This window comes from Plantactinospora sp. BB1, assembly GCF_003030385.1.
In the GTDB taxonomy this organism is placed as follows: domain Bacteria; phylum Actinomycetota; class Actinomycetes; order Mycobacteriales; family Micromonosporaceae; genus Plantactinospora.
The window spans coordinates 5,108,542-5,163,733 of the sequence record NZ_CP028159.1 but is presented as its reverse complement, the minus strand read 5'-3'; the positions used below and the strand labels follow the sequence as shown (position 1 = coordinate 5,163,733).

Below are 55,192 nucleotides of genomic sequence, written 5' to 3'. Positions count from 1 at the left end.
CCCGGCACCTCGTTGCAGTGGTGGTCGTGGTTGCCGAGCACCGCGACCACCGGTACGCCGAGGTTGCCGAACTCGGTCGCCACGCAGCGGGCCTCGGACTCGGTGCCGTGCCGGGTCAGGTCCCCGGCCAGCAGCAGGACGTCGGCGCTCTCCGGCAACCGTTCCAGGGCGGGCCGGAACCGTCCGACCACGTCCTGGTCCATGTGCACGTCGCCGACGGCCGCGATCCGGATCACCATGTCGTCGCCTCCCTCACCGCAGCTCCTCCACCTCGGTCGGTGCCTGGGTGCGGATCAGTCCTATGTCAACGGTCACCGGCACCTCGGGAAAGTGCTCCAGCACGATGCGGAGGATCTCCTCGCGGCGCTGCGCGCTCTCCACCTCGCCGCAGAGCACCACCGAGTGGTCCCGGCGGCTCACCGTGATGCCCTGCTCGGCGATCTCGGTGCGTTCGGTGAGCAGGCGCTGGATCGCCGCCTCCAGATAGTCGTCCGGCGGCTCGGTACCCGCCGTGCCGCGCTGGTTCATGTCGCCACCTCGCTCCGCTCGTCCATGCCGGTCATCCCCTTCTCCGCGCCGGCCCGGGAAAAACGCTTCTCCTCGCCGCCCGACGAGTAGGGCACGACGTCCAGCCGGTCCAGCAGCACCAGGAACGCCTCGGCGTACGGCGAGTGCGCCGTCTCCTTGCGGACCCGGTCCCAGTCGATCTGCTCCCGCAGCGAACGGGCGAGCGGCAGGCCACGGGCGAAGTCGCAGTAGTGCTGGGAGAAGCTGAGCAGCTTGTGCACCATCAGGTGGGTGGCCGACAGCACCGGCATGTGGATGGCGTCGACCGGGCGCACCACGGTGTCCCGGAAGGTCTCGTCGGTGACCGGGGTCTCGATCGGGCGGTGGATCAGGTCCACCATCCGGTCGTTGTCCCAGACCTTCACCAGCCAGTCCTCCGGGGGGCGTTCGGCGGTGAAGCCAACCTCGACGAGCGCCTCCAGGGCGCGCTCGACGTCCTGCTCCCGGATGAGGAAGTCGACGTCGTGGTCGCTGGAGTGGCCGCCGTGCGCGTACACCGCGAAGCTGCCGCCCAGCGCGAAGGGGATCTCGGACTGCTTCAGGACGGCGGCGACCCGCTTGAGGGTGGCAAGGAGGGTCTCGTCGCCGTTGTGATCCATCGGGTCTCCCGGGTCAATGGCCATTGGGCATCTGGTCAATGGGGTGGAGATTTACCGGTACCCGGCACTTCGTTCCTTCACACCTGGGCCGGGACACACCTGGGTGGGGATCCGGCGGCGCCGCCCCGATCCGGAACCGGACGCGGCGGCACGGACCGGCGGGTCGGTGCCGGCGGGACGGTCCGGCCGGTACGGCTCATCCGGCGGCGGGCGGGACCCCGGCGGCGTTGCCGGGCCGGGGGGCTGCGGGCGCCGGGTACCGTTGCTGAGCGTGGCCCGAACTCTGCTCCAGCGGCGGCACGGGGGACGGCTGCGGTCCGTGGCCCTGGTCGGAATCGACGGCTCGGGCAAGACCACCCAGGCACACCGGCTCGCGGACGCGCTGACCGCGAGCGGCGTTCCGGCGACGTACTGGCAGAACGCGGGCGGTCGGCGCTGGTTCAGCCGGCTGGCCCGCAAACTGGGCCGTCGGGACGCCCAGCGCCTGTTGGGCCGCAACGGGATGCTGCTGGCCGAGTCGGTGCTGCGCTGGCTGGCCATCGGGCGGGCACTGCTCCGGTCCCGACTCCGCTCCCGGGTCGCCGTGATGGACCGCTACTCGGTCTGCCAGTACGCCAGCATCCGGGCGCACGGCGGCGGACGCCGCTGGGAGAGCCTCGCCCGGTTGCTGTACCGGATCTTCCCGCCGCCCGACCTCACCTTCCTGCTGGCGGTGGACCCGGGTGAGGCGTACCGGCGGATCGAGGCCCGGGGCACCGACCACGAGGACATCAGCTACCTGGCCGCCGGGGCGGCGGCGTACCGGTCGCTGCCGGAGGCCGCCACGTTCGTGGTGGTGGACGCCAACCGTTCGCCGGACGAGGTGACCCGGGCGATCCAGGCCGGTGTGCGGGCGTGGCTGCCGGGCGACCACCCGCTGCCCGGGTTCGGCACCGCCGCGCCGGTTCCGTCCGACGGATCCGGCGCCGCGCCGGCCGTCCCCGCCCCCGCGCCGGCAGACCCGGACCCGGACCCGCCGGCTCCGACCGTCGGCGTTCCGGAGTCCGCCGCCCCGACCGGTCCGCCCGACCCGGCAGGCTCGCGCGGTGCGGCGGATCCGCCGGGTACGCCGGATCCGGCCACCCCGTCGTCCGAGCCGGACGAGGCGGACGAGGCGGAGCCGGCCACCGCCGGATCGGTCAGGCCCGGCCGTACACCGGTATCGTCGCGCCGCTCGTCGGCGCCGACTCGTCACTGGCCAGGAAGCGGATCACCCCGGCGATCTCCGCCGGGGCCACCCAGCGGGAGTGGTCCGCGCTGGGCTGCGCCGCCCGGTTGGCCGGCGTGTCGATGACGCTCGGCAGCACCGTGTTGCAGCGCACGCCCGCCTGCCGGTACTCGACGGCGACCGCCGAGGCGAAGGCGAGGACCGCCGCCTTCCCGGTGACGTAGCCGGCGGCACCGGGGAACGGGGAGAGGGCGGCCCGGGAGGAGACGCAGACCACCGACCCGCCGCCGGCCTCCAGCAGGTACGGCAGCGCGCTCCGGGTGACCAGGTAGGTCGGGCGCAGGTTGCGGGCGATCATCTGCTCGAAGTCGGCGACCGGGGTCTCGTGCACCAGGCCGCCGGCCGCGTACCCGCCGGCCAGGTTCACCACCGCCCGCAACGGTGCCCCGGCGTCGCCGCCGGCCACCTCGACCGCCCGGGCGACCTGTTCCGGGTCGGTGAGGTCGGCCGCCACCCGGAGCACCCCGCCGCCCGGCTCGCCGGGTACGCCCACCGGCGCCGCCCCGCCGACCGGCCGTACGGGTACCACCACCCGCCAGCCGGACGCGACGAAGGCGGCGGTGACCGCCCCGCCGAGCCCACCCGCTCCGCCGCTGACCAGTACAGTGCGATCCGCCATGCCTGCCACGCTATCGGCAGCGGCGGGCGCGCCGCCGGCACACCGCCCCGGCCGTGCCCGGCAGCACCCGGCGGCCGGCCCGGTCCGATCTGGACGGTCGGGGACGCCCGTTTCCGGCCCGCCGGCGGAGCCGTTCCGGTAGCCTATCGATCGATGACTATTCACCCGGACGCCGTCCGGCGTTGCGGGCTCGGTCACCCCGCTGAGCCGAAGGTGTGGTGGGAATGGCACGCTCGGCTGGGCTGACCGGCCGCAATTTCCCACCGGTTGGGCGTACTTTCGCAGGTGTAGCGCGTCATGGTTGACGCTCCCGCCTCCGTGAAAGTAAGTTTCATCCGTGGTGAAGACTGCGAAGGTTTCTGCGAGTCACGAGACAGGTGGGCTGATCGTCCATATCAGCGGCCTGCTCCCGTCGCTGTCGCCCGCCGAACAACGGGTCGCCAGACTCGTCGTGGCGGATCCCGCGGACGCCGCTCGCCGGACCATCACAGACCTCGCGACCGCCGCCGAGACCTCCGAGGCCACCGTCATCCGGTTCTGCCGGTCGGTCGGCATGGACGGCTACCCGCAACTCCGGATCCGGCTGGCGGCCGAGGCGGCCCGCCGGGTGGAGCCACCGGACGCCCGGGTGGTCGGCGGCGACATCCCGCCCGGCGCCGACCTGGCACAGATCATCGCGACCATCGCCTTCAGCGACGCCCGGGCGGTCGAGGAGACCGCGGAGCAGCTCGACGCGGCGGTCTGCGAGCAGGTGGTCGAGGCGATCAGCGGCGCCGGCCGGATCGACATCTACGGTGCCGGGGCGAGCGGCTTCGTCGCCTCCGACTTCCAGCAGAAACTGCACCGGATCGGCCGGACCGCCTTCTACTTCCCGGACGTGCACACCGCGCTCACCTCGGCGGCCCTGCTCGGCAAGGGCGACGTGGCGATGGGCATCTCGCACACCGGCACCACCCTGGACGCGGTCGAGGTGCTGGAGCAGGCGCGGGCCCGGGGGGCGACCACGGTCGCGCTGACCAACTTCCCCCGGTCACCGATCACCGACGTCGCGGACCACGTGCTCACCACGGCGGCGCGGGAGACGACGTACCGGTCGGGCGCGATGGCCAGCCGGCTCGCCCAGTTGACGGTGGTCGACTGCCTCTTCGTCGGAGTGGCCGCGCGCAACCGGGCCAGAGCGAAGAAGGCCCTGGAGGTCACCGCCGAAGCGGTGCAGCCGCACCGGGTCAAGGGGAGGCGGTCATGAGCGGCGGACGGACCGGCCGGGCCGGCGCGACGGTGCCGCGAGGCGTCGTCGCGTACGGCGAGGCGGCCGGGAGATGAGCGACGGGCTCGGCGGTGGCCGAGCTGCTGGGGGGCGGACATGACGGCCGGACGGGTCGAACCCGGTGCACCACCCGCCGCCACCCCGCGTCCGGATTCCGACGCGGGGTCCTCTTACCCGCCGGTCGAGCCGGGTTACCCGGCCGACGGTACGGGCGGGCGGGACGGCGGCGCGGGTGCGGTCGACGGGCGAGGGCCGGAACCGCGCGCGGTGGTCCGGGTCAGTTCCCCGACCGAGCTGCGCAACCCGCGCAGTCTCGACCTCGACCTGATGTCCGTCCGGGACGTCCTCAAGGTGATCAACGAGGACGACCGGCGGGTGCCGGCCGCGGTGACGAAGGTGCTGGACGAGATCGCGGTGGCGGTCGAGCTGGCCGTGACGGCGCTGCGGGCCGGCCGCCGGGTGCACTACTTCGGCGCGGGCACCTCGGGCCGGCTCGGTGTGCTCGACGCCGCCGAACTGGCGCCCACCTTCAACACCCCGGACCGCTGGTTCTGCGCACACCTCGCGGGCGGGCCGGACGCGATGTGGCGGGCCGTGGAGGACGCCGAGGACGACGAGACCGGCGGTGCCGAGGAGGCGCGCGACTGCGTGTCCCCCGGGGACCTCGTGGTCGGCCTGGCCGCCAGCGGCCGTACCCCGTACGTGCTCGGGGCGCTCGGCGCGGCGACCGGGCTGGGCGCGGACACCGTGCTGATCTGTGCCGACCCGGGTGCCGTGGCGGCCCGCTCGGTGACGGTCTTCATCGGGGTGGAGACCGGCCCCGAGGTGGTTACCGGTTCGACCCGGATGAAGGCCGCGACCGCCCAGAAACTCGTGCTGAACGGCTTTTCCACCGCCGTGATGGTGCGGCTCGGGCGGGTCTACTCAAACCTGATGATCGACATGGTGGCCACCAACGCGAAACTGCGGGGACGAATGATCTCGATCCTCGTGGAGGCGACGGACTGCACCGAGGAGGTCGCGCAGCACGCGCTGACCGAGGCCGACGGTGACCTGAAGGCCGCCCTGGTGTCGCTGCTGTCCGGCGCGGCCGTCGCCGACGCCCGGGCCGCGCTGGACCGCTCGGCGAACCAGGTACGCGGCGCGATCGCCCTGCTCGCCGGCTGACCTCCGGGCGCTCCTCGGCCGGGTCCCGAAACGGCGGCAGGACGTCCGGGGGGCCCGGCGCACGGGCCCCGGGACTATCCCCGGGTCCCGGATTGTTGCCCAGGCGGAGGGGTAACCCTGGGGCGGCGGATGAACCGACCGGCCGCGCCGCGCGTGTATCGAAGCGTGACGAGCATCGCAGCAATCGGGTGACGTGGATCGCTGTGTGTCGTTGCGTGGCGATGATCCGATATCGGGTGCAGAGCCGTCGCAAGGCCCCGTAGCTGCGCCATCGCCGGCTCCGACATGCCCCGATCGGGACGACTGACAGCAAACGTCGATCGTGCTTTCAGCAACTACTCAGGCATTCGTGACACTTTCGACTCACCAGATGGAATCCCCAACGCGTCTCAACTGTTGTGTAGGTGTCAGCACCGCGGGGCACAGCGGAAGTTACGGGGAGGGCTGATGAACGTGGGGATGGCAGGAGCAGGAACCCGGGCCACCGGGAGGAACGACGAGGGGACCGTGGGGAACGTGGAGAAGAAGATCGTGATGCGGACCGACGAGGTCGCCGAGGAGCGCGACCTGGTCGGCGTGTACCTGCACGAGATCTCCCGCACACCGCTGCTCGACGCCGCCGCCGAGGTCGACCTCTCCAAGGCCATCGAGGCTGGCCTCTACGCTGAGCACCTGATCGACGAGGAGAAGCTTCCGGAGGGCGTCAGCCGCGCGGAGCTGGAGCGGCTGGTGGTCGAGGGGGAGCGGGCGAAGGACCTCTTCATCCGGGCCAACCTCCGGCTGGTCGTCTCCATCGCCCGCCGGTACGTCCGCTCCGGGATGCCGATGCTGGACCTGATCCAGGAGGGCAACACCGGTCTGGTCCGGGCGGTCGAGAAGTTCGACTACGAGCGGGGATACAAGTTCTCGACGTACGCGACGTGGTGGATCCGGCAGGCGATCAGCCGGGCGATCGCCCAGCAGGAGCGCACCGTACGGCTGCCCGTGCACCTGGTCGAGGACGTCAACCGGATGCGCAACGTGGCTCGCCAGCTCACCCGTGAGCTGGGCACCGACCCGGAGCCGGAGCAGATCGCGGCGGCCCTGGGCGTACCGGTGGAGCGGGTGCACGAGCTGGTCCGCTGGTCGCAGGACACCGTCTCGCTGGACACCCCGGTCGGCGACGACGGCGACACCAACCTCGGTGACCTGGTCGCGGACAGCGACGCCCCGTCGCCGGAGGAGATCGTGCTCACCGGCCTGGAGCGGCAGCGCATCGAGGGTCTGTTGAACCACCTCGACGACCGGTCGGCCGGGATCATGCGGGCCCGGTACGGCCTGGAGGACGGTCGCGAGCACTCGCTGACCGAGGTCGCGTCCCGGTTCTCGCTCTCCCGGGAGCGGATCCGGCAGCTGGAGATCCAGGCGCTGGGCCGGCTGCGCGAGCTGGCCCGGGCCGAGGGGCTACAGGCGGCCTGAGCCAGCGCCACTTCGACACACCGGCGAGCGGCCGGCGTCCCACGGGACGCCGGCCGCTCGTCGTATCCCAGGGCCGGACGTCGCCGGGTGCCTGCGGAGCGCGGTACCAACATCAACCATTAGGGTGACCGGCATCACGACAGTGAGTTCCGCTCGCGTCGGCAGGCGCGCCGTCCCCGACGGCCGGCACGCCCACCGCCGACGGAGGAATCGGGGAGGACTCCGTGCCGATCAGTCCGACCGCCCGGCGTCGCCGGCTCGGCATCGAGCTGCGCCGCCTGCGGGAACGGGAGCAGCTCACCCTTCTCCAGGTGGCACAGCGGATGAAGTGCTCCGATGCCAAGATCTCCCGGATCGAGGCGGGCAAGCACTCCACCCGGACCCGGGACGTCCTCGCGCTGCTCGACATCTACCGGGTGGCCGACGAACGGACCCGCGAGGTGCTGGCGACCCTGGCCAAGCAGTCGACCCAGCGCGGCTGGTGGGTCACCTACGGCGGGGCGATCCCGGACTGGTTCGAGGTGTACGTCGGACTGGAGTCCGAGGCGACCGAGATCCGTACCGTGGAGACCCATCTGGTGCCCGGCCTGTTGCAGACCGAGGCGTATGCCACCGCGCTGATCCGGTCCACCCAGCCGCTCGCGCCGGCCGAGGAACTGACCCGTCAGGTCGAACTCCGACTCGCCCGGCAGCGGCGGCTGCACGAGCACGACCCGATGCGGTTGCGGGTGGTGCTCGGCGAGGCGGTGCTGCGGTGCCGGGTCGGCGACGATGCGGTGATGCGGGACCAGCTCGGTCACCTGGCGGTGCTCGCCGAGCGGTCCCACGTCGAGTTGCGGGTGGTCCGGTTCAACAGTCCGGCGTACACCGCCTTCGGCCGGCCGTTCGCGATTCTCGGCTTTCCCGAGCCCACCGATCCGGGCCTCGTCTACACCGAACACCGGACCGGCGCGCTCTATATCGACGAGCCGGCCCAGATCGCCTCCTTCGCGCTTGCCTTCGACCACCTGGTTGCGGCAGCGTTGTCGCGGAAAGAATCGGCTCGGCTGCTCAGGGAGACGGCGGCCTTCTGGACGTGAGGGAGGGCCGGACGGGATGCGGCCGGAGGAAACTACGCTGAGCTGGCAAAAGAGCAGCCGATCTGGTGGCGAGGGCGGCAACTGCGTCGAGGTGGCCCGGCTCGCCAGCGGCGTCGCCGTACGTGACTCGAAGGACACGGAGGGCCCCGTGCTCCGGTTCGTGCCGACGGCCTGGGTGGCCTTCGTCACGGCCCTCGGCCCGGACGGCGGGGTCCCGGGCTGACCCGCTGGCCGCTCCCCGAACGGGCCGATCCCCGGGCGGTCCGCCGCGCCGGGTCAGACCAGCGCGGGCACCAGGACGCCGGCCAGCAGTGCCGCCAGGACGGCGGTCAGCAGCAGCAGGCTCCGGGGGTTGCCGAAGTTGAAGGTCCAGCCGATGCCGATCCGCTTCTGCACCAGGATCGCCGGGTCGTCGCGATTGACGTAGCAGAGGCCGGCGAGCCGCCAGTACCGGTCGTCGTCGGCGTGTGCGGTGTCGGGGCGTTCGGCCGCCGGGGCGGCGACGGTGCGGATCCGGCTGCCGCCCTGGCCGGCGCGTAGCGCCACGACCACCAGGTAGACCGTGCCGAGCAGCGTGCAGAGCACCATCGCGGCGGTGGCCAGCGGGCCGGGTGCCCGCCCCTGCCACATCGGCAGGAAGGCGAAGAGCACGGTGAGGTTCCCACAGGCGGCGAGCACCAGCAGGGCCCGGGAGATGCGCCGGAGGAAGAGCCGGTGCTGGGTGGCCGAGCGCTTCGGCGCGGAGGGATCCAGATCGGCCCGGCTCCGGTAGGACCAGGCGAGCAGGCCGACCAGCAGGACCGTGGTGGCCAGTTCGAGTACCACCGGTACTGCGACCACCCAGGGCGACTTCGTCTGCCAGGCGACCACTGTGGAGCCGTTGGTGCGCATCGGCACCCGATCCGGCATCTCGGGATAGCTGGCGATTCCGACGGCGAGCGTGATCAGCGGGACGAGCAGCGCGGGGAGTACCCACGGCCAGGGCAGCCGTTCCGGCCCGGTCCGCAGCGAGGTGTCCACCGCCACCCGCTGGCTGACGCCGCTGTACCAGCCGTCCTCGGCCTTCACCCGCTGGATCGCCTGGCGGGCCCGCAGGTAGCAGAGCCCGACCAGCAGCATCAGTGCCACCATCGGCACCAGGCCGACCAGCGCCACGGTCTCCTCGTCGCCGTCCACGGTCAGCATCAGCGGGATTCCGGCGAGCAGCCCGAGAAGTCCACCGACGGCGACCCTGCTCCGGAAGGTGCGGATCTGACCGGCGATGGCGGCGTCACCGGCCCGCTGGGCGGGCACCCGTACGCCGAACGGCAGCGTCGGTTGCTGGACCGCGGGCATGATCCAGGCGGAACCGGCGATCGTGAACAGCGCCACGCTGATCCAGGCGACCGTCATCGCGACTCCTCCTGTCCCTCGTCGAACGTGGTCAGCACCGTGCGGCAGATCTCCAGCACCTCTTCCCGGGTCAGGCCGTGCGCGGTCGCCTCGGCCAGCAGCGTGGTGGCCCGGCCGGTCCAGTCGGCGACGAACTCCGGTGCCGGTGGACCGGAGTGGGCGTCCCGGAGCACCACCGCGCCCGACTTCCGGTTGATCCGCAGCAGGCGCTGCTGGCGCAGCAGGTCGTAGCCCTTGTTGACGGTGTGGAAGTTGATGCCGAAGTCGGTGGCCAGGGCACGGGTGGAGGGGAGCGGGCTGCCCTCTCGGAGGGCACCGCTGGCGATCGCCTCGACCACCCGGTCGCGGAGCTGCTGGTAGATCGGGACCTCGCTGTTCGGGTCCACCTCGATTATCACGCCGGCCACCCTCTCTGTTCCACAAGTTATAGAACAGCTCGGGTACTCGTGACAAGCCCGCCGCCCCCCGATCGTGGTGAGCCTGCGCACCCTGCGACGCCCGACTGCCGCTCGCCTTCCGCTTTGACATCTGCTATACAACTAATAGAACAGGTGCCGCTCAGGTTCAGAGGCGGTCGACGAGGAACGCGGGGTGGAAACCGATGGCGACGATGAGGATCTCCGGCGACGCACTGGCCTTCGAGTTCGAGGGACTGGAACGACTCTGGCTCGGTCGACGGGCCCTGACCGTGCCACTGCGCTCCGTACGGCAGGTGGCGTACGTCGAGCGGCCGCTGCGGCTCGCCTCCGGTGCCCGCCGGGGGCTGGTGGTCACCGGCATCGCCAAGATGGGGGTGTGGGGGATCTTCGGCGGCCCGCGTCAGCTGGTCTACGCCCGCCACGGCATGCCGGGCCTGCACCTGCGACTCGACCGCAGCATGGTGCCGGGGGCCTTCGACGAGGTGGTCTTCGCCACCCCGGACGCGGCCCGACTCGTCGCCGCCGTCCAGCGACGCGTCGCCGGCACCGGGGACCGGGCATGAGCCGGCCGGGCGTCCCGGTCGAGGTCTCCGGGCTCAGCAAGCGGTTCGGCACCGTCACCGCCGTACGGGACCTCAGTTTCACCGTCCGGCCCGGGGCGGTCACCGGCTTCCTCGGCCCCAACGGCGCCGGCAAGACCACGACGTTGCGGATGATCCTCGGCCTGGTGAGGCCGAGTTCGGGTACCGCGACGATCGGCGGCCGGCACTACCGGGACCTGGACCGGCCCTCCGGCACGGTCGGCGCGGTCTTCGACGCCTCGGCCTTCCATCCCGGGCACACGGCCCGGGACCACCTCCGGACCTACGCCGCGATGGGCGGCTACCCGGACAGCCGGGTCGAGGAGCTGCTCCGGCTGCTCGGGCTGGCCGACGCGGCCCACCGCCGGACGAGGACCTTCTCCACCGGCATGCGGCAACGGCTGAACCTCGCCACCGCACTGCTCGGCGACCCGCCGGTGCTGCTGCTGGACGAGCCCGGCAACGGACTCGACCCGGAGGGCATCGCCTGGCTGCGGGACTTCCTGCGCGGGCTGGCCCGGCAGGGCCGGACCGTACTGATCTCCAGTCACGTACTCAGCGAGGTGCAGCAGATGGTCGACGACGTCGTGGTGATCCGGGCCGGACGGCAGGTGGTGGCCGGCCGGCTCGTCGACCTGGTCGGCGCGTCGGGAAGCCTCGAACAACTCTTCCTCCGGCTCACCGCCGCCGCACCGGACGGCGACGGCGGAGGTACCGGTGACCGGGCCGCGCAGATCGGAGGGGTCCGATGAACCGCCTGATCCGGGCCGAGTTCCGGCGGCTGCTGGCCAGCCGGCTCTGGCTGGTGGCGCTCGCGATCGCCGTACTCTGCGGCGCCGGGCTGATCGGTCTGCTGACCCTGCTCGGGCCGGAGAACTTCGACCCGCCGATGCCGGGACTCGACACCGAGACGGGGGTACGGGCCGTCCTCGGCATGGTCGGCTACACCATGTTCATCCCGGCGGTGCTGGGCACGCTCGCGGTCAGCGCGGAGTACCGGCACCGGACCGTCGACTTCACCTTCCTCTTCGCGCCCCGGCGCTGGCAGGTGCTGGTGTCGAAGCTGGTCGCGTACGGCGTCGCCGGGCTGGCGTACGGGCTGGTGCTCACCGGCTCCGGCGCGGCGGTCCTCTTCGCCGGGGCGGCGGCCCGGGACGTCACCCCGGGACTGGGCACCGGGTCGATCCTGGAGCTGTTCGCCCGGCTGGCCGTCTCGATGGCCGTGTACACGCTGCTGGGCGTCGGGATCGGGGCGCTGGTCGGCAACCAGGTGGCGGCCCTCGGCGTGGTGGTCGGCTACTTCTACCTGCTCGAACCCCTGCTCGCGATCGTCCCCGGCGTGAGCCAGCTCTATCCGTACCTGCCGGCCGGGGCGACCGCCTCGCTCACCGGGTTCAGCTACGTCGTCGACGCGGCCGCCGAGGAGCTCGGCACCACACCGGTCCAGCTCGTGTCACCGCTCGGCGGCGGGCTGCTGCTGCTGGGCTACGCGGCGGTGGCGGCGGTGCTCGCGGTCGCCGTACCCATGCGGCGGGACGTCACCTGAGCGGTGCCGGACGCCGGCACGCGGACTCGGCGACCGGCGCGGCTCGGCGGGGCTCAGCCGTCGAAGCGGGCGATCAGGTCGCCGATCCGTGCCGTCGGCTGGGCGTCGCAGAGCTGGTCGACGGCGGTCATCACCAGCGGACTGTCCACCCCGGAGATGCCCTTGGCCAGCCCGATCTGCCGGATCGCCGCGACCCGCTCCTCCGGCGGGGCCTGCTGGTATTCCTCGCAGCTGGAGTCGGCGGTCAGCCCGCCGGCCTCGCTGAGCCCGCCGAGCACCGCGCGGACCACCAGGCCGCCCACCGCCAGCAGCAGCACGACCGCGCCGAGGGCGACCCAGGGACCGTAGCGGCGGGGCCGTCGACCGCCGCCCGACCCGGGTACGGCCCCGACCGGCTCCCGGGGCTCCGCCGGGGTGGCCGGCCGGTCCGCCACGACCGGTGCAGCGGCCGCCGCCGGCAGGGCTCCGACGGCGGCGGCCAGCTCGGCCGCGTACCCGGGATCCTCGGTCGCCGCGGTGCGCAGCAGGCGCTTGACCAGCGAGTTGTTCCGGGGCTCCCGGACCAGGTCGGCCAGCGCCTCGGCCTCGCCGAGGGCGCGCAGGCGCGCCGCCACCAGCTCGTAGAGTGGCCCGGCCGGCCCCGGCCCACCGGCCGAGGCGGCCTCCGGCAGGTGCGGGGCGAGGCGGTCGAGCACCACAGCGGCGAGCTTGCCGGCCTCCGACGGAGTCATCCCGGCAGGTTAGCGCCCGGCCGTGCCCGGCGCCGGCTCGGGCACCGCGTCGAGCCGGCCCGGTCGGGGCAGCCCGGTCGGCACGTGGTCGAACGGTTCTCGCACCTCGCCTTCACGAAAACCGCACAGACGCCTCCTAGTCTCACGCAACGTGATCAAACTCGGCGGAGCAGGTGGCCTGACACCACTCGCGGAGGCGGTGGTCGACCTCGACGCGATCGCGCACAACACCCGTACCCTGGCCGGCCGGACCGGCGCGGAGCTGCTCGCCGTGGTCAAGGCGGACGGGTTCGGACACGGTGCCCTGCCGGTGGCCCGGACCGTGCTGGCGGCCGGCGCGCGATGGCTGGGCGTGACCTCCCGGGCCGAGGCGCTCACCCTGCGAGCCGGCCGCGTCGACGCGCCGGTGCTCTGCTGGCTGCACGCCGAGGACGAGGACTTCGCCCCGGTCGTCGCGGCCCGGATCGACCTGTCGGTGGCCTCCGTGCCGCACCTGCGGGGGATCGCCGCCGGTGCGGCCCGGACCGGCGTACGGGCCGAGGTGCACCTCAAGGTCGACACCGGACTCTCCCGCAACGGCGCCACCGAGGGCGAGTGGCCCGAGCTGGTACGCCTGGCGCGCGGCTTCGAGGCCGTCGGGCGGATCCGGGTACGCGGGGTCTGGTCCCATCTGGCCGGCGGGGAGGTGCCGGCCGAGGCGCGGGACAGGACGCAGCTCCGGCGGTTCGGCCGGGCACTGGCGCTGGCCCGGTCAGCCGGGCTCGCGCCCGACCTGGTGCACCTGGCCAACTCGGCCGCCCTGGTCGGTCGCCCGGAGACGCACTTCGACCTGGTCCGGGCCGGCATCGCCGTCTACGGCGTGGAGCCGCTGCCGGGACTGCCCGCCGGACTGCGCCCGGCGCTGACCCTGCGCTCCCGGGTCATCCTCACCAAGCGGGTCGCGGCGGGCACCGGCATCTCCTACGGGCACGACCACGTCACCGCCGTGCCGACCACCCTGGCGCTGGTGCCGGTCGGCTACGCGGACGGGATCCCCCGGGCCGCCGCCGGGGCGGCCGAGGTCTGGATCCAGGGCCGCCGGTGCCGGGTCGCCGGCCGGGTGACCATGGACCAGATCGTCGTCGACGTCGGTGACCTGCCCGTGCGTACCGGCGACGAGGTGCTGCTCCTCGGTCCCGGTGACCGGGGCGAGCCGACGGTCGTCGACTGGGCCGGTTGGGCCGGTACCAACCCGCACGAGATCTTCACCGGCATCGGATCCCGGGTCGGCCGGCGCTACCTGCCGGTGCGGGCCGGGCTGGGCAGCGGACGGGAGCGGGTCAGTGTCTGAGTCACCCCTCAGTGTCGCGGTGTCACCCCTCGGGGTTGCGGTGTCACCGATCAGGGTGGCGGTGCTCTCCGGCGGGCGCAGCGGCGAGCACCGGGTCTCCCGGCGGTCGGCGGCGAGCGTGCTGGCGAACCTGGACCCGGCCCGCTACCGGCCGGAACCGGTGTTGATCACCCGTACCGGGCAGTGGGTCTTCGGCACCGGGACCCCGGTCACCGTCTTCGAGGCGATCGAGCGGCTGCGTACGACCGACGTGATCTTTCCGACCCTGCACGGCCCGTACGGCGAGGACGGCACCCTCCAGGCGGTGCTGGAACTGACCGGCGTGCCGTACGTCGGCAACGGCGTGCTGGCCAGCGCCGCCGGGATGGACAAGGAGTTCACCAAGAAGCTGCTCGCCGCCGAGGGGATCCCGGTCGCCGACGCGGTGGTGTCCAAGCCCACCGATCCGGAGGGTGTGCCGCCGCAGGCGGAGCTGCGCCGGCTCGGCCTGCCGGTCTTCGTCAAGCCCGCCCGGGCCGGCTCCAGCCTCGGGGTGACCCGGGTGACCGACTGGACCGAACTGCCGGCCGCGCTGGAGTGGGCCCGGTCGAGCGACCCGAAGGTGCTCGTCGAGGCGGCGGTCCCCGGCCGCGAGATCGACCTGGCGGTGCTCGAACGTCCGGACGGCCGGCTGGAGGTCGGTCCGCCGCTGGAGATCCGGGTCACTGGGGAGCGGCCCTTCTTCGACTACGACGCCAAGTACGACGACCCGGAGACGGTCTTCGAGGTCCCGGCCCGGCTGGACGACGCGGTGACGGCCGAACTCTCCGACCTCGCGGTGCGGGCGTTCCGGGCGCTCGGCTGCGCCGGCCTGGCCCGGATCGACTTCTTCCTCCGCGACGGCGTGCACCCGGTGCTGAACGAGGTCAACACCTTCCCCGGCTTCACCCCGGTGTCGCAGTACCCCCGGATCTGGCAGGTCGCCGGGATGGACTATCCGGAGCTGCTGGACGTACTGGTCGACAACGCGCTCGCGCGCCGGAGGTGACCCCTCCGGCGCGCGAGCAACACCGAGCTGAACCGAGCTGAGCTGAACTGAGCTGAGCTGAGCTGCGGCTGAGCTAGCGGACGCGTCCGTAGCCGTACGGGTTCATCATGTCCACGTCGGCCAGCTTGACGCTCTCGCCGGCCCGGGGCGCGTGGATCACCTTGCCGCTGCCCACGAAGAGCGCCACGTGGCCGAGTCCACTGTAGAAGACGAGGTCGCCGGGTTTCAGCTCGCCACGGCCGATGTGTGCCACCCTGTCCCACTGCATCGCGGCGTTGTGCGGCAGGGACTTGCCGGCGGCCCGCCAGGCGGCCAGGGTCAGCCCGGAGCAGTCGTAGCCGTTCGGCCCCTCGGCCGCCCAGACGTACGGCTTGCCGATCGCGCCGTAGGCGTACCGGACGGCGACGCCGGCCTTGCCGGAGACGGCCGGGACGCTGCCGGTGTACCTGCTGCCGGAGGAGGTCGCCGACCCGTACGCCTCGCGGCGCATCTCGTAGAGCTTGGCCAGCTCGCCCTCGATCCGCTTCTTGCCGGCGGCCAACTGCTTCGCCTGGGCGGTCTGCCGGGCCAACGTGGCGTCGAGCCGGGCCTTCTCCTCGGTGTACTGCCGCTGCGTCGCCTCGAACCCGGCGATCTGCCGGTCCCGGTCCCGGGCCAACTGCTCCAGCGCACCGAGCCGGTTCACCAGGGTGTTGGCGTCGCCCCGGTTCAGCAACGCGCTCGCCGTGCTCAAGCCACCGAGCTTGTACGCCCGGCTGGCGAGCTCGGCCACCTCGGCCCGGCTCTGGTCCGCCTGCTGTTGCAGCGGTCCGATCCGGGCGCTGAGTGTCGCCGCGGCGGCCTTGCTCTCCTTGATTTCCTCGTTGAGCTTGTTGTAGGACTCGACGACCTGCTCCAGTTCGGCTGAGGCCTTGTTGATCCGCTGCGTGAGTTCGCCGGCCGAGGGTTCGGCCCGGGCCGCCGACATCGGGGCGAGAAGTGCCGCCGAGAGGCCGGCCGCGACGAGGGTACGCAGCAGGATCCGCACCGAAGACAACGTGTGCAGAACCCTTCTTCCTTGCGCCACCGCAATCCAGCCGGTGGCGGCCTTGCGCCACCGCGACTGCTGCCTGCGGCGACACCGGGCCGGCGCCACCCGGGGGGATGACTGACGACCGGGCCGGCCGGTTCAACGTAGCCCGGGGTCGGCATTACCGACAGTGGCGGGCGGGTGAGATGCGGCAGTGGCGAGCGATAACCCGAATGTCGTGATCACTGAACGTGCCGCACTCCGTCCGAGCCGTGATGTCGGGCGGCGGCGGGCGGCTTCTCCGGCCGCTCTCCGGCTCTTCGCCCGATAGGTCGGTGTTGGCGGATGGCGGCCCGGGCTGAGTATGGGCAAACCACCACGGAACCGGGCACAGGGCGACGGGAAGCCCGGCTGCCGCCTGGAAATCTGCCAGGTGGCTGTCTGCGTCCCTTCCACTTGCTGGTGTGCCCTTCGCACAATGAATGCGGGAGTCGACAAGGCTTTCCGGGGGTCCGGCGTAGCAGTACACGGCGTAGTCGCCAGCAGGGGGGCGAGGTCGCGTGCAATGAATCAGCCGTAGTCCCGGGCGGCCAGCCTGCGCCCCGCACGCCCGCAAGACGATCGGCATCCGGCTGCCACCAGATGCCGATCTCTACGAACCATCCACACAGCCGCCTCAGGAGCCGTTGGAGGCAAGAATGGAGCCTACTCGCCCCCAGGTCCACCTGCCAGACGCGTCATTCGAGGTATCTGGACTGGCCCGTCCCCGCCCCGTCGACATCTACCGGGAACCCGGCGTACGGATCACCAACGAGGCCTTCATTGTCGCCGGCCGCAGGTTCACGATCTCCGAACTCACCCACCTACAGACCGCCCGCGGGCCGCACGACCGGCTGACGCTGCGCGCGGTGCTGGTCACCGCCGCGGTACTGGTCGGCATCGGGGTCGCGCTGGGCTACACCGGTGACCTCTACCGGCTCCCCGCCACCACGTACGCCGGGCTCGGGCTCGCCGCCTTCGTACCGGTCGGCCTCGCCCTGGTGGGCCACCGGTGGCGGCCGCCGGCCTACGAGCTGTGGGGAAAGTACCGGGGCGAGACGGTGCTGCTGTTCAGCTCCGACCACGAGCGGCAGTTCGGTCAGGTGACCCGGGCACTGATCCGCGCCCGGGAAGCCGCCCGGCTGGGCGGGTTGGCGTACCCGCCGGCCTCGGACACCCCCTACGAGCCGATGTCCTAGCCGGGACCTGGCCAGGCGCGGTCCGCCGGACCCTCGACGGGGTCCGGCGGCGGCGCCCGCCGGACCGGCCGGTGGTTGACGCTGGTCAGCCGGCGAAGTCGGCGGCGATCTCGGAGATCCGGCGCAGTGACTCGGCCGGGCTCAGTGCCGCCTCGCGGAGCCCGGTGAAGGTCCGCAGGTGCGCGGTCACCGCGTCGGGGTCGTCGAGTACGTCCTCCAGGCCGGTGCTCTCCAGATAGACCACGTCCGCGTCCTCCCCACCGGCGAAGCGCACGATCACGAACTGGCCGAGCGGGGTGTAGACGGTGGAGGTGAACGGCAGCACCTGGACGGTGATCCGGCCGGATTCGGCGAGGCCGACCAGATGCAGGAGCTGTTCCCGGATGACCGCCGGCCCGCCGGTCTGCCGGTGCAGTGCCGCCTCGTCGAAGACCACGACGATGTTCGGCGGATCGGGGCGACCGAGCATTTCCTGCTGGCGGCGCAGCCGCAATGCGACGGAGGTCTGTGCCTCGTCGGGATCGTCGAGTTTGGGAATTGCCGTCTTGAGGACCGCCTGCGCGTACGCCTGGGTCTGAAGCAGTCCCGGCATGCCGACGGACTGGTAGAAATAGAGTTCGGAGGACTCCGCCTCCAGACCGATGTACGAATAATAGGCGGGTGGCAGTGCGTCACGATATTGCGACCACCAGGTGCGTTGTCGGGAGACCCGGGCCAGTTGCACCAGTTCGGCGACCTGTGCGGGATCGCGCACCTGATAGTAATTGAGCAACGCCTTGACGTCGTTGGTGGATATCGAGACGTATCCCGCCTCTATCCGGATCAGCTTGGACAGCGACCAGTCCATGGCGAGCGCCGCCTGCTCCTGGGTGAACCCGGCGGCTTCCCTGGCCCGCCGGATCGCCGAACGGAGCTTGCGGCGACCCACGGTCGGGCCGTACGCCGTAGTCATCGGGAACGCTCCCTTCAAACGGCGCCCCGGCGGCCGAGCGAGGGTGGACCCGGCTCATTCTGATCCCGGCAACCTGCCACCTGGCTACCGGCTACCTGCCAGATTGCCAGACTTTTGTGCAGGTTACACGGGCCCGCCCCGTTCCACCAGCGTCCCTGCTTGCCGCGACCACGCCATCACCGTTTGTGTCCATTATCGACACGCACATCATAATCGCGATATTCCGGGCTGTGCGGAATGGGGGCCGACGGGTAGCCTCTGTCCGTTGTCGCGGCATCTGCCGCAACAGTATTAGTTGCCGGGAGGGCGCATGTCACAGACTGGTTCCGCCGAGCTCGTCTGGCGGAAGAGCACTCGATGCGAATCGCAGCATTGTGTCGAGGTCGCTCAGGTCGCCGGCGGTGCCGCCGTCCGCGACTCGGTCGATCCGGAGTCGTCGCTGCTGTTCGGCACGACGGCCTGGCAGGCATTCGTCGACGGGCTCCGCAACACGTGAAAAGCGACCCGGCGGCGTGATTCATTCACGTTCCGGTCCAACCGGTGTCGCCGAGCACGCGGTTTGACCTCGCCTATCGCGAGACATTCGAATGAATAAACGGCCCGATGGACGAACGGGGCGGCCCGCGATCGGCGGCCGCCCCGGACCGGGGTTCAGCCGGCCACCGGCTCCGGCTCGCGTACCTGCCGGGTGACCGCCCGCTCGGCGAAGAACGAGACGAACGGGATCGTCCCGGCGAGCATGACCAGCACCATCCGGCCCAGCGGCCAGCGCGCCCGGCGACCCAGGTCGAAGGTGGCGACCAGGTACACCATGTAGAGGAAGCCGTGTGCCGGGCCGATCGTCTCGACGACGATCGGATCGTCCCAGAGGTACTTGAGCGGCATGCCCACCACGACGAGCGCGATCAACACGACGCCGACGACGTAAGCGACCACACGGTAGCGGGTCAGGGCTGCGCCCACGGTTCATCCTTCCTGCTGCCGGCCCAGGCCGGGATAGTCGGCGGGCCGGGCGCCGGGATTGGCGTTCAGCCACGCGAGGTAGTGGTTGTATTCGGTCAGCGCCGGATCCTCCGGGCCCTCGGCGGCCAGCCGGGGCCGGGCCGTCCGCACCGGTCGGCGTACCCCCGGGGTGCCCGGCCGGGCCGGCGGAGCTGCCGGCTCGGCGGCCGGCGGCCGGCCACCGCGCAGCGTGTAGCGGACCTCCCGCACCCAGAGGAAGACGACGAACCCGGCGAAGATCGGCCACTCGAAGGCGTACGCCCAGCTCAGGGTGTTGCCCGCCAGCGCCCGGCTGATCTGCCACCAACCGAGGGCCAGGAAGCCGACGACCACCGCGACGGTGAACACGTGACGCAGGATCCACGCCGGTGTGCACAGCCGTTTCATGCCCCCGAGCGTACCGGGCGGGTCGGTGTCGTCTCCGACGCGGCGTCGTAGTGTCGCCGCGCCGGGGCGGGGTTTGGCGGTACCCGGTTTGGGCAACCGTCTAGTCGTCCACCCAAACGAGTTATCGGGGGCGACGATGTCCGAATCAGTACGCCACGACGAGTTCTCCCCGGCCGACGTCGGGGCGCCGATCGACGCCAGCCCGGAACAGCGGGTCGGCCAGTGGGACGGCGACCCGGTCCGGCGCGGCGGCACCGCCAGCGACTTCGTGAGCGCCGAGGAGGAGACCCTCGGTGTCGACCCGGCCGAGCTGAGCGACGAGGACCTGTTCCGGGAGATGCACAGCCTGCACCGGACCAGACTCGACACCCTCCGGCACGCCGCCGACACCGCGCTCGGCAACCACCTGCGGCGGACCGCCGAACTGGAGACCGAGTACCTGACCCGGCACCCGGGCCGGGAGGTCGACCCGAGCCGCCTGCGGGACGGCGGATGGTGACGGGCCGCGCCGAGCGGGGCATGTCCGCCCCGCCGGAGGTGGTGTTCAGTACCGCCACCGACCCGGACCGGGTCTCGGCCTGGCTGCCCGCGCCGCTGCGCGAGGACGGCGGGCCGCGGCCGGAACTCTCCACCGCCGACCTGCGGGCCCGGTGGCGCAGCGCCGGCTCCCCGGACTGGTCGGCCCGGTTGCAGGTCTCACCGGTCGACGCCGGGGGAGCGACGGTACGACTCGAACTGGAGGGCGAGCCCTCCGAGCAGCGGTTGCACGAGATCGCCGACGAGTCGCTGGCCGGCCTCGCCCGGGAGGTCGACGACAACCTCACCCCCGGGTGAGCGCACCCACGCGGGGGAAGCGGGGATGGCCGTGCCCCGGAGCGGACGGCGGGCGGCAGCATCGGACGGCACGCGGAACGCGGAACGAGGCGGGATGAACGTACGGGACAGGGTGGCGCGACTTCGGCAGGCGTACGCGCCCGACGAGCACCGGCCGCTCGGCGGCTACCTGGCGACGATGGGCACCTACGCCGGGGTGGCGCTGGCGCTGGGCATCGCGGCGAAGACGACCGGGCGGCGGGTACCCGAGCGGCCGAGCGTCTCCGACGTCGTACTGCTCTCGGTGGCCACCCACAAGCTCAGCCGGCTGCTCTCCAAGGACGCCGTGACCAGCCCGCTGCGGGCGCCGTTCACCCGCTACGACCGGCCGATCGGCAGCGGCGAGGTGATGGAGCAGGTACGCGACGAGGGGAGTTCGACCAGGCACGCCGTCGGCGAACTGCTGAGCTGCCCGTTCTGCCTGGCCGTCTGGGTCTCCACCGGGCTGACCGGTGGCCTGGTGCTGGCCCCCCGGCTGACCCGGCTCGTGGCCACCGCCTTCACCGCCGTGGCCGCCTCCGACTTCCTCCAGATGGGCTACGCCGTCGCACAGCGGGCCGCCTCCCGCTAGGAAGCGCAGCGGGCCGCGCCTCCCAACAGACAGGACGCGCAGCGGCCGCGCCTCCCGACAGGAAGATCAGCGGGCCGCCTCCCGGTAGCGGAGGCGGCCCGGTGGGTCGGGGCGGATCGGCCGTGGTGCGGAGAAGTCAGCGCTGCATGCCGGACCAGCCCCGGGGCGACTCCGGCTCACGTTCCGTGTCGCTGTCCGTGATGATCTCCTCGTCCACCGCCGTCTTGTCGTGCTCGGCGGTGAAGTCCGGATCGTCCTGCGGATCCGTCTCTCCGGGCGGCTGGCCGAGCGGAGCCAGGCGAGCCTGCTCTGGCCGGTCGTCTTCGGTCATCGGTTCTCTCCTCGCCCTCCGGGGTCAGCCGGCCGTACCGCCGAGCAGGTCGGCTACCTCGTCGACCGCGTACTCGCCCTCGGGAAGCGCGGTGATCCTGGTCAGCAGCTCGGCGGAGACGTCCGCGGCGACCGCCCGTCGCTGGATCTCCGCCTGGGTGAGCCGCTCCTGACCGGAGTAGAGGTCGTCGAGCAGGGCGTCGAGTTCCGGACTGGTCGACTCGTCCGGGGCCGGTTGGTCGGTCACGGAGATCAGCTACCCGGTGTCGGATCGGCCAAACCCGTACCGATGCGCACCTGCCGTCCGGTTTCCGCAGCTGGTGACATGCGTCACGGCCAAGGTCGGAACACCGGGCCCGGATCCGAGGTTGACTAGGACTGTCGGTGTGTCCAGTGTCCCCGGGCCTCACCCTATTGCCTTCGCGGAATACCGTCCGGCTGGAGCCGCGTCGTGCCACTCGCCGAGAGGCGACCTGCACACCGACACCGCGCCGCCCATGGCTCTCGCCATGGGCGGCGTACCCATCTCCGGGGCCGGTCAGCCCCGGAGTCGGCGTCAGCCGCGTCGTCCGGGCCGGTCGCTGACCGTACCCCCGGTGGTGCCGCCCTCGGTCGAGGGCCGGCCGCCGCCGGGACCGTTGGTCGAAGGCTGGCCGTTGCTGACCCGCAGCATCACCACGCCGCCGGAGACGGTCCGGCCGTCCGGGTCGGTGCCGGCGACCGCACCGGCCGGGCAGTTCGAGGCCACCCGGTTCGGGTCGACCTCGACCTTGAACCCGGCGTTGCGCAGCGCCGAGGTGGCGTCGTCGACCGAGCGGCAGGTGACCGAGGGCACCGACCGCTGGTCCCCGTAGACCAGCTTCTCGCCGGGCCGGGGGAAGTCCTTCTTCGGCTTCCCCTTCATCGCGTCGGCCAGCGTCTCGTAGACGGCCGGGTTGACGATGTCGTGGTCCATGTCGGTGGTGGTCTCCGGCCAGTCCGGGTTGGCCATGATGCCGGCGACCGAGAGCGTCGTGGTCATGGTCACCAGCGACGCGGTCCGCTCGCTGTCCGTGGTACCGGTCTTACCGGCGATCGGGTGCCCCACCACCCGGTGCGCGTCCGCCTCCGTCGCGCCGCGGCACCTGCCGTAGGCGGACTGGTCGCCGACCGGGCAGCGGGCAGCGTCGATCGCCGCCCGGGCCACCTCGGGCTCCACCGCCTTCTCGCAGTGCGGCTTGGCGATGTCGAGCACCTTGCCGGTGTGGTCCTTGACCTCCTGCACCGGGATCGGCGTGCAGTGCTTCCCGTCGGCGGCCAGCGTGGCGTACGAGTTGGCCAGGTCCAGCGGGGTGGTCGCCGAGACACCGAGGGTGAACGAACCCCAGCCGTCGGCCTGGACCGGGTCCTTGGCGATCGCCGCCTCGCCCGGCTGCCGGAACCTGATGCCGAGCCGCTGCGCCGCGTCGACGACCTTCGCCGCCCCGACCCGCTCCTCCAGGGGTACGAAGTAGGTGTTGACGGAGCGGCCGAACGCGCTCCACATGTCGTGCACGCCGGCCATGCTCGCGTTGTCGTTACCCGGGCACCACCGCTCGGTGCCGGTGCAGGCCGAGTCGGTGCCGCGCTCCGCCGAGTACTTCGACGGGTAGCGCTGCGGGGCGTTGTAGGTGTGGCTCAGCGGGTAGCCCTGCTCCAGCGCGGCCACCATGGTGAACATCTTGAACGTCGACCCGGCCTGATATCCGGCGACGTCGCCGCCACCGGTCAGCAGCGGGTTGGTGGTACGCGGATAGGTCGCCCGCATCCCCGCGTCCGCCTGCTTCGGGTTGCTGGAGATCGGGTTCTTCGGCTTCACCGGGTTGTCCAGCCCGAACGTCCGGTTGGTGGCCAGCGCGCGTACCCGGCCGGTGCCCGGCTCGACGGCCGCCACCATCAGGGCGTCCTTCCGGCCGGTGGGGAGGTACTGCTGCACGTTCTTGTACGCCGCCTTCTGCACCGCCGGGTCCAGGGTGGTGACGATCCGGTACCCGCCGCCCTTGAGTCGCCGCTCCCGGTCGTAGGTGCTGCTGCCGAACGCCTCCTGATCCATCCACCAGCGGTAGAAGAAGTCGCAGAAGAAGCCCCAGTCGTTGTGCACCGAGCTGGTGCAGCCGTTGGCCGGCCGCTGCCCCTTCACCGTCAGCGGGGTGGCGAGCGCCGCCGCCTTCTCCTGCTCGGTGATCGCGCCGGTCTCCCGCATCTGCCCGATCACCCAGTTGCGGCGGTCCACCGTGCGGCCGTAGCCCGGCCCCTTGCTGTCCAGCGCGTCGTAGTAGCTCGGCGACTTGACCAGACCGGCGATCATCGCCGCCTCCGGCACGGTCAGGTTCTTCGGCTCCTTGCCGAAGTAGAACCGGCTCGCCGCGGCCACCCCGTACGTCCCGTGGCCGAACGGCGCCATGTTGAGGTAGCGCTCCAGGATCTGGTCCTTGGTCAGCTTGTTCTCCAGCGCCACCGCCAGGCGCATCTCGCGCAGCTTCCGGGCGTTGGTGTCCTCGCTGGCCGCGACCACGTCGTTCGGGTCGGTCGCACCGTAGGTGATCGACATCCGAACGAGCTGCATGGTCAGGGTCGAGGCGCCCTGCCGGGAGTTGCCGGTGAAGTTCGAGACCAGGGCCCGCATGAAGCCCTTCACGTCGATCCCGTTGTGCCGGTAGAACGAGTGGTCCTCGGCGGCGATCATCGCGTCCCGCATCGCCTGGGAGATCTCGGGCAGCGGAGCGTCCTGGCGGTTCTCGTCGTAGAACGTCGCCATCAGGGTCTTGTTGTCGGCGGCGAAGACCTGGGTCGCCTCCGGCACCTGCGGCACGGTCAACTCGGTGGGCAGGTCCTGGAACGAGTCGGCGCCGGCCTTCGCCGCCAGTCCGGACATGGCCACGGCCGGGAACGCCGCCCCGGCGACCACCACCCCGGCGAGCAGGGCACAGGTGAAGAGCGTGGCGGCCTTGATCAGGCTGCGTCGGCGAAATTTCGGCATGTTCGCGTGAACCTCTGGATGCTGGCGGGCAGGTCGCGGGCGGGGCGGCCGGCGCGAGCACAACCGTACGCGCGTCTTTCGCCCTATTGATCCAGACGCCGCACCGAACCGCACGGTTGCGTCCCGATGGATCTCCCAACTGACTGCTACGTCACACCCGCCAGTCCCGGAGGCGTCCCCGGAGGCGTCCCCGGCGGCGGCCTCGACCGGCCGCCGCCGACCCGGACAGTCAGTTCAGGGCGGTACCTGTCGGTGCCGCCACCCGCCGGGCCCGGACCGCCGCCGCCAGGTCCGCCAGCACCTCCTCGGTCTCCGGCCAGCCGAGGCAGGCGTCGGTGATCGACTGCCCGTACTCCAGCGGCCGGGTCGGGTCCAGGTCCTGCCGGCCGGGTACCAGGAACGACTCCAGCATCAGCCCGACGATGCCGCGCTGGCCGTCCGCCATCTGCCGGGCCACGTCGGCGGCGACCACCGGCTGCCGGCGGTGGTCCTTGCCGCTGTTGTCGTGGCTCGCGTCGATCACCAGTCGCTCGGGAAGCCCGGCCGCCCGGAGCAGGGCCAGCGACTCGGCCACCGACTCGGCGTCGTAGTTGGGCTCGCCCCGGCCGCCGCGCAGCACCAGGTGGCAGTCCGCGTTCCCCCGGGTGTGCATGATCGCCGGAGCCCCGGAGACGTCGATGCCGGGGAAGACGTGCGGCACCCCGGCGGCCCGGATCGCGTCGACCGCCGTGCCGACGCTGCCGTCCGGGCGGTTCTTCATCCCGATCGGCATGGAGAGGCCGGAGGAGAGCTGCCGGTGCACCTGGCTCTCGACCGTACGGGCGCCGATGGCGCCCCAAGCCACCGTGTCGGCGATGTACTGCGGGGTGATCGGGTCCAGGAACTCGCAGCCGACCGGCAGCCCCAGCCGCAGGACGTCCAGCAGCAGCGCACGGGCGGCCCGCAGCCCGGCGTTCACGTCGCCGGAACCGTCCAGCCCCGGGTCGTTGATCAGGCCCTTCCAGCCGACGGTGGAGCGGGGCTTCTCGAAGTAGACCCGCATCACCACCAGCAGGTCCTCGGCGTGCTCGGCCGCCGCCACCCGCAGCCGTCGGGCGTAGTCCAGGGCCGCCGCCGGATCGTGCACCGAGCACGGGCCGACGACGACCAGCAGCCGGTCGTCCTCCCGGTCGAGCACCTGGGCGACCGATCGTCGGCCGTCCAGCACGGCATCGGCCAACGCCTGGTCCAGGGGCAGTTCGTGGTGCAGCAGCGCCGGGGTGGTCAGCGGCACGATCCGGTCGATGCGCTGGTCGCTGACCCGACCCATCCCGGTGGTGGTCATCGTCGAGGCTCCCTCTCTGCCGACCGCCACCCCGGGGCCGGCGCCCGGGAGCCGAGCCGGCTGATCACATGGAAAAAGCAGGGACGATGTCCCTGCTTCAGCCGGCTCTGCTGGATCTTGGTGACGTCAGGTCATGGCTGAGTCACCGGCTCCGGAGCCGGCTGACTAAACCATCGATACGAACGCGTCACGCTGGGAACCATACCCGATGCCGGGCCCGACCGGACCCCGCCGCCCATTTCCTGGTACGTCAGCGGCCCGGGTTGCGGGCGGCGATGGTGGCGTTCAGCGCGGTGGCGAAGCCGGTCCAGGCCAGGTAGGGCAGGAGCGCCGCCCCGGCCACCCGGTCCGCCCGCCAGGCTCGGTGCAGCAGGGCGGCGTTGGCCGCGTTCAGCAGGACCAGTTCGGCCAGGGCGAGCCGTGGCCGGCGGGCCCGGAAGAAGAGCGCGTTCCAGCCGGCGTTCAGGGCCAGATTGATCGCGTACGTCCGCCGGAACCTGCTGCGCTGCGTGGCGCTGGTGCTGGCGTCGAGGGCGCGGGCGGCGGCGAACGCGATCGAGGCGTAGAGCGGGGTCCAGACGGCGGGGAAGGCCGCCGGAGGCGGCTGCCACGCGGGCTTGTCCAGCGACCGGTACCAGGCGGAGTTGGGGTCGGTGGCAAGCGAGCCGGCGGCGGCGGTCAGCGCGGTGGCCAGTCCGGTCTTGGCGAGTGTCGAACCGTTCATCCCGGTCTGGTACCCGATCGGGAGCCGGTCATCCCCTCAAGGGCGAGGCCCAGCATGGACCTGGCGTCGCCTGTCCCGCCGCCGGCCTCCTGGGGAACCTCTGTGGCCGAGACTGTAGAGCTGCCCCGTTTGTGCCCACCAGGAGCGCGAGGTCGTTCTGGTGGGCAATCTCGTCCTCCGAGGACGTCGCGTCCGCCGTCGATGCGCCTCGGATCGGCTCCGAACCGCGCCTGGTAGACCGGGAGCACAAGCGGGGCAGCTCGACAGTCTCCGCCGCAGACCCATTGCGCTCGGGTCGCACCGTCCAACGTCGGGCTACCGGGGGCGGGCTGACCCCGATCTACGCCTCGCCGACATCGGCTCGAACGCCGGCCCAACTCAACCGGTCGGGGCCTGTTTCGCGAGGTCGACGAAGGCTTGCCAGGGTGCGGGGGTGAACGTCAAGGTGCCGCCCTCGCGGTCCTTGGTGTCCCGGACGAGTACGACGCCGGAGAGGTTGTCGGCGACTTCCACGCAGGCGCCGCCCGAGCCGTTACTCCGGCTGGACTTGCGCCACACTGCGCCGGACTGGTCAGTCATCGCTCATCTCCTTGCCGATAATGCTTCCTGCCGGTGTGGCCCGAGGGGGGCCGGGCGAGTACGTCGGCGGGTCAGCCGGTCGGGGCCTGCTTTGCGAAGCTGACGAAGGCTCGCCACGGTGCGGGAGCGAACGACAGCGTGCCACCTTCGCGGTCCTTGGTGTCCCGGACGAGTACGACGCCGGACAGGTTGTCGGCGACTTCAACGCACTGCCCGCCAGCCCCGTTGCTCCGGCTCGACTTTCGCCACACTGCGCCGCTTAGTTCGCTCATCGCTGCATCTCCTTGGCGATCTGTATCAGTAGGTCCGCAGACTGTTCCGGGTCGAGTGACAACCCTTCGAGCACCTTCCAAGCAACAGCGTACGTCGCTACCTCCTTCGGCCTGTCCAGGTACAGGGCACCGGTCAGGGACTCGCTGTACACGGTGGCAGGCTCGGGGGTCCGGAGACCGGCGGTCGGAAACTCCAGGATGACGAACCCACCGTTCGTCAGCGCGTAGTTGGGTGGAGCGGATCGCGGTACGACACGAATGGCTGCGGTGCCGTCGCTGACCTGCGTGTGCAGGTGGACGAGCTGTTCCGCCATCCCGGGAAAGGGCCGGCGCAGCACACTCTCGTCCACGATCACCTCAAGGCGGGGCGGGAACGGATGTCTACGCTTCAGAATCTTCTGGCGCTCCATCCGGACCTCAACCAGGCGTCCGACCTCGCGGGGTGGTAGATCCGGGTGCGATCGGAGCAGAAATTCGGCGTATTCCCTTGTCTGAAGCAGGCCGGGCAGTGCTGCGGGTTCCCAGTGGCGGAGGCGGGAGGCTGCGGCCTCCAGACCGACGTACAGCTCGAACCAGGCCGGCAGGGTGTCACCGTAGGCGTGCCACCACCCCTTCGCCTTGGTCTCGGCGGCGAGCTTCTTCAGCGCCTCGGTCATCTCGGCCGAGGTGCCGTAGAGCCGGCACATCGCCTCGACGTCCCGCGCCTTGACGGCGGCCTGACCGCCCTCGATCCGGTACATCGTGGAGCGTGACCATTCGAGGTCGGTGCCGGCGGCCTCCAGGGAGAGCCCGGCCTGTTCGCGAGCCTGCCTCAGAATCCGGCCGAGTTGCCTGCGCGGTATGGACGACCCCGCGTCCGTCATCACCGGACCTCCTGTCTCAATTTGAAGCAATCAGTCGATCGATTCTGGGACTGTTTTCGGTGGATTGTGAAAAAGGAACGACTAGCGAGGGTTGCATCAGCTTAGACCGTTGCATGTCTGTTGTGGGGGCACCGAGAGTGGCAGCAGCAGGACCGCTCGGTGACCGTCAAGCGCCCGGGTGGAACTCGCATCGGGAGCCGGTCTCAGCTCTCCCCACCGAGACCGGCTCCCGCCAAAACACCCGAGGAGGTATGTGATGAGGACGCTCTACCGGTCGCTGATCGACTTCCTGATCGACTTCCTGGTCGGCTCAGGAGCGCGGCATCGGCGGGACTGGCGTCGCCTCTGGCGGTACTGCCGGTGCGGCTTCCGCTGGCGGTGCCCGGACTCGGTCGAACCGGTCCCGATGCCGTACGCCCCGAAGGTGCCGCCACTCTCCCCGGCCGATTACCGGGCGGCCGTGCGCGCCTCGGCTCCCGTGCGCGTCACGGCGGACAGTGCGGTGCCGCCGGCTCGGCCCAGGGCGCAGAATGCTCGCGATCCACTGTGGAACGCGCCATCGCGGCGACCCCAGGCGGGCCGGGGCAATGGGTTGACGCCCGGGCCGGCCGCGCGGGCGCGTCGAGCCGAGAGAGCCCGATCGGCGCTGCCATGATCGGCCGCGAGGAGCGTTGGCGGCGGCACGTGCCGGTGCATCCCTCCTACCGGTGCCGGTTCTGCGGCGCTGACTGGCCGTGCCAGGATGCGCGGTTGACGCTGCTTACCGGGTTCCGGGGCGATCGGGTGGGCCTGATGGTGTATCTCGGCAGCCACCTTGCCCGCGCTCTGCAAGAGCTGCCCGAGGTACACCCTGCACTGCTCGCCGGCCGGTTCCTCCACTGGGTACCGCGCCGCCGCTGACCGACCCCCTCATCACTCGGTGCCCGCCCCGAGCTGTCGATCTCGCCGTGGTCTTGGCAGCTCGAGGCAGGTTCCTGCGGTATCGCCCCGAACCCCATGCCCGTCCAGCGGTCGTGCGGCCCTCACCAGCGGGCCGCTCGCTCGGCAGGTGGCTGACGAGTTTCCCGCTGGCTATGACGATGCGGTGGGCCCATCGGGACGCAGGCGCTCGCGGACGCGGTCGCCCGCCGACGAGCTGGACGCGCGTCGTTCCCCGGGCCGATCAGTACCCTGTCACGGGCGGTAGTGAGGCCACAGTCAAAGCCCCTGTCACGCGGACGCTGAGCACGGCGACAGGCTCGGTCCGTTCGACATCGACGAAAAGGCAGAATTCGTTCCGTAGGAACCATCCGGGCCGCTGGCATCCGGCGTCGTCACGCAAACGCTCCCAACCCTTGGTGGCGACCAGGTGCGTCCAGAGGCGGTCCGTAAGCTCCCGCACCCTGGCCTGGTCGGGTGAGCCGATGAGGTAGGTATCGGAGCACGTCTGCGAGCCGCAGTCTCGGTCGGCGGCGACCAGGGTCAGGTCTTTCGCTAATGGCAGCACGAGACCCGGTGTAGGCGAGTCGAGGCGCAGGTCGAGGGCGACGGCCGCAGGGCTGAAGGTACAACAGCCGCAAAGTGCTGACCAGGCGACGAAAGCTGTCGTCAGCAACTTAGCCGCACCCGGGCCCGCCACCGATCCTCGCCGGTTCTGTCCTGACTCCAGGCGGGGGCCGGCGCCTCGACGCCGCGAAAGCCATCGATCGGCCAGGAGGGCTATGGCGCACACTGCGAGCGTGGTCGGTCCCCAGAGCACCAACCCTTCGTTCGAGTTTGGCAGACCCTGGCCCTGCAGTAGCTCGAAGGTGATGGCGAAGAGGAGGGTCAGAGCGGCGGACAGCCCGACTCCGAATACGATGCGTACCACCCGTACCCGAGTCACCATGATGATCAGCAGCACCGGAGGACCAAGCCACAGCGGCAGGCCAAGGTACGCGACGGGTGGCGGCGTCTCGATCACCGCCGGATCGTACGGTTCCTCTCCGCACCGTGGTGTCGTTCGGTGTACCGTGCCGGGTCGCCTCAGCCGAGAGTGAAGTCGGCGGGTAGGTTGCGCACCGCCAACGCCACCGCGTCCTCCGCCGTTGCGGTCTCGCCAAGGTGTTGCTGCCGGTAGCCCGCGCTGACGGTGTAGTCCTCGCCCAGCCCGGCAAGTATGCACACGGGAACGATGGTGAGCTTGGGCCGGATGCTGGTGGAGAACCGCAAGGTCCAATGGCTCTTGAAGGGGTAGTACTGCCGTAGCGCCGGCTCGGCGTACGCGGCCTCGATCAGCGCGTGGTGCTCGGGCCAGTCCACCTCCGCTGCCTCTTTACGCAGGCACAACCACTCCGATTCGATCAACCGGGCCGGATCGCCGTCGGGCACCTCGAACCGTCCGGTCAACCTCACGAACGGTGCGGCCCGGGCAATGCCGGTCAGGGGCACCCCGTCGTGCCACGCCTGCGCGGCACGGACGATCTGAGCGAGATCCAGCGTCTCTCCTTGGATGAGGGGCAGACCTTGGGCACGCTCGCCACCCCAGATGGCCCACTGACGCTCCGCGTGCCATGCGGAGACCCGCAGTTCCTCGCGGTGTGGGACAGCGGTGGGAACGACGGCGTTGTACATCGAGCGGGACTCCGTCCCCGATACGGGAACAGACAACCCTTGCTCGACGGCGACCGCTCGCAGTGCCGCCGCAAGGCTCCCGTGAGCAGCAACCTCCGGATAGAGAACATCAGGATCGGGGTACGTGGACATGGTTCACGATTCTGCCGCGCCTCGGCAACACCGCGACAACCACCAGACGGCCGGATCACGGCATCAGCTTCTGCCGCCGTCCGGGCGCACCGACTCAGCGATCGGCCGGCGCTAATGCGGAGTTGTAGCGTTCCCAGACAGCGGCCCGCTCCTCGTCTGTGGCTGCGGCGTGCAGCGCCGTTACCAGCTGGTCGACCTCGGGAGTCATGACGGCAATGACGTCGGCACCCTCACTGTCGACGGTGGCGAACGTGTGTGTCGTACCGGCGGGAATGGTCACGTGATCGCCTTGCCGAAGGATCCTCCGTTCGGCACCGACCAGGACCTCCAGACGACCTCGAAGCACGACGAATCCCTCGTCGGAGCGGTCGTGTCGATGAGGTGGGGCCTGGTCTCCCGGGTAGTGGGCCAGGTTCCATCGCCGCATCACGAAGTCGGTCACGGGGATGAACGTACCCAACCGGCCCGGTCCTGGTGGTCGACAGAAGGTGCAACCAGTGATCTTGAGTTGAATTCGCCGCAGCTGACCCGATCTTGTGTCACGGTCGCGGTGGGTTCTTCGCGTACCGCTCAGATCGGTCAACGGCGCACCCGATAGCGCAGGTGAAGCACCCGGTTGCCCTGAATCACCACGTCAGGATCCTCCAGCAGGTGCTGCGCGTCGACCGACCCGAAGTAGCGCTTGCCGGACCCGAACACGACGGGTACGACGTCCATGCGCACCTCGTCGATCAGGCCCGCGGCAAGCACCTGGCCACCGACGTCGCCAGCGGCGACCTCGACCATGCGGTCACCCGCAAGCTCCTGCGCCTTGGCCACGGCTGCCTCGATGCCGTCGACGAGGTGAAACGGCGCCTCGGGGTCCCAGCCCTCAGGCGCCGGCCGGTGCGTCACGACGACCACGTGGTCGATCCCGCCCGGAGGCTTCCCGTCCCAGCCGTCCGTCAGGTCGAAGACGTGGCGGCCGACGACTGTCGCCCCGATCTGGTCCCAGTACGGCCGGGTGTAGTCGTAGGACGTCTGCGACACCTTCACCGCGCCGCTCTCGTCCAACGGGACGTCACCGTTGGACAACCAGTCGAACAGCGGTCCGGGCTGGTCATTCTCGTCCGCGACGAAACCGTCCACCGACACCGAGCTGTACATGACCACTGTGCCCACGGGGCTCTCCTCTGCTCTGGAATGCCCCTAAATTAGCGTGACGTAGGCTCTCGCTCTTGTAAGAAATCAATCCGCCGGCAGTGGCCAGCCGTCCAGCGCGTGGCCGGGATGTTCGCGCAGGAACCGCCGCCGGATTTCGACGTACCGGGTCGGCGTGAGCCCGGTGAACGCCCGGAACTCGTGCCCGAAGTGGGCCTGGTCGAAGTACCCCGCGCCACCGGCGAGGTCGCCCCAGTCGATCGGAACGGCGGGGTTGATCGCGAACACGGTGGCGGCGAAGCGGTAGGTGCGGGCCAGCCGCTTCGGCGTGACGCCGATCAGCTCCTTGAACCGCTGTGCCAGATGAGTGCTGCTGACACCGGCTGCCACGCTCAGGTCGCCGATCGCCACCGCACCGTTGGTCGCCGCGATGACGCTGCTCGCATGGCTGACCAGTCCCAGGCCGGCGGTCTCGCAGAGCCGTCGCATCAGCTCCTCCTCGAGCAGCGTCAGCATCTCGTGCGGTCCGTCCGCCGTGGCCAGCCGGTCTCGCAGCTCGGCAATGGCGGGCCGGCCCCAGACCTGCTCTATCGTCACCGGCCGGTCACACAGCTCGGCCGCGGGCATCGGCAGGAACGGCGCTAGCCCCCACGGCTTGAAGTGCACGCCGACGGACCGGGTCGGGAGTGGGTAGCCGAATTCAAACGCGCGGCTGGGCGTGGTGACCACGCAGCCGTCGGCGTACTCGGCCGTCTCGATGTCGGCGCCGGCGCGGATGCGGAACGGCGCGCCGAGGTTGACGATGAGCAACGCCGCCGGCATCGGCGGCAGCGTCAGCCGGGCGTACGGCGGCGTACCCTCCAGGTAGTAAAGGTCGTCGATCAGCCCGTCCAGCGGCGGTCGCGACACTCTGGACACGTACTCCACACGCACAGCACCGCCGACGCCCCGCCGGCATCGCGCCCCGGGATGGTCCAGCCCGTGCTGCCGCCAGCATCGAGCCGGCGCCGACCGCCGCCTTCATCGATTTCGATCTGGCGAGGCCAGCCAGCCTGAATCTCGTAGACGTGGTCCGCTCCCGTGGCTACCGTCGCACGGAAGCATGCCCGATCGGCGAGGACCGGTGCTGGCCGGAGCGGTACCTGCCCCGTCCCGGCTCTATGCGGTGAAGCGTTACGTAGCCACGGCGACAACGAGCCCCAGCACCAGTGCCACGTAGCCCGTGAAGGCCGCCCACTTCGCGAGCACCGCGAGGAACGGGTGGGCCACCCGGAACGGTACGGGCAGGCCCGGGATCGCCGCGCGGACGGTATCGAGGGTGTCTCCCAGAGGTTGCCCGAATACCCGGACCAGCCCTCCGAAGAACTTGGTCGTACGGTCGACGTTCCATCGCGGTTCCCATAGAGACAGTGCGACCGCGCCGTCCCGCCCCATGACGATGACGACCTGGGCGGGCACACCGGCCGGACCGTCGAACGAGAGGACGTGGGCCGCCCTGATCTCCGTCCGCGGGATCACGATGCGCTGCCGCCATACGTTCACGTGCACCAGGCACTCGTCGTCGAACTCGAGCCGGAGGTTGCGTCGGCGCAGCGCGGCATAGATCCATCCGGCCAAGGCGGGCGGCCACATGATCATCAGTACTCCCACGGCGGCCGGTAGACCGACCGTCAGGCCGCCCACAATCGCAGCCGGAACGCTGAACGCGAACATGATCGGCTCGGCCAGCGAGCCCAGAGCGGCCGGACGGGGGCGCAACGTGGCAGCGGCGGTCACCCTGACCATTGCAGCGGAACGATGCAACCTGATCGGACACGGATCAGCGTTCCTACCTACGCGCGGGCGTCCAACCCTGGACCGGCAACCTTCAACCCCGATCCAGGTGTCTCGGCCGACCCATCGGCTGCGGCGTCCGATCATGTCGAGAACAGTCATGTTCGGAACGCCCTAAAATGTGGCAGGTGGGGTGGGAGGCACTCGAGCAGTGGGGTGAAGACGCCGCTCGCATCGAACGGCTTGCTGGCGGAGTCGCCAACGACGTGTGGATCGTGCGCGTCGACGGGCGCCGCGCGGTCGGTCGTCTCGGTGCCAGGAGCGACGCCGACCTCGCGTGGGAGACCGAACTCCTCCAGTACCTCGATCGTGCAGGTCTGACTGTGCCGGTGCCGATCCCGACTACGGACGGTCGGCTGTTCGCCGACGGTCTGATGGTGATGACCTACCTGGAGGGCGGACCGCCCGAGACGCAAACCGACTGGCGTCGCGTGGCCGGTACGCTGCGGGAGCTGCATCGGTTGACGCAGGGCTGGCCGCAGCGCCCAGGCTGGCGATCGTCGACCGACCTCTTGCACGCCGAGACCGGGACGAAGATCGATCTCGGCGTGATGCCCGCTGAGGGCGTTGTCCGATGCCGAGCCGCGTGGGCCCGGCTCGCCGGGCGTCAGACATGCGTCGTCCACGGCGACCCCAACCCTGGCAATGTCCGCATGACCGCAGATCAGGTCGCGCTGGTCGATTGGGACGAGTCACACGTCGACGTCCCCGACCTCGACCTCGTGTTGCCCGACAACGCCGCCGGCCTCGACGACGGCGCGTACGACGTTGCCGCACAAGCATCGGCCGCATGGGAAGCCGCCGTCTGCTGGGACGATGAGTACGCGGTCAAGCGGCTTGCCGAAGTTCGGGCGGTCTGAAGCGCGTACGAGAGGAGGGGTCAGCGTCCGGGCCGAGTGCAGACCTCTGCCGTGATCGGGTGGAAGGCTCCTCCAGAGCCCAGTGGCGCAGGCCAGGGAGAACTCAGTAGGCGGGCAGATCGATCGGCGGGCCGGCTTTACCCGACAGAACCTGTTGCCGGTACCTGCGATGATCGCCGCATGCCCGAGGCGGAGTTCAGCGTTCGCGGGGGCGTTGCCTACATCGATCGCGACGTACGGTCGTTGGGGTCGGACTTTCGGACCAACCGACACGCGACCTGGCCGCTGGCTCGGCTCCGCGTCGGGGAACGGCAGCTTACGGTTTCGTCCTTGTTCGGTGAGTTCCGGGTCACGCACACCAGCCTTGTATCGATCTGCCGGTTCGGTCGCGTCCCCGTGCTGGCCAGCGGCTTCAAGATTGTGGGCCGTGATCACGACGAGGCCGTGATTTTCTGGGCTCTTTGTGCCGGCAAGGTGTTGGCCGAGCTGCACCGTCGCGGCTGGACGGTTGTCGACGCCCGATAGAGCGGCGATGTCACGACCCTGGGCCGGGGCGCATCCGATGCCCGGGTACCGCAGAGTTCGGTGAACCTGCGCGCGTAGGCCGCGCTGCTCCGGCTCCGGAGAGCGCGACGCATCCCGGCACCCCACCCGCGATGGACGTCTGGCATCTGCCGCCCTCCGTGCGCACCACCCCAACCGGGGCCGTAGCGGCCGCGAATTCGGTGTTCAGTGTTCAGTTGCTCAGTTGTTCAGCCAGGGTGATACGGAGCGAGACGAGATTCCCTGCGGCATCGCGGTCCGCGTGCACGGGGAACAGCCCATCACCCCAGCTGGTCATGGCGAACAGGATCTGGGCGTCGCCGATGGTGATGGTGCCGGTCTCGTTGTCGCTGGCTCGGACCTGCCGCATCACCTGCCAGTGGTGGGAGTGTGGACGGAAGTCGACCACCATTCGCCGGGTGGGCTCGGCGTTCATCCATGCCTCGATGGTCGTCGCGCGGCGCAGCGCGGATCGGATGGGTAAGTCTGTCCAGCCGTAGCTGCCCTCGTCTCCGGCGGCGGTCAGGGGGTCGGCGCTGAACTCCACCGCCGCCTCGGCGGCGGCAACTCCCCAGAACGCGACGTCGGCCAGGCCGTCCAGTGGTTCATCGTGACGCCACTGGGCGAGCGCGTCAGGGTCGGCGAATGCCAGCCGGGCGGCGTCCACGCCGACCAACCCCACGCCGGTCGTCGTGGCGACCGGTGCGTCACGCACCCGGAGAATCATCTGCGACCAGCCGTGCCACGGCCCGTCGGAGCGTTGGGCCTCGAGCCTGACCGGGGCGCGGGTGGGCAGCCCGTCGACCGCCACCGCTGGCAGCCCGAAGACCAGGAACCCGGCGAGGCGTTCGACCGCGCACCGGCGGGCCCGCTCACGATGCGGTACCTGGGCTGCGGCGGGTTGCAGGGTGGCGTCCCACCGGTGCTCGCGGCAGTGCTGCGCGAACAGCTCCGTCCAGTCGGCGGTTCGTGAGGCGGGAATGTCGTAGTGGTATCGCGTCGGGCGTCGTGGGAACGACGCCGCGGCACCTTCGGCGTCGGGTCCGACAACGGCATAGTCGACGGCTCCCGACACGTCTGCGCAAACCTGCGGATCGTCGATACCGAGACCGCGCGGGTCCAGTTCGTTCGGCGAGCGCTGGCCGGACCACATGCCGAGGATGCCGCCGTCAAGGATCACAACCTCCCCGGACGGACAGCTGATTTCGCCCAGCACGACGATCTCTCCCATGGCGCGGCAGTCTACGTACCCGCGAGCATTCAGCCGCGCCAGGAAACGGGGCAGTCCCAGCGGCACCGACAGGACCGGACCGGACGGGACGCCTAGCATCGTCCCGATGAACACTCCCGAGATGCGACCCGACGACGTCCGCACCAACGAGGCCCGTACCGCAGAGGCCCTGCGCCTGCTGTCCGGCACGCCGGTCGGACTCGACGTCGCCGTCAAGGGACTCAGCCGCGGCAGCGGTGTCTACGCCTGGTGGGCCGCTCCTTCGACCTTTCCCGAACTCCCCGGACCGCCGAACGGGCACGTCCCGTCGCTACGGCTGCTCTACCTCGGTCGGGCGACCAGTCTGCGGGGCCGGATCCTGCGCAATCATCTCCGGCGCTCGGGCAGTTCGACGCTGCGCCGCACACTGGCCGGACTCCTCGCGTCCGAGGGCTACCGGACGACCTGGACCAACCGCGTTGTCCTGGTCCCCGAGGACGAGGCACGGTTGACCGCGTGGATGTACGCGCACCTGCGCCTCACCTGGGCCGAGGACGCGGAGCCGGCGGCCATCGAGGCCGAACTCGTCCGGCGCCTGCACCCGCCACTCAACGTGCACGGCGTCGACCCCGAACACGTCCAGGCGGCCGTGGTCGCCGCGAAGAACGCCTACAACACCAGCAGCCGCCCGGCCGAGCCTGCGCCGTGACCGATTGCCCTGCGCGAGCAGGTACCGATATAGCCCGGCCCCGTGCACGCACGAGCCGAGGCGAGAGTGGTCGGGGCGGCTGATTGCGCTTCTGGCGCGATGGGCGCGACGCCGGTCGGCGCCTTGGATCAGTCGAACGTGATGCGGGTGGCATCGTCGGGTATCCACGGGCTCGCTTCCGAAATCCAACCCGGGTCGTACTGCTGCACGGCCTCGATGAATTCAGTCGGCGGCCGGTACGAATGGGCGGTGACGTAGTGCCAGATGAGCGACGGTGCAGCGAACATCACGCCTGACCCTGACGGGTCGCCGGGGTCGTCCGGCTGGTACGTGCGGTTGCCAGAGCAGTCGAGCCACCGGCCGAGGGCCGTCACTCCCGGAGGGCGTGAGGACGGAAATGGAGAAGGGCCTCTTCCCGTACGTATCCGACGGGGAGAGGCCCTTCCCACAACTCACAGGACCAGCAGCGTACCGCTGGTCAGGTTGATCTCCTTGCTGGTCAGGCCGGTCCAGTCGGTGGCGAGGAGCAGCCGGTCGCCCTCGGTAAGGGTGACCGCCACACTGTCCCTACCGCCGAGCGGGCCACGGTCGGTACCGGTGATCCGCAGGCTCAGCCCGGTGGCCACCGTGACCGGTCGGCGGGGGTCGGTGACGTCGTAGAGGCCGGCCCGGGTGCGCAGGTCCAGGCGGTCGACACCGGCACCGGACCGTACGCCGAACGAGTCGAGCCCGACGCCCCGGATCTCGTACCTGCGACCCTCCGACCGGAAGGAGAGAGTCGTCGTACCGGTACCGCCGAACCGGGTCTGCGCGACCAGCACGCTGAGGTCGACCCGCGACTTCGGCTCCACCGGGTACGCCCCGGCGGACCTGGTCGGGGTCACCGAGCCGCCGCCGAGCACCACGGAGGTGCCCGCCCTGGTCACCTCGACCCGCGCCTTCGTGCTGCCGGCGTAGTTGCCGCCGAGCGTGACGGTCACCTCCGAGCTGCCGTTCGGCAGGCTCGCCGTGCAGCTCGCCACCGCCCCGAAGTCGTCGGTGCCGAGCGGCGCCGGTACGTCGGTGCAGAGGGTCCGGCCACCGGCGGCGAAGGTCACCGTCGCGGTCGAGACGTCACCCGGCCACGGTTCGGCGCCGGAACCCGGCGGGATCTCCCGCAAGGTGGCCTGGAGCAGCACCTCCGCGCTCCGCCCCGACCCGGAGACCAGGGTGTCCCCGGTGTAGGCCAGCTCGGCCGCCTCCGGCAGCACCCGGACGGTGAACGAGACCGTCCCGGTCTGCCCGTGCTGGTCGGTGACGGTCACCGTCACCGGGTAGTCGCCGGGAGCGGCCCGGTTGTTGCCGACGACGCCCCAGACCGCCGGTGCGCCGGCCTCGTCCGGTTCCTCCGGCGTCTTGGCCCCGAGCGCCAGGCCGGCGGGGAGCCCGGTCGCGGTCGCGGTGAGCTGTCCCGGACCGCCGTCCGGGTCGGTGGCGGTGACCCGCACCTCGGGCAGGATCGGGTCGCTGTACTGCACCGTCACCACCTCGCCACCGTCGAAGGTCACCTTCGGGGTGGCCCGGAGCGTGAGGTCGGCGTCGTTGAGGTCGAAGAAGACGTTGCCGACCGCCTCGATCTTGATCCGGGCCGCCTTGGCGCCGACGTTCGGCAGGGTCACCGTCTCGGCGCCGTCGTTGGTGGTGCGCTCCGCGAGGACGTACCCGAAGGTCTTTCCGCCGTCGACGGAGAGCGAGATCTTCACCTCGCTCACCCCGACCGGCGCGGCGTCCGTGCCGGCCACGTCCCAGCTCACCGGCAGCGCGGCGCCGCCGGTCAGGGTCTGCGCGCTGGACTGCGAGGTGACCAGGAACGGTCCGGCGGCCGGCGCCAGGGTCAGCGCGGTGTCGGCGCTGCCGATCCCGCCCGCGCCCGGGTTTCCGTCCCGGGCGGTGAGCCGGAAGTGCAGGGTCCGGTCGCCGGTGAAGCCGACCCAGTCGGCGGTGGGCAGGAACTCCGAGTAGCAGTCGACGATCTCCGGCGGCACGTTGCTCGCCCCGCCGCTCACCGGTGGCGGCGGCGCGGCCGGGCAGGTGCCGGTCTTCGCGTTGGTGTTGTCGGCGGCGATCTGGGCCAGGTCCGGGAAGACCCGGGTCGGGTCGGTGGTGACCGCGTTCAGCCCGGGGGAGTGGTATTCCAGCGTGTCGGTCGGGCTGACGATCGCCGCCGTGCCGAACTGCCGGAACAGCGGGCCGTTGGTCTTGGTGTTGCTGACCAGCGCGGTCCCGGCGGTGCTGCCGCCGCTGACGCCGCCCCGGTCGTTCTGCTCCCAGAGGTACGTCACGGTGTCGCCGTCCGCGTCGGTGGCGCTGCCGGTCAACGCGAACGGGGTACGGACCGGAATGGTGTACGCGGCCGGCGCGGTGACCACCGGTGCCGAGTTGCCGGTCTGCTCGACCCGCCAGCCGCCGTTGTCGATCGGGCCGCCCTTGACCGTCTCGCCGACGAACCCGTCCGCGCCGCTGGCGTTGGTGACGGCGAGCGTGCCGACGTTGACCGCCGCCACCGGGCCGCTGGCGAAGGTGACCTGGAACCCGGTGTCGTCCAGCACGCCGGTGCCGCCGAACGGCGCGACGGCGACGAGCGCGCCGGCCGGCCAGCCGGGGATCGCCTCGATCGCCGCCTTGATCCCGGCCGCGCTGTAGTTGACGCCCCGGACGATCGGCGCCGACTCGGCATCGCCGTAGCGCAGCGTGAACGAGTCGCCGTCGGTGTCGAAGTCGCGCAGCGAGACGTTCTGCACCTCGTTGACGGCCGGCCGGGCCGAGCCGACGTACGTGGTGATCTCGGTGTAGCTGCGCTGCGACCAGTACGGGTCGCTGTGCGGTTGCAGGTTGTCCTGCTGGCAGATGCCGGCGTACGCCATGATCGACGAACCGCTGCCCGGCTCGTACGAGTTCGCGGGGCTGCGGTTGCCGCCGGAGCAGTTCCACTGGGTGCCGTTGAAGGTGTGGTTGCCGGCGAACTGGTGGCCGATCTCGTGCGCGACGTAGTCGACGGCGAAGAAGTCGCCGACCGGGGTCGGCAGGCCGGTGCAGCCGCGCGCCTTGTTGGCCCCGCCGACCACGCCCAGCCCGGCGATCCCGCCGCCGTTGACGCCGAGCCCGATGTGCCCGACGTCGTAGTCGGACGCCCCGACGAGCTGGCCGAGCACGATGTTGTTGCGGTTCAGCGTGCCGCCGGCACAGGAGGCGAGCTGCGCCTCGGTGTAGCAGGGCGCCGCACCGCACGGCCCGTTCGCCCCGGTCGCCTCGGCCGGGGTGTTCAGGTTGGTCTTCTCGGTCTCGTCGACCAGCACCAGCCGGATCGCCGTCTCGTCCTCGTAGATCTGGGTCACCCGGTTCACCAGCGTCACCTTGGCGGCGGTGACGTTGGCCGCCCCGAAGTAGCTGGCGTAGGACGGGTCGGTGACCAGGGCGAGCCGGTACGTCCGCAGTGTCACGTCGCCGCCGGCCGCGCCCGGGGCCGCCCCGACCTCGTCGGCGAGCGCCTCGGCGGTCTGCGCCACGTCCTCCCGCTCGACGAACGGCTCGTCGGGGTTCGTGGCGTCCTGCACGTAGTAGCTGGCGTACCGGCCCTGGTCGGCGCGGCTGTACGGGTCGACGTACCAGGCGCCGCGCTCGGACCGGACGGAGGCGTGGAAGCCCAGCGGGGTGAGGTCGGCCCGGACGGTCGCGGTCGGATCGTCGACCCCCCGACCGGCGTACGTCCGGATCTCCGGGTGCCGGGCGGCCAGGCCGGGCGCCATCACCGGCGAGTCGACCAGCGCGAACCGCTGGAACGTGCCGTCCGGGGTGGGCAGTGCCACGACCAGGGACCGGGCCGGGGCGGTGCCGGCGCGCTCCTCGGGTGCCCGCTCCAGAGTGGCGGCGAGGCTCGCCCGGTCCAGGGCGTACCCGGTGAACCGCTCGGCCTGGATGTCGGTGGGCCCGGCGGACCGGGCGGCGCTGGAGCCGTCGGCGAGCCGGGTCCACGGGTTAGCCGGCTGGGCCGGCGCCGAGCTGGCCGGGGTGGAGGTGACCAGCACCGGGAGTACGCCGGCGGCGAGGGCGGCCACCGCGAGGGTGGCCAGGCGTCGGCGCGGTGCCGTCCGACCGCTGGTGGCGGCGGGTGTCGAAGGGGTCGTCAACTCTGTCTCCTTGGGACTACTCCGAGCGCCGGTCGGTCGCGCGGGCGTTCCTGCCACCCGGCCAGGTCCATCGACCAATGTGCAGGGGTGATCCGCACGATAGGCGCCGGGACCGGCCGGGCAACAGTCTCCACGCGGCCGGAACCGGGATCGACCATCGTGGCCGGCACCCCCACGGACCCGGCCACGGTGGTGTATATCTGTGCCTCTGGATGCCTTGCGACGGGGGAAGCGGATGAGATCGACACGGCGCTGGTTGGCGGTCACCTCGGCGGTGCTGGGCGTACTGGGCACGCTCGGTGTGCCCGGTGCCGCGCTGGGGGCCGGCGGTCTCGGGCGGGAGGCGCCCGGAGTCGCGGCGGCCCGGCCGGCCGAGGCGGGGGTCGGGGTCGCGGCGGTACCGGCCCGGACAGTCAAGATCATGACTTGGAACGCCTGCGGCAACAACTCGGCGTGCAAATACTACGAGGACCCGAACGGGCTGATCGGGACCATCCGCTGGCACATGCGCAACCACGGCACCCCGATGGACGCGGCGATCGTCCAGGAGGTGTGCAGCTCCTTCGCCAAGCCGCTCGAATACCAACTGGAGGAGCACTACGGCTACGGCTGGGACGTCCGGTTCGCGCCGATCAAGCTGAAGCAGAGCGCCGACCCGGCGACCTCCCCGGACAAGCAGTGCGTACGCGGCCGGGGCGACTACGGGATCATGCTCGCGGTACCGGACGAGAACACCTGGTGGGAGGCGCGCTACCTGCCGTCGGCCGACGGTGCGGAGTGGCGGGTGGCCATCTGTGCCACCGTCGAGTCGTGGTGGGTGAAGCTCTGCAACGCCCACTTCTCCTACAACGGCGACGACGCCTCGTACGCGTTCCGCACCCAGCAGGTCGCGGCCTACCAGGCGTACGTCTGGCCGTCCCGGTTCCGGGTGATCTTCGGTGGTGACCTCAACCTGCAACCGCCGGCGAATGTCAGCTATCCGGGCGGCGGGGTGTTGCCGCTCTACGACTCCTTCGTGGAGTGCGCCCAGGCCGGCACCGGTTCGCCGCGTACCGGGCCGGGCACCTACTACACGAGCACCCCGCACGACAACGCCAACACAATCAAGATCGATTATCTCTTCACCAACGCCGGACTGCCGCACACCTGTGGCCGGCCCGGCTCCCCGGTCGAGTCCTCGGACCATCTGCCGATCTGGATGACGGTCGACCTGCCGGCCACCTGACCCACCCGCCCGGCGGGGCTGTCCACGCCGCAACCCTCCGATCGGATAGCGTCGTGGCCATGCCCGAGACCGGTTATCCCTGGCCGATCGAGACCACCCGGCTGGACAACGGCCTGCGTGTGGTGGTCAGCGAGGATCGCAGCGCCCCCGTCGTCGCGGTCAACCTCTGGTACGACGTCGGCTCACGACACGAGCCCGACGGCCAGACCGGCTTCGCCCACCTGTTCGAACACCTGATGTTCGAGGGTTCGGTCAACGTCGCCAAGACCGAGCACATGCAGTTGGTGCAGGGCTCCGGCGGCTCGCTGAACGCGACCACCAACCCGGACCGGACCAACTACTTCGAGACGCTGCCCTCGGAGCACCTGGCGCTCGCGCTCTGGCTGGAGGCGGACCGGATGGGCGGCCTGGTGCCGGCGCTGACCCAGGAGACCCTGGACAACCAGCGCGAGGTGGTGAAGAACGAGCGGCGGCAGCGCTACGAGAACGTCCCGTACGGCGACGCCTGGCTGCGCCTGCTGCCGCTGCTCTATCCGCCCGGGCACCCCTACCACCACGCCACGATCGGCTCGATGGCCGACCTGAACGCCGCCGACCTGGCCACCTTCCAGGCGTTCCACACCACCTACTACGCGCCGAACAACGCGGTGCTCACGGTGGCCGGTGACGCCTCGGCCGACGAGGTCTTCGCGCTGGCCGAGCGCTACTTCGGCAGGCTGGTGCCGCAGCCGGACATCCCGCCGGCCCCGGACGGCCGGGTCGTGCCGAGCATCGGGGCGCCGGTCCGGGAGACCGTCACCGCTGACGTGCCCGCCCCGAGGGTCTACCTGGCGCACCGGACCCACCCGTTCGGCGGCCCCGGCTACGACACCGTGACCGTGCTGGCGACGCTGCTCGGCAGCGGCCGGGGCAGCCGGCTCTACCAGCGGCTCGCCGACGGCGCGCGGCTCGCCCAGCCGGACAGCATCGGCGCGTTCGGCGTCGACCTGGCGTACGCGCCGGCTCCGATGATCGTCACCGCCACCGCCCGGGACGGGGTGACCGCGCAGGAGTTGGAGGCGGGCCTCGTCGAGGTGCTGGACGGGCTCGCCGACGGGGTGACCGGAGCCGAACTCGACCGGGCCAAGGCGCTGCTCACCACCGGCTGGTGGCGGCAGCTCGCCAGCGTCGACGGCCGGGCCGACATCCTCGGCCGGCACGCCACCCAGCTCGGCGACCCGGCCCGGGCCGCCGACCGGCTGCCGGGCTGGCTTTCGGTCACCGCGGAGCAGGTGGCCGCGCTCGCCGCCGAGCTGCTCCGGCCCGAGGACCGGGCGACCCTGACCTACCTGCCGGAGACCGAGGAAGAGGCGTCATGAGCGAGCCGGGTCCCATCCTGATCACGGAACGGCCGCCGACCGGGGCCGCCCGGCCGTACACCTTCCCGACGGTGGTCCGCCGGACGGTGGCCGGGGGCAAGGTGGTCGCGGCCCACCTGCCGGGGCACCATCTCGCCGTCGCGGTGCTGCTGCTCGACGGGGGCGCCGGGCGGGAGCCGCTCGGCCGGGAGGGCCTCTCCGGGGTACTCGCGAAGGCGCTGGAGGAGGGGACGACCCGGCGCGACTCCACGGCGTACGCGCTGGCGCTGGAGGGGCTCGGCACCGAGCTGACCATCGCCACCGACTGGGACGCGTTTCAGGTCAGCGTGCTGGTGCCGGTGGATCGGCTGCCGGCGGCGGTGGAGCTGCTGGCCGAGGCCGTCCGGACCCCGCGGCTCGACCCGGCGGACATCACCCGGGTACGCGACGACGAGGTCACCGCGCTGCGGATGTACTGGGCCAACCCGGGGCCACGGGCCGACGCCGTGCTCCGCGCCGACCTGTTCGGTGCGGACCAGCGGCACGGTCGCCCGATGGACGGCGATCCCGATTCGGTGGCCGCGGTCACCGTCGACGACGTCACCGCGTTCCACGCCGCCTGGCTGACCCGGTTCGGCACCCTGCTGGTCGTCGGCGACCTCGACCGGATCGACCTGGACGTGCTCGGCACCACCGCGTTCGCCGGTGCGGACGGTGCGGTGCAGCCGGCCGGTCCGCCGCTGGAGGTGCCGGTCCGGGACGAGCGGCGGATCATCCTGGTCGACCGGCCCGGCTCGGTCCAGTCCACGCTGCGGCTCGGGCACCCGGCACCGCACCGGGCCCACCCGGACCACGTGCCGATGGCGCTGGCCGCCACGGTGCTCGGCGGGGCCTTCACCTCCCGGCTGAACCACCTGATCCGGGAGGTACGCGGCTACACGTACGGGATCAGGGCCGAGTTCGGCCACTCCCGGCGGTTCGGCCGGTTCGTGGTCAGCTCCGGGGTGCAGACCGCCGTCACCGCGCCGGCCCTGGTCGACGCGGTGGGCGAGATCACCCGTACCCGGGACGCCGGGGTGACCGAGCCGGAGCTGGCGGTCGCCCGCGCCTGGCGGGCCGGGCAGCTCTCGGTGGAGTTGCAGACGCCCCGGGCCATCGCCAGCGCGCTCGCCACGCTGGTCGTGCACGACCTGCCGGACGACTACCACGCGACGCTGCGCGAGCAGTTGCTCTCCACCGCCGAGCCGGCGGTGTCGGCGGCGGCCGCGACGCACCTGCATCCGCAGGGGCTGACCCTGGTGATCGAGGGTGACGCGGCGGTGATCCGGGACGAGCTGGTCGCCAGCGGCCTCGGCGAGCTGGTCGACGCCGCCGGCTGACGCGCTGCGCCGGGCGGCCCGGTTCGGGCGGCCCGGCGGCCGGGGCTGATTGGATGCTGGGCGCGGCGGCCGGGGGTGACCGGATGCTGGGCGGTGCGGTAATCGGCTTGCCGGGCCGCCGGAGCGGCTGGGTAGCCTCGCGGTATGAGGATCGGGATTGTGGGGGCCACCGGGCAGGTCGGTGGCGTGATGCGGCGGATACTCGCCGAACGCCAGTTTCCGGTGGACGAGCTGCGACTCTTCGCCTCGGCCCGGTCGGCGGGGCGCACCCTGGCCTGGCGGGACGGTGAAGTCACCGTCGAGGACGCGGAGACCGCCGACTACGCCGGGCTGGACATCGCGCTCTTCTCGGCCGGAAAGGGCACGAGCAGGGCACTCGCCCCCCGGGTCGCCGACGCCGGTGCGGTGGTGATCGACAACTCCTCGGCCTGGCGGATGGATCCCGAGGTGCCGCTGGTGGTCGCCGAGGTGAACCCGCACGCCGCCGCCGTACGCCCCCGGGGCATCATCGCCAACCCCAACTGCACCACGATGGCGGCGATGCCGGTGCTGCGTCCGCTGCACGCCGAGGCCGGGCTGCTCAGCCTGGTCGTGGCGACCTACCAGGCGGTCTCCGGTTCCGGACTGGCCGGGGTCGCCGAGCTGGACGAGCAGGTCCGCAAGGTCGCCGACGGTGCCGCCGCGCTCGCCTTCGACGGCCGGGCCGTCGAGTTCCCGGCCCCCCGGCAGTACGCCCAGCCGATCGCCTTCAACGTGCTGCCGCTGGCCGGCGCGATCGTCGACGACGGGTCGGCGGAGACCGACGAGGAGCAGAAGCTCCGCAACGAGAGCCGCAAGATCCTTGAGATTCCCGAGCTGAAGGTCTCCGGCACCTGCGTCCGGGTGCCGGTCTTCACCGGGCACTCGTTGCAGGTCAACGCCAGGTTCGCCCGGCCGCTCCGCCCGGAGCGGGCCCGCGAGCTGCTGGCCGGGGCCCCCGGGGTGGCGTTGGCGGACGTACCCACGCCGCTGCTGGCGGCCGGGCAGGACCCGACGTACGTCGGCCGGCTCCGGGTCGACGAGACCGTCGAGCACGGGTTGTCGTTCTTCTGCTCCAACGACAACCTGCGCAAGGGCGCGGCGCTGAACGCCGTGCAGATCGCCGAGTTGGTGGCCGGCGAGTCGCGCTGACACCCGACCCCGCCGCTCACCGGCGGCGGGGCTGCGGCGGTGGGTAGGGTGGGGTCGATTCTGCTCTGGAGGTGGGCGTGGTGGACGACCGGACGGAACAGGCGCTGCTCGGCATCATCCGGGACGGGTCGCTCGGCGTGCTGGCGACGATCAAGCGGGACGGCCGGCCGCAACTGTCCAACGTCAACTACTGCTACGACCCGGAGCGTCGGCTGGTCCGGGTCTCCATCACCGCCGACCGGGCCAAGACCGCCAACCTGCGGCGCGACCCCCGGGCGAGCTTCCAGGTCAGCACCGCCGACGGCTGGGCGTACGCGGTCGCCGAGGGCGTCGCCGAGCTGACCCCGGTGGCGGCCGAGCGGACCGACCCGACGGTCGAGGAGCTGATCGACGTCTACCGGGCGGTCCAGGGTGAGCACCCGGACTGGGACGACTACCGCCGGGCGATGGTCGCGGACCGGCGACTCGTGCTCCGGCTCCCGGTCGACCGGGTGTACGGCGTACCGCCGCGCGGCTAGCTAGCCCGCACGGTCTACCCGCCCGGCCACCGGGCGTACCCTCTCCCGGACCCGCATCGTCGACATTGCTCGGTCCGCTCCCCGCCTCGGGCATGCCGCCGGATCGGCCGCCGCCCCCTCACTTGCCCCGGCGGAGAACCGCACATCCGGGTACTTCCCGGGCGAACCTCCGCCGACGGGACAAGAACGGCTCTGCGGACAACGTCCCGATGCTGACCTTCCGTACCGACCGGCCCGGGCGGCGGCCGCCCTGCGGTGCTGGGCGGGTGGCCCCCGGGCGGAGCGTCCGGCCCGGCCGTGCGGCGTTACGTCGAGGTCTGCCCGGGTAGACCGGGTCGGCCGACCTTGAGAGGGGAGCAGGATGACGACCGTCGGAGAGTTCATGACGACCCGCTTGGTGACCATGGACGGCGGCGACACGCTCACCGCTGCCGCCCAGGAGATGCGGGACAGCGCCATCGGCGACGTGATCGTGACCAACGGGGACGACGTGGTAGGTATCGTCACCGACCGCGACATCACGGTACGCGGGGTGGCCGAAGAGCTGAACCCGTCGAGCGCCACGCTGAACCAGATCCTCACCCAGGACGTGGTGACCGTGACGCAGTACGACGACGCGGTCGCCGCCGCCGACCTGATGCGGACGTACGGCGTACGGCGGTTGCCGGTGGTCGAGGACGGCCGGTTGATCGGACTGGTCTCCCTCGGCGACCTGGCGGTCGAGCGGGAGCCGCAGTCCGTGCTCGCCGACATCAGCGCCGATGAACCGAACAACTGAGACCGGCCCGACGGGTCCGGGCGACAACGGCGTCCCCGGGCTCGTCGGGCTGTGCGCCCCGCTCCGGCAGCGGGAGGTCCCCGTCCGGGACCCGGAGGCAGCGGTTCGACGTGGGCCAGCACCTGTGCCCGGTCGCAGGCGAGGGAGGGCAGGGCGATGGATCCGACCACGGAGTTCTTCGAAGGGCTCAACCACCGGCCCCCGGACCCGTTGCTGAGCCGGATCCGCGGCACCGTCCGCTTCGAACTCGAGTCCGGTGAGCACCTCGACACCTGGCTGCTGGTGCTCAGCGCCGGCAGTGTGAGCGCCACCCAGACGGACCGTTCGGCGGACTGCACGGTGCGGACCGACCGCGAGTTCTTCAACCGGATCGCCGCCGGCGAGTCGAACCCGTTCGCGGCGCTGCTCTGCAACCGGGTCACGGTGGAGGGGAAGCTCGGCCTGTACAGCTACCTGAACCACCTCGTTCCCGGGCCGCCGGGGGCGCACGAGCCCCGGGACTGGGTACGGCAGCGAGGGCAGCGGTGATGAAACCACTGGTCAGCATTCTCGACGGAAACACCTTCGTGGTGAGCGACAACCGGGGCGACATCGACCCGTCGCCGACCTTTCCCACCGGGCTCTTCTCGTTCGACACCCGGTTCCTGTCCAAGTGGGAGCTGACCGTCGACGGAAACCGGCTCAACGCGCTCTCCGTCGACGACCTCCAGTACTTCGAGTCGCAGTTCTTCCTGGTGCCCGGCGAGCCGACGCACTACGTGGACGCCAAGCTGTCGATCATCCGGCACCGGACGATCGGCGGCAGCTTCGTCGAGGATCTGACCGTCCTCAACCACCAGGACCGGCCGGTCGAGCTGACCGTCCGGTTGAACGCCGAGAGCGACTTCGCCGACCTGTTCGAGATCAAGGACGTGCAGGAGAAGGTCGGCAACACCACCGTGCTGGTGGAGAAGGACCGACTGCGGCTGCGCTACCAGCGGGACACCTACCGGCGCGAGACGATCATCACCTCGAGCGCACCCGCCGAGTTCGACGAGGGTGGGATCAGCTTCACGCTGCGGATCGGGGCGCACCGGCAGTGGCAGACCCGGCTGCGGGTGGAGACCCTGGTGGAGGGGGCCGGCGGCCGGGACATCCGGCTCAGCATCCAGCAGCACCACAGCCGCTCCCCGCAGGAGATGCGGCGGGACCTGGACGCCTGGCTGGAGCGGGCGCCGAAGCTCACCAGCGACAGCGAGGCGCTGACCGAGACGTACCAGCGCAGCCTGACCGACCTGGCCGCGCTGCGGTACAGGCCGCTGACCTCCGGGCCGCCGTTGCCGGCCGCCGGCCTGCCCTGGTTCATGACGATGTTCGGCCGGGACAGCCTGATCACCTGCCTCCAGTCGCTGCCGTTCACCCCGGAACTCGCCGGGCCGACGCTGCGCTACCTGGCGATGTCCCAGGGGGTGACCCTGGACGACTTCCGGGAACGCGAGCCGGGAAAGATCCTGCACGAGGTCCGGTACGGCGAGTCGACGGCCTTCGAGGAGCAGCCGCACTCGCCGTACTACGGCTCGGCCGACTCGACCCCGCTCTTCGTGATCCTGCTCGACGAGTACGAGCGGTGGAGCGGGGACACCGAGCTGGTCGGGACGCTGGAGGCCGAGGCCCGGGCCGCGCTGACCTGGATCGACCGGTACGGGGACCTGATGGGCAACGGTTACGTCTGGTTCGAACGACGCAACCTGCGCAACGGCCTGGAGAACCAGTGCTGGAAGGACTCCTGGGACGGCATCTCGTACTCCGACGGGCGGCTGCCGGCCTTCCCCCGGGCCACCTGCGAACTACAGGGCTACGCGTACGACGCCAAGATGCGGGGCGCCCGGCTCGCCCGGCTCTGCTGGAAGGATCCGGTCTACGCCGACCAGTTGGAGCGGGAGGCGGCGGAGCTGAAGCAGCGGTTCAACCGGGACTTCTGGGTCGACGACGGCGAGTACTACGCGCTGGCCCTGGACATCGAGGGCGGCCAGGTGGACGCGCTCTCGTCGAACATGGGACACCTGCTGTGGAGCGGAATCGTCGACGAGGACCGGGCCGCGAAGGTGGCCGAGCATCTGCTCGGGCCGAGGCTCTTCTCCGGCTGGGGGGTGCGGACCCTGGCCGAGGGGGAGGGCCGGTACAACCCGATCGGCTACCACGTCGGCACGGTCTGGCCGTTCGACAACTCGCTGATCGCCTGGGGCCTGCGCCGGTACGGCTTCCGGCACGAGGCGGGCCAGATCGCCGAGGCGATGATCGAGGCCGGGCGGTACTTCGACGGCCGGCTCCCGGAGGCGTTCGCCGGCTACGACCGGGCGCTGACGAAGTATCCGGTGCAGTACCCGACGGCGTGCAGCCCGCAGGCGTGGTCGACCGGTACGCCGATGCTGCTGATCCGGACCCTGCTGGGCCTCGACCCGCACGGTGAGCACCTGGTGGTGGACCCGGCCCTGCCGGAGGGGATGGGCCGGATGGAGCTGCTGGACATCCCCGGCCGGTGGGGCCTGATCGACGCCTTCGGTCGGGGCCGGGCGGAGCACAGCCGGATGCCGCCCCGGCTGATGGAGTGATCGGGAGATGGCACGCGCCGCTGTGCGGGATGCCGGACGAGTCGGGAATGGGAGGCACCAGCCGATGGCGGATCCGACCGCCGAATTCTTCTGCCGGGTCGAGGAGCACGGGCCGGAGATGCTGCCGGCGCACGCCCGGGGAACGCTCCGGTTCGACCTCGACCGGGACGGCCACGTCGACCACTGGTTCGTCGCGATCAACCGGGGCAACGTGCTGGTGTCGCACGAGAAGCGTGACGCGGACTGTGTGGTCGAGGCCGAGAAGGCGCTCTTCGACCGGTGTGCGACCGGCGAGGCGCAGGTGATCGCCGCCTACAACCGGAACGACGTGACGGTACGGGGGAGCCTGCCGCTGCTGCTGATGTTCCGGCGGGTCTTCCCCTCGCCGCCCGGCACCCGGGACCCCCGGGAGCGGATCCGGGAGCGGTTCGCCGGCCGGACCGGTGCTCGGGAACGGGAGCGTCGATCGTGAAGGACCTGGTCAGCATCCTGGACGGCAACACGTTCATGCTCAGCGACTCCACCGGCGACGTCGACCCGTCGCCGGACTATCCGTCGGGGCTCTTCGCCTGGGACACCCGCTTCCTCTCCAAGTGGGTACTCACGATCGACGGCGAGCGGCTGCACGCCCTCTCCATCGACGACCTCCAGTACTTCGAGTCGCGGTTCTTCCTGGTGCCCGGCCAGCCGACCCACTATGTGGACGCGAAGACCTCGGTGATCCGGCACCGGTCGCTCGGCGGGGCGTTCGAGGAACAGTTGACCGTGCTCAACCACCGGGACGAGTCGGTGGTGCTGACGCTGCGGATGGAGATCGACTCCGACTTCGCGGACGTCTTCGACGCCCGGGAGTTTCGCTCCATGCCGGGGCGGGCGGTGAAGTTCGTCGAGGAGGGCAGGCTGCGGCTTCGCCACCAGCGGGAACGGCACGTCTCCGAGACGATCGTCACCAGCAGCGAGCCGGCCGAGATCGACGCCGACGGCCTCACCTTCCGGGTCGAACTCGGCGCGCACGGGACCTGGTCGACCACCATCCGGGCGACCGGCGTCATCCAGGGCGCGGGCGGCCGGGACGTCCGGGAGAACCTCCGCGGCTACCAGCAGGTCCGGCCGGAGAAGCGGCGCGAACTCCAGGAGTGGCTGGCCCTGGCCCCGAAGCTCACCTGTGACTCGGAGACGCTCTCGGACACCTACCGGCGCAGCCTGATCGACCTTGCCGCGTTGCAGTACACCGGGTTGACCAGCCAGGTGAAGCTGACGGCGACCGGGCTGCCCTGGTACATGACGCTGTTCGGCCGGCACAGCCTGCTCGCCGGCTTCCAGACGCTGCCGTTCCTGCCGCACATCGCCCGCAGCGCGCTGTGGTTGCTCGCCCTGCTCCAGGGTGGTCGGATCGACGACTTCCGGGACGAGGAACCGGGCAAGATCATGCACGAGATCCGGTACGGCGAACCGGGCGGCTTCGAGGACACCCCGTACACCACCTACTACGGCACGGCCGACTGCACGCCGCTCTTCGTGATCCTGCTCGACGAGTACGAGCTGTGGACCGGGGACGGTGACACGGTGCGGCTGATGGAGTACGAGGCCCGGTCCGCGCTGGCCTGGATCGACACGTACGGCGACCTGATGGGCGACGGCTACGTCTGGTACGAGTGCCGCAGCCCCGGCGGGCTGGAGAACCAGGGCTGGAAGGACTCCTGGAACTCCGTCATGTACGCCGACGGCCGGCTGCCCGGCAAGCCCCGGGCCACCTGCGAACTACAGGGGTACGCCTACGACGCCAAGATCCGGGGTGCCCGGCTGGCGCGTACCTTCTGGAACGACCCGGCGTACGCGGACCGGCTGGAGCGGGAGGCGGCCGACCTGCGCAGCCGGTTCAACCGGGACTTCTGGATCGCCGAACGGGGCTACTACGCGCTCGCGCTCGACGCCGAGGGTGGCCAGGTCGACGCGCTCGCCTCGAACATCGGCCACCTGCTCTGGAGCGGCATCGTCGACGAGTCCCGGGCCGGTCTGGTCGCCAACCACCTGCTCAGCCGGCCGCTCTACTCCGGCTGGGGCGTCCGGACGCTCGCCTACGACCAGGCCTGGTACAACCCGGTCGGCTACCACACCGGGGCGGTCTGGCCGAGCGACAACTCGCTCATCGCCATGGGGTTGCGCCGCTACGGCTTCGTCGAGCAGGCGGCCCGGCTGGCGGTGACGATGATCGAGGCGTCCGAATATTTCGGCGGCCGGATGCCGGAGGCGTTCGCCGGGTACGACCGCCAGCTCACCAAGTACCCGGTGCAGTACCCCCGGGCGTGCAGCCCGCACTGCTCGTCGGCGGGTACCCCGCTGGTGCTGCTCCGTACCCTGCTCGGCCTGCGGCCGCACCAGGACCACCTGACGATCGACCCGGCGATCCCGGAGCGGCTCGGCCGGATCGAGCTGATCGGCATCCCGGGGCGGTGGGGCCGGACCGACGCGTTCGGCCGGGGCCGGGTGCAGCTGGAGCCCGAGTGAGGACCGACGGCAGCGGCCGGTGACGGGCCGGGACGCCGAATGTGGGTGGTGGACGGCGATCCGCCGTGATAGCGATATGCGATGGCGGATCCTGACATGGTCGAGGGGGCCGCGCTGGCCCGGGTGCTGCGCCAGGCCGGTGGCGCCGAGATCCTGAACACCCTGGGGGTACGCCTCTCCGGTTCGGATCTGGTCACGCTGCTGCTGGCCGCGTTCCGGACCCGGGCGGGCTTCCTGACCCCGGCCGACGTACTCCGCCGGTACACCGAGGACCGGTTCGTCGCGCCGGCGCAGGCCGGGTTCCGCCGGCTGCGCCGGGCCGAGGACCTGCTGCTCTCCGCCGTCCCGGACCGCTACGAACTGCTCACCCTCGCCCCGGTCACGCCGCTGGGCACCCACTCCGTGGTCGGCGGGGTGAACCAGAACAACGTGCTCGCCACGGTCCGGGGCAGCGAGGTGGCGGCCGACCCGACCAGCGGGCTGGCGCTGGAGGCGGCGGTCCGGCGGCGGGAACTGCTCGCCCGGGACGGCCGGTCGGCTCCGCCGGTGCGGCTGGCCACCCTGCAACGGGTGATCCGGGCTCAGCGGTTCGGCGGGCCGGGCCGGTTCGCCCACTTCAGCCTCCTCGCCCTGGTCACCGCCGGTCGGGACACCGGGAGCCTGGCGTTCGAGCGGCGTAGCTGCGCTGAGCAGTTGCGGATCCTCTGCGCGGCGCTGGAGGCGGCCGGGGTGGAGACGGTCGAGGTCGCGCTCACCGTGCTGGACCCGGCGGCGGCGCCGATCGCCGAGGCGGCCCGGGCCGCCCTGGCCGACCACCCGAAGATCCTGGTACGCGACGACCCCGACCGCTCCGGCGGCCGGGGCTACTACACCGGCTGCTGCTTCAAGCTCGGAGCGGTACTCGACGGCGAGCGGGTCGAACTCGGCGACGGCGGTTTCGTCGACTGGACCCGCCGGTTGCTCGGCAACCGCAAGGAGCGGCTGCTGACCAGCGCGGTCAGCGTCGACCGGCTGGCCCTCTTCGTCGATCCGCCCGCGCCGCGACCCGACGACGCCTGAGCCGGCCACCTAACCCGTCGCCGCCGGCCGGTCGCTGCCGCCCCGCCGGCACCGCTTGCCCGGCGGCTCGGCACCGCTGCTCTCGGCACCGCTGCCCTCGGCGTCGGTGGCTCCGGGCTGCTGCCCGGGTTCACACCCCGGCCGGGGTGGGCGTCGGTCGGCGGGCGGCGAGGGCCAGGACCAGCCAGGCGAGTCCGATGGTCACCGGGGCGATGGCGAATCCGGCGGCGGTGCTGCCGGTGCCGTCCAGCAGCGGACCGGTCGCCGCCGCGCCGAGCGCACTGCCCACCGAGAAGGCGGTGGCGGCCCAGGCGAACGCCTCGGCGGCGGTACCGGCCGGTGCCACCGCGTCGATCCCGACGAAGGTGATGGTGAGCAGCGGTGGCAGGGCCAGCCCGCTGACCGCCATCAGCGCCAGCATCACCGGCGGATCGGGGATGAGCAGCAGCGGCAGGTAACCCAGCGCCAGCGCCGCCGCCGCGCGGGGCAGCGTGCCGTACCGGCGGGCGGTGCGGGACCGGACGTAGAGCAGGCCGCCGGTCAGCGCCCCGACCGCCTGGGCGGCGAGCAGCCAGCCGGCCCAGGACCGGCCGCCGGCCGCCTCCGCGTAGCCGGTCGCCGCCACCGCCACACTGCCGACGCCGGCACCGATCAGCACCAGCGCACCGAGGACCACCCGGAGCGGGCCGGAGCGGAGCGGGCCGGCCCAGTGTCGTACCGCCGGCACACCCCGCCAGCGGCGGACCGCCGGGGCGGTCGCGAACCAGGCGGTACCGACGGCCTGGCAGAGCGCGGCGGCGGCCAACCCGCCGGCCGGGCCGAACGCGGCGACGGCGCCGAGGGTGAGCACCGGCCCGACCACGAAGATCAGTTCCTGGGTCGCGGTGTCCAACGTGTACGCGGTGTGGATCCGCTCCTCCGGCAGCAGGTCCCGCCACAGCACCCGCAGGCACGCCTCGAACGGCGGCGCCCCGAGCCCGGCCAGCGCGGCGGCACCGACGGTCAACGGGCCGGCCAGCGACGCCGCGACCAGCGCGAAGCCGACGGTGGAGACGGTGACCGCCAGCCAGAGCACCGGCGGCTGCCGCCAGCGGTCGGCGAGCCGGGCCAGCATCGGCTGCCCGACCGCCATCCCGGCGGTGTACGCCCCGACCAGCAGCCCGGCCAGGGTCAGCGTCATCGTCTCCCGGGCGAAGACCAGCAGGGCCAGCGGTGCGGCGCCGAGCGGGATCCGGCCGAGCAGGCTGGCCGCGAGTACCCGGGCGGTCTGT

At 71.4% G+C, this 55,192-nt stretch carries 58 protein-coding genes and 2 pseudogenes (2 of these 60 running past the window's edge); 31 read left to right on the top strand and 29 right to left on the bottom strand.

Features of this window, described 5'->3' with window-relative positions:
- From C6W10_RS22500 to C6W10_RS22490, 3 genes and pseudogenes are all read right to left on the bottom strand, one after another.
- A protein-coding gene (locus C6W10_RS22500; protein ID WP_107260255.1) for a metallophosphoesterase crosses the window boundary here: on the bottom strand, positions 1-239 show its 5' end (the start). It extends 535 nt beyond the left edge of the window; only the first 239 of its 774 coding nucleotides appear in the window; the start codon lies at positions 237-239; its stop codon lies beyond the left edge, outside the window.
- Positions 240-252: 13 nt separating this feature from the next.
- Positions 253-528 (bottom strand): hypothetical protein, encoded by a 276-nt coding sequence (locus C6W10_RS22495; protein WP_107260253.1) that lies wholly within the window; start codon positions 526-528, stop codon positions 253-255.
- A 65-nt stretch (positions 529-593) separates the two neighbouring features.
- A pseudogene (locus tag C6W10_RS22490) lies at positions 594-1,166 on the bottom strand (nucleotidyltransferase); the annotation flags it as partial.
- A 271-nt stretch (positions 1,167-1,437) separates the two neighbouring features.
- On the opposite strand from C6W10_RS22490, the pseudogene C6W10_RS22485 reads away from it, so the two are divergent.
- Positions 1,438-2,088, top strand: a pseudogene (locus C6W10_RS22485) (dTMP kinase); the annotation flags it as partial.
- Positions 2,089-2,344: 256 nt separating this feature from the next.
- Here C6W10_RS22485 and C6W10_RS22480 read toward each other — a convergent pair.
- Entirely contained in the window at positions 2,345-3,052 is a 708-nt protein-coding gene (locus tag C6W10_RS22480; RefSeq protein ID WP_107260249.1) for an SDR family NAD(P)-dependent oxidoreductase, read from the bottom strand.
- A 337-nt stretch (positions 3,053-3,389) separates the two neighbouring features.
- Between C6W10_RS22480 and C6W10_RS22475 the strand changes: the two genes are divergently transcribed.
- From C6W10_RS22475 to C6W10_RS22455, 5 genes are all read left to right on the top strand, one after another.
- Positions 3,390-4,298 (top strand): MurR/RpiR family transcriptional regulator, encoded by a 909-nt coding sequence (locus tag C6W10_RS22475; RefSeq protein ID WP_107260247.1) that lies wholly within the window; start codon positions 3,390-3,392, stop codon positions 4,296-4,298.
- A gap of 117 nt (positions 4,299-4,415) precedes the next feature.
- Complete coding sequence (locus C6W10_RS22470) at positions 4,416-5,486, top strand: N-acetylmuramic acid 6-phosphate etherase (RefSeq protein WP_107260246.1); 1,071 nt, start codon at positions 4,416-4,418, stop codon at positions 5,484-5,486.
- 459 nt (positions 5,487-5,945) lie between these two features.
- Complete coding sequence (locus C6W10_RS22465; protein ID WP_369930258.1) at positions 5,946-6,944, top strand: RNA polymerase sigma factor RpoD/SigA; 999 nt, start codon at positions 5,946-5,948, stop codon at positions 6,942-6,944.
- A 224-nt stretch (positions 6,945-7,168) separates the two neighbouring features.
- On the top strand, positions 7,169-8,023 hold the full coding sequence (locus C6W10_RS22460) for a helix-turn-helix transcriptional regulator (protein WP_159079407.1): 855 nt from the start codon (positions 7,169-7,171) through the stop codon (positions 8,021-8,023).
- 16 nt (positions 8,024-8,039) lie between these two features.
- Complete coding sequence (locus tag C6W10_RS22455) at positions 8,040-8,246, top strand: DUF397 domain-containing protein (protein ID WP_107260240.1); 207 nt, start codon at positions 8,040-8,042, stop codon at positions 8,244-8,246.
- Positions 8,247-8,299: 53 nt separating this feature from the next.
- Here the strand turns inward: C6W10_RS22455 and C6W10_RS22450 are convergent, their stop codons facing one another.
- Together C6W10_RS22450 and C6W10_RS22445 are read right to left on the bottom strand one after the other, a co-directional pair.
- Positions 8,300-9,415: a DUF1648 domain-containing protein gene (locus tag C6W10_RS22450; protein ID WP_107260238.1), complete on the bottom strand. Its 1,116-nt coding sequence runs from the start codon at positions 9,413-9,415 to the stop codon at positions 8,300-8,302.
- Positions 9,412-9,813: a GntR family transcriptional regulator gene (locus tag C6W10_RS22445; RefSeq protein WP_107264190.1), complete on the bottom strand. Its 402-nt coding sequence runs from the start codon at positions 9,811-9,813 to the stop codon at positions 9,412-9,414. Before C6W10_RS22445 ends, C6W10_RS22450 begins: the two co-directional genes overlap by 4 nt.
- A gap of 203 nt (positions 9,814-10,016) precedes the next feature.
- Between C6W10_RS22445 and C6W10_RS22440 the strand changes: the two genes are divergently transcribed.
- From C6W10_RS22440 to C6W10_RS22430, 3 genes are read left to right on the top strand one after another with little or no spacing between them, the layout of a single operon-like run.
- Positions 10,017-10,397: a hypothetical protein gene (locus C6W10_RS22440; protein WP_107260236.1), complete on the top strand. Its 381-nt coding sequence runs from the start codon at positions 10,017-10,019 to the stop codon at positions 10,395-10,397.
- Positions 10,394-11,167: an ABC transporter ATP-binding protein gene (locus C6W10_RS22435; protein WP_107260234.1), complete on the top strand. Its 774-nt coding sequence runs from the start codon at positions 10,394-10,396 to the stop codon at positions 11,165-11,167. The genes C6W10_RS22440 and C6W10_RS22435 overlap by 4 nt, the downstream gene beginning before the upstream one ends.
- Positions 11,164-11,961, top strand: coding sequence for an ABC transporter permease (locus C6W10_RS22430; RefSeq protein ID WP_107260232.1), 798 nt, complete (start codon positions 11,164-11,166; stop codon positions 11,959-11,961). Before C6W10_RS22435 ends, C6W10_RS22430 begins: the two co-directional genes overlap by 4 nt.
- 53 nt (positions 11,962-12,014) lie before the next feature.
- On the opposite strand, the gene C6W10_RS22425 is transcribed toward C6W10_RS22430, so the two are convergent.
- Positions 12,015-12,692 carry a hypothetical protein gene (locus C6W10_RS22425; RefSeq protein ID WP_107260231.1) on the bottom strand — a complete coding sequence of 226 codons (678 nt, stop codon included), beginning with the start codon at positions 12,690-12,692 and terminating at the stop codon, positions 12,015-12,017.
- Between the two features lie 151 nt (positions 12,693-12,843).
- On the opposite strand from C6W10_RS22425, the gene alr reads away from it, so the two are divergent.
- Together alr and C6W10_RS22415 are read left to right on the top strand one after the other, a co-directional pair.
- Positions 12,844-14,022: an alanine racemase gene (gene alr / locus C6W10_RS22420; protein WP_234361384.1), complete on the top strand. Its 1,179-nt coding sequence runs from the start codon at positions 12,844-12,846 to the stop codon at positions 14,020-14,022.
- Positions 14,023-14,062: 40 nt separating this feature from the next.
- Positions 14,063-15,049, top strand: a complete 987-nt coding sequence (locus C6W10_RS22415; RefSeq protein WP_199853727.1) for a D-alanine--D-alanine ligase family protein — start codon at positions 14,063-14,065, stop codon at positions 15,047-15,049.
- A gap of 73 nt (positions 15,050-15,122) precedes the next feature.
- Here C6W10_RS22415 and C6W10_RS22410 read toward each other — a convergent pair whose 3' ends face one another.
- On the bottom strand, positions 15,123-16,085 hold the full coding sequence (locus C6W10_RS22410; RefSeq protein ID WP_107260229.1) for a C40 family peptidase: 963 nt from the start codon (positions 16,083-16,085) through the stop codon (positions 15,123-15,125).
- A gap of 671 nt (positions 16,086-16,756) precedes the next feature.
- On the opposite strand from C6W10_RS22410, the gene C6W10_RS22405 reads away from it, so the two are divergent.
- Positions 16,757-17,296, top strand: a complete 540-nt coding sequence (locus C6W10_RS22405; RefSeq protein ID WP_234358929.1) for a DUF6232 family protein — start codon at positions 16,757-16,759, stop codon at positions 17,294-17,296.
- Positions 17,297-17,381: 85 nt separating this feature from the next.
- Here the strand turns inward: C6W10_RS22405 and C6W10_RS22400 are convergent, their stop codons facing one another.
- The gene (locus C6W10_RS22400; protein WP_107260227.1) at positions 17,382-18,248 is read right to left on the bottom strand and encodes a helix-turn-helix transcriptional regulator; all 867 of its coding nucleotides are present in this window, start codon (positions 18,246-18,248) and stop codon (positions 17,382-17,384) included.
- A 310-nt stretch (positions 18,249-18,558) separates the two neighbouring features.
- Between C6W10_RS22400 and C6W10_RS22395 the strand changes: the two genes are divergently transcribed.
- Complete coding sequence (locus C6W10_RS22395; RefSeq protein ID WP_107260225.1) at positions 18,559-18,744, top strand: DUF397 domain-containing protein; 186 nt, start codon at positions 18,559-18,561, stop codon at positions 18,742-18,744.
- 155 nt (positions 18,745-18,899) lie between these two features.
- Here the strand turns inward: C6W10_RS22395 and C6W10_RS22390 are convergent, their stop codons facing one another.
- Positions 18,900-19,211: a DUF3817 domain-containing protein gene (locus tag C6W10_RS22390; RefSeq protein ID WP_107260224.1), complete on the bottom strand. Its 312-nt coding sequence runs from the start codon at positions 19,209-19,211 to the stop codon at positions 18,900-18,902.
- Between the two features lie 3 nt (positions 19,212-19,214).
- Entirely contained in the window at positions 19,215-19,637 is a 423-nt protein-coding gene (locus C6W10_RS22385) for a hypothetical protein (RefSeq protein WP_107260222.1), read from the bottom strand.
- 136 nt (positions 19,638-19,773) lie between these two features.
- Between C6W10_RS22385 and C6W10_RS22380 the strand changes: the two genes are divergently transcribed.
- The 3 genes from C6W10_RS22380 to C6W10_RS22370 all read left to right on the top strand — a co-directional run bounded on the left by C6W10_RS22380 (position 19,774) and on the right by C6W10_RS22370 (position 21,081).
- The gene (locus tag C6W10_RS22380) at positions 19,774-20,136 is read left to right on the top strand and encodes a DUF6158 family protein (RefSeq protein WP_234358930.1); all 363 of its coding nucleotides are present in this window, start codon (positions 19,774-19,776) and stop codon (positions 20,134-20,136) included.
- Complete coding sequence (locus tag C6W10_RS22375; protein WP_107260221.1) at positions 20,130-20,471, top strand: hypothetical protein; 342 nt, start codon at positions 20,130-20,132, stop codon at positions 20,469-20,471. The genes C6W10_RS22380 and C6W10_RS22375 overlap by 7 nt, the downstream gene beginning before the upstream one ends.
- Positions 20,472-20,565: 94 nt before the next feature.
- Complete coding sequence (locus C6W10_RS22370; protein WP_107260219.1) at positions 20,566-21,081, top strand: DUF1360 domain-containing protein; 516 nt, start codon at positions 20,566-20,568, stop codon at positions 21,079-21,081.
- A gap of 136 nt (positions 21,082-21,217) precedes the next feature.
- Here C6W10_RS22370 and C6W10_RS22365 read toward each other — a convergent pair whose 3' ends face one another.
- The 8 genes from C6W10_RS22365 to C6W10_RS22330 form a co-directional block, all read right to left on the bottom strand.
- A complete protein-coding gene (locus C6W10_RS22365) occupies positions 21,218-21,412 on the bottom strand; it encodes a hypothetical protein (protein ID WP_107260218.1) in 195 nt (64 codons plus the stop codon).
- A 24-nt stretch (positions 21,413-21,436) separates the two neighbouring features.
- A complete protein-coding gene (locus C6W10_RS22360) occupies positions 21,437-21,667 on the bottom strand; it encodes a hypothetical protein (protein WP_199853526.1) in 231 nt (76 codons plus the stop codon).
- 300 nt (positions 21,668-21,967) lie between these two features.
- Positions 21,968-24,409 carry a penicillin-binding protein gene (locus tag C6W10_RS22355; RefSeq protein ID WP_107260214.1) on the bottom strand — a complete coding sequence of 814 codons (2,442 nt, stop codon included), beginning with the start codon at positions 24,407-24,409 and terminating at the stop codon, positions 21,968-21,970.
- Positions 24,410-24,638: 229 nt separating this feature from the next.
- Positions 24,639-25,733: a 3-deoxy-7-phosphoheptulonate synthase gene (locus C6W10_RS22350; protein ID WP_107260212.1), complete on the bottom strand. Its 1,095-nt coding sequence runs from the start codon at positions 25,731-25,733 to the stop codon at positions 24,639-24,641.
- A 250-nt stretch (positions 25,734-25,983) separates the two neighbouring features.
- Positions 25,984-26,457, bottom strand: a complete 474-nt coding sequence (locus C6W10_RS22345) for a TspO/MBR family protein (RefSeq protein WP_107260210.1) — start codon at positions 26,455-26,457, stop codon at positions 25,984-25,986.
- A gap of 378 nt (positions 26,458-26,835) precedes the next feature.
- On the bottom strand, positions 26,836-27,036 hold the full coding sequence (locus C6W10_RS22340) for a DUF397 domain-containing protein (RefSeq protein ID WP_107260208.1): 201 nt from the start codon (positions 27,034-27,036) through the stop codon (positions 26,836-26,838).
- Positions 27,037-27,107: 71 nt separating this feature from the next.
- Positions 27,108-27,308 carry a DUF397 domain-containing protein gene (locus C6W10_RS22335; RefSeq protein ID WP_107260206.1) on the bottom strand — a complete coding sequence of 67 codons (201 nt, stop codon included), beginning with the start codon at positions 27,306-27,308 and terminating at the stop codon, positions 27,108-27,110.
- The gene (locus C6W10_RS22330) at positions 27,305-28,171 is read right to left on the bottom strand and encodes a helix-turn-helix transcriptional regulator (protein ID WP_107264185.1); all 867 of its coding nucleotides are present in this window, start codon (positions 28,169-28,171) and stop codon (positions 27,305-27,307) included. Before C6W10_RS22330 ends, C6W10_RS22335 begins: the two co-directional genes overlap by 4 nt.
- A 546-nt stretch (positions 28,172-28,717) precedes the next feature.
- Here C6W10_RS22330 and C6W10_RS22325 point away from each other — a divergent pair.
- Positions 28,718-29,071, top strand: coding sequence for a hypothetical protein (locus C6W10_RS22325; RefSeq protein WP_234361383.1), 354 nt, complete (start codon positions 28,718-28,720; stop codon positions 29,069-29,071).
- Between the two features lie 262 nt (positions 29,072-29,333).
- Here C6W10_RS22325 and C6W10_RS22320 read toward each other — a convergent pair whose 3' ends face one another.
- The 6 genes from C6W10_RS22320 to C6W10_RS22295 all read right to left on the bottom strand — a co-directional run bounded on the left by C6W10_RS22320 (position 29,334) and on the right by C6W10_RS22295 (position 33,811).
- A complete protein-coding gene (locus tag C6W10_RS22320) occupies positions 29,334-30,113 on the bottom strand; it encodes a hypothetical protein (RefSeq protein ID WP_107260204.1) in 780 nt (259 codons plus the stop codon).
- A gap of 62 nt (positions 30,114-30,175) precedes the next feature.
- Entirely contained in the window at positions 30,176-30,895 is a 720-nt protein-coding gene (locus C6W10_RS22315; protein WP_107260202.1) for a DUF6193 family natural product biosynthesis protein, read from the bottom strand.
- A gap of 94 nt (positions 30,896-30,989) precedes the next feature.
- Positions 30,990-31,337, bottom strand: a complete 348-nt coding sequence (locus tag C6W10_RS22310; protein WP_159104715.1) for a cupin domain-containing protein — start codon at positions 31,335-31,337, stop codon at positions 30,990-30,992.
- Between the two features lie 137 nt (positions 31,338-31,474).
- A complete protein-coding gene (locus C6W10_RS22305; RefSeq protein ID WP_107260198.1) occupies positions 31,475-32,056 on the bottom strand; it encodes a dihydrofolate reductase family protein in 582 nt (193 codons plus the stop codon).
- Between the two features lie 66 nt (positions 32,057-32,122).
- Positions 32,123-32,944 (bottom strand): helix-turn-helix domain-containing protein, encoded by an 822-nt coding sequence (locus C6W10_RS22300; RefSeq protein ID WP_107260196.1) that lies wholly within the window; start codon positions 32,942-32,944, stop codon positions 32,123-32,125.
- A gap of 264 nt (positions 32,945-33,208) precedes the next feature.
- Positions 33,209-33,811, bottom strand: coding sequence for a hypothetical protein (locus C6W10_RS22295; protein WP_159104714.1), 603 nt, complete (start codon positions 33,809-33,811; stop codon positions 33,209-33,211).
- Positions 33,812-33,987: 176 nt separating this feature from the next.
- On the opposite strand from C6W10_RS22295, the gene C6W10_RS22290 reads away from it, so the two are divergent.
- Positions 33,988-34,728 carry a phosphotransferase gene (locus tag C6W10_RS22290; RefSeq protein WP_369936790.1) on the top strand — a complete coding sequence of 247 codons (741 nt, stop codon included), beginning with the start codon at positions 33,988-33,990 and terminating at the stop codon, positions 34,726-34,728.
- Positions 34,729-35,058: 330 nt separating this feature from the next.
- Complete coding sequence (locus C6W10_RS37470) at positions 35,059-35,253, top strand: hypothetical protein (protein ID WP_159104713.1); 195 nt, start codon at positions 35,059-35,061, stop codon at positions 35,251-35,253.
- 211 nt (positions 35,254-35,464) lie between these two features.
- Here C6W10_RS37470 and C6W10_RS22280 read toward each other — a convergent pair whose 3' ends face one another.
- Positions 35,465-36,502, bottom strand: coding sequence for a hypothetical protein (locus C6W10_RS22280; protein WP_107260191.1), 1,038 nt, complete (start codon positions 36,500-36,502; stop codon positions 35,465-35,467).
- Positions 36,503-36,608: 106 nt separating this feature from the next.
- Between C6W10_RS22280 and C6W10_RS22275 the strand changes: the two genes are divergently transcribed.
- Positions 36,609-37,190 (top strand): GIY-YIG nuclease family protein, encoded by a 582-nt coding sequence (locus C6W10_RS22275; protein WP_107260189.1) that lies wholly within the window; start codon positions 36,609-36,611, stop codon positions 37,188-37,190.
- 128 nt (positions 37,191-37,318) lie between these two features.
- On the opposite strand, the gene C6W10_RS22270 is transcribed toward C6W10_RS22275, so the two are convergent.
- Both C6W10_RS22270 and C6W10_RS22265 read right to left on the bottom strand, forming a co-directional pair.
- Entirely contained in the window at positions 37,319-37,564 is a 246-nt protein-coding gene (locus C6W10_RS22270; RefSeq protein ID WP_107260188.1) for a hypothetical protein, read from the bottom strand.
- A gap of 78 nt (positions 37,565-37,642) precedes the next feature.
- Entirely contained in the window at positions 37,643-41,356 is a 3,714-nt protein-coding gene (locus tag C6W10_RS22265) for a M12 family metallo-peptidase (protein WP_234361382.1), read from the bottom strand.
- A 235-nt stretch (positions 41,357-41,591) separates the two neighbouring features.
- Here C6W10_RS22265 and C6W10_RS22260 point away from each other — a divergent pair, with 235 nt between their 5' ends.
- The 11 genes from C6W10_RS22260 (at position 41,592) to C6W10_RS22210 (ending at position 53,921) form a co-directional block, all read left to right on the top strand.
- Positions 41,592-42,581 carry an endonuclease/exonuclease/phosphatase family protein gene (locus C6W10_RS22260; protein ID WP_234361381.1) on the top strand — a complete coding sequence of 330 codons (990 nt, stop codon included), beginning with the start codon at positions 41,592-41,594 and terminating at the stop codon, positions 42,579-42,581.
- Positions 42,582-42,640: 59 nt separating this feature from the next.
- A complete protein-coding gene (locus C6W10_RS22255; protein ID WP_107260182.1) occupies positions 42,641-43,939 on the top strand; it encodes a pitrilysin family protein in 1,299 nt (432 codons plus the stop codon).
- Complete coding sequence (locus C6W10_RS22250) at positions 43,936-45,297, top strand: pitrilysin family protein (protein WP_107260180.1); 1,362 nt, start codon at positions 43,936-43,938, stop codon at positions 45,295-45,297. Before C6W10_RS22255 ends, C6W10_RS22250 begins: the two co-directional genes overlap by 4 nt.
- Before the next feature lie 144 nt (positions 45,298-45,441).
- Complete coding sequence (locus C6W10_RS22245) at positions 45,442-46,467, top strand: aspartate-semialdehyde dehydrogenase (protein WP_107260178.1); 1,026 nt, start codon at positions 45,442-45,444, stop codon at positions 46,465-46,467.
- 80 nt (positions 46,468-46,547) lie between these two features.
- Positions 46,548-46,985, top strand: a complete 438-nt coding sequence (locus C6W10_RS22240) for a PPOX class F420-dependent oxidoreductase (protein WP_107264182.1) — start codon at positions 46,548-46,550, stop codon at positions 46,983-46,985.
- A gap of 361 nt (positions 46,986-47,346) precedes the next feature.
- Positions 47,347-47,763, top strand: a complete 417-nt coding sequence (locus C6W10_RS22235) for a CBS domain-containing protein (protein ID WP_107260176.1) — start codon at positions 47,347-47,349, stop codon at positions 47,761-47,763.
- Positions 47,764-47,919: 156 nt separating this feature from the next.
- Positions 47,920-48,291, top strand: coding sequence for an SCP2 sterol-binding domain-containing protein (locus C6W10_RS22230; protein ID WP_107260174.1), 372 nt, complete (start codon positions 47,920-47,922; stop codon positions 48,289-48,291).
- Positions 48,291-50,354: a glycogen debranching N-terminal domain-containing protein gene (locus C6W10_RS22225; protein WP_107260172.1), complete on the top strand. Its 2,064-nt coding sequence runs from the start codon at positions 48,291-48,293 to the stop codon at positions 50,352-50,354. The genes C6W10_RS22230 and C6W10_RS22225 overlap by 1 nt, the downstream gene beginning before the upstream one ends.
- Before the next feature lie 64 nt (positions 50,355-50,418).
- The gene (locus C6W10_RS22220) at positions 50,419-50,826 is read left to right on the top strand and encodes an SCP2 sterol-binding domain-containing protein (protein ID WP_159079578.1); all 408 of its coding nucleotides are present in this window, start codon (positions 50,419-50,421) and stop codon (positions 50,824-50,826) included.
- Positions 50,820-52,862 (top strand): glycogen debranching N-terminal domain-containing protein, encoded by a 2,043-nt coding sequence (locus C6W10_RS22215; protein ID WP_199854066.1) that lies wholly within the window; start codon positions 50,820-50,822, stop codon positions 52,860-52,862. The genes C6W10_RS22220 and C6W10_RS22215 overlap by 7 nt, the downstream gene beginning before the upstream one ends.
- 81 nt (positions 52,863-52,943) lie before the next feature.
- A complete protein-coding gene (locus C6W10_RS22210) occupies positions 52,944-53,921 on the top strand; it encodes a hypothetical protein (protein ID WP_159104712.1) in 978 nt (325 codons plus the stop codon).
- A 130-nt stretch (positions 53,922-54,051) separates the two neighbouring features.
- Here the strand turns inward: C6W10_RS22210 and C6W10_RS22205 are convergent, their stop codons facing one another.
- Positions 54,052-55,192 carry the 3' portion of an MFS transporter gene (locus C6W10_RS22205; RefSeq protein ID WP_107260165.1) on the bottom strand. Its footprint extends 47 nt past the window's final position, so the window shows 1,141 of its 1,188 coding nt (coding positions 48-1,188); the start codon falls outside the window, past its right edge; its stop codon occupies positions 54,052-54,054.

What these genes read in the sequence shown, in the direction of transcription:
- C6W10_RS22495 (WP_107260253.1), bottom strand. Translation starts at nt 528, where the DNA reads ATGAACCAGCGCGGCACGGCGGGTACCGAGCCGCCGGACGACTATCTG.
- C6W10_RS22480 (WP_107260249.1), bottom strand. Translation starts at nt 3,052, where the DNA reads ATGGCGGATCGCACTGTACTGGTCAGCGGCGGAGCGGGTGGGCTCGGC.
- C6W10_RS22470 (WP_107260246.1), top strand. Translation starts at nt 4,416, where the DNA reads ATGACGGCCGGACGGGTCGAACCCGGTGCACCACCCGCCGCCACCCCG.
- C6W10_RS22465 (WP_369930258.1), top strand. Translation starts at nt 5,946, where the DNA reads ATGGCAGGAGCAGGAACCCGGGCCACCGGGAGGAACGACGAGGGGACC.
- C6W10_RS22455 (WP_107260240.1), top strand. Translation starts at nt 8,040, where the DNA reads ATGCGGCCGGAGGAAACTACGCTGAGCTGGCAAAAGAGCAGCCGATCT.
- C6W10_RS22450 (WP_107260238.1), bottom strand. Translation starts at nt 9,415, where the DNA reads ATGACGGTCGCCTGGATCAGCGTGGCGCTGTTCACGATCGCCGGTTCC.
- C6W10_RS22440 (WP_107260236.1), top strand. Translation starts at nt 10,017, where the DNA reads ATGGCGACGATGAGGATCTCCGGCGACGCACTGGCCTTCGAGTTCGAG.
- C6W10_RS22435 (WP_107260234.1), top strand. Translation starts at nt 10,394, where the DNA reads ATGAGCCGGCCGGGCGTCCCGGTCGAGGTCTCCGGGCTCAGCAAGCGG.
- C6W10_RS22430 (WP_107260232.1), top strand. Translation starts at nt 11,164, where the DNA reads ATGAACCGCCTGATCCGGGCCGAGTTCCGGCGGCTGCTGGCCAGCCGG.
- C6W10_RS22425 (WP_107260231.1), bottom strand. Translation starts at nt 12,692, where the DNA reads ATGACTCCGTCGGAGGCCGGCAAGCTCGCCGCTGTGGTGCTCGACCGC.
- C6W10_RS22405 (WP_234358929.1), top strand. Translation starts at nt 16,757, where the DNA reads ATGGAGCCTACTCGCCCCCAGGTCCACCTGCCAGACGCGTCATTCGAG.
- C6W10_RS22400 (WP_107260227.1), bottom strand. Translation starts at nt 18,248, where the DNA reads ATGACTACGGCGTACGGCCCGACCGTGGGTCGCCGCAAGCTCCGTTCG.
- C6W10_RS22395 (WP_107260225.1), top strand. Translation starts at nt 18,559, where the DNA reads ATGTCACAGACTGGTTCCGCCGAGCTCGTCTGGCGGAAGAGCACTCGA.
- C6W10_RS22385 (WP_107260222.1), bottom strand. Translation starts at nt 19,637, where the DNA reads ATGAAACGGCTGTGCACACCGGCGTGGATCCTGCGTCACGTGTTCACC.
- C6W10_RS22380 (WP_234358930.1), top strand. Translation starts at nt 19,774, where the DNA reads ATGTCCGAATCAGTACGCCACGACGAGTTCTCCCCGGCCGACGTCGGG.
- C6W10_RS22375 (WP_107260221.1), top strand. Translation starts at nt 20,130, where the DNA reads ATGGTGACGGGCCGCGCCGAGCGGGGCATGTCCGCCCCGCCGGAGGTG.
- C6W10_RS22370 (WP_107260219.1), top strand. Translation starts at nt 20,566, where the DNA reads ATGAACGTACGGGACAGGGTGGCGCGACTTCGGCAGGCGTACGCGCCC.
- C6W10_RS22365 (WP_107260218.1), bottom strand. Translation starts at nt 21,412, where the DNA reads ATGACCGAAGACGACCGGCCAGAGCAGGCTCGCCTGGCTCCGCTCGGC.
- C6W10_RS22355 (WP_107260214.1), bottom strand. Translation starts at nt 24,409, where the DNA reads ATGCCGAAATTTCGCCGACGCAGCCTGATCAAGGCCGCCACGCTCTTC.
- C6W10_RS22350 (WP_107260212.1), bottom strand. Translation starts at nt 25,733, where the DNA reads ATGACCACCACCGGGATGGGTCGGGTCAGCGACCAGCGCATCGACCGG.
- C6W10_RS22345 (WP_107260210.1), bottom strand. Translation starts at nt 26,457, where the DNA reads ATGAACGGTTCGACACTCGCCAAGACCGGACTGGCCACCGCGCTGACC.
- C6W10_RS22340 (WP_107260208.1), bottom strand. Translation starts at nt 27,036, where the DNA reads ATGACTGACCAGTCCGGCGCAGTGTGGCGCAAGTCCAGCCGGAGTAAC.
- C6W10_RS22335 (WP_107260206.1), bottom strand. Translation starts at nt 27,308, where the DNA reads ATGAGCGAACTAAGCGGCGCAGTGTGGCGAAAGTCGAGCCGGAGCAAC.
- C6W10_RS22330 (WP_107264185.1), bottom strand. Translation starts at nt 28,171, where the DNA reads ATGACGGACGCGGGGTCGTCCATACCGCGCAGGCAACTCGGCCGGATT.
- C6W10_RS22315 (WP_107260202.1), bottom strand. Translation starts at nt 30,895, where the DNA reads ATGTCCACGTACCCCGATCCTGATGTTCTCTATCCGGAGGTTGCTGCT.
- C6W10_RS22290 (WP_369936790.1), top strand. Translation starts at nt 33,988, where the DNA reads ATGTGGCAGGTGGGGTGGGAGGCACTCGAGCAGTGGGGTGAAGACGCC.
- C6W10_RS22280 (WP_107260191.1), bottom strand. Translation starts at nt 36,502, where the DNA reads ATGGGAGAGATCGTCGTGCTGGGCGAAATCAGCTGTCCGTCCGGGGAG.
- C6W10_RS22275 (WP_107260189.1), top strand. Translation starts at nt 36,609, where the DNA reads ATGAACACTCCCGAGATGCGACCCGACGACGTCCGCACCAACGAGGCC.
- C6W10_RS22260 (WP_234361381.1), top strand. Translation starts at nt 41,592, where the DNA reads ATGAGATCGACACGGCGCTGGTTGGCGGTCACCTCGGCGGTGCTGGGC.
- C6W10_RS22255 (WP_107260182.1), top strand. Translation starts at nt 42,641, where the DNA reads ATGCCCGAGACCGGTTATCCCTGGCCGATCGAGACCACCCGGCTGGAC.
- C6W10_RS22250 (WP_107260180.1), top strand. Translation starts at nt 43,936, where the DNA reads ATGAGCGAGCCGGGTCCCATCCTGATCACGGAACGGCCGCCGACCGGG.
- C6W10_RS22245 (WP_107260178.1), top strand. Translation starts at nt 45,442, where the DNA reads ATGAGGATCGGGATTGTGGGGGCCACCGGGCAGGTCGGTGGCGTGATG.
- C6W10_RS22235 (WP_107260176.1), top strand. Translation starts at nt 47,347, where the DNA reads ATGACGACCGTCGGAGAGTTCATGACGACCCGCTTGGTGACCATGGAC.
- C6W10_RS22230 (WP_107260174.1), top strand. Translation starts at nt 47,920, where the DNA reads ATGGATCCGACCACGGAGTTCTTCGAAGGGCTCAACCACCGGCCCCCG.
- C6W10_RS22225 (WP_107260172.1), top strand. Translation starts at nt 48,291, where the DNA reads ATGAAACCACTGGTCAGCATTCTCGACGGAAACACCTTCGTGGTGAGC.
- C6W10_RS22220 (WP_159079578.1), top strand. Translation starts at nt 50,419, where the DNA reads ATGGCGGATCCGACCGCCGAATTCTTCTGCCGGGTCGAGGAGCACGGG.
- C6W10_RS22210 (WP_159104712.1), top strand. Translation starts at nt 52,944, where the DNA reads ATGGCGGATCCTGACATGGTCGAGGGGGCCGCGCTGGCCCGGGTGCTG.